Below are 57671 nucleotides of genomic sequence, written 5' to 3'. Positions count from 1 at the left end.
CGCGACCCGCTGTTCGTCCAGACAAAGGACGATTGAGGGCGCGACTGCGGCAATCGTGGCCTACAATGCCGTGTCTGCGTATGGATGCCGCGGACAGACCAGCCAGCTCGCGTCGGCGACGGACCGCCCGCGGACGACATCGCCCGCTGCGCGTGCTCTTCACGGCGTTGCTGGCCGCAGTCGCGCTGCTCGCGGCCTGCGCCTCGGCGCAGGCGCGCTACGACGCGGCGTACGCGTTCGGCGGCTACGGCACCGGCCTCGGTCAGTTCACGGACGTCGCCGGCTTCCTCGGCGCGGACGCGTCGGGCAACGTCTACGTCCCCGACGTGATCGGCTACCGCATCAACAAGTTCAGCGCGACCGGCGACCCGATCAGCACCTGGGGCTGGGGCGTGCGCGACGGCGGCGCAAGCGCGCAGATCTGCACCTCCAACTGCCAGCTCGGCAGAAGCGGCGCGGCCGCCGGGCAGATCGGCGAGGTCGGCACGACGAAGGTCGCGCCCGACGGGACCGTCTGGGCGACCGACGACGGCAACAGCCGGCTCGCGCGCTACGCGCCCAACGGGCGCTTCATGTCGGCGGTCGGCTGGGGCGTCCAGAACGGCGCCGCCCAGCGCCAGGTCTGCACGACGACCTGCCAGACCGGCATCCCGGGCACCGGCTCCGGCCAGTTCGCCGGTCCGACCGGCCTCGACTTCTACGCCGACGGCCGGATCGTCATCTCCGACACCGGCACCAACCGCCTGCAGGTGCTGACGAAGAACGCCGAGCCGCTGCTCGCATTCGGCAGCACCGGCACCGGCCCCGGCCAGTTCGACATCCCGCGCGCGGTCGCGGTCGATCCGACGACGGGCGACATCGTCGCGACCGACCGCAACAACAACCGCTACCTGCGCTTCACCGAGGACGGCGATTTCGTTCGCGCCAACGGCTGGGGCGTGATCGACGGCACCGCCGCGTTCCAGCAGTGCACGACGGTCTGCCAGAGAGGCATGAGAGGCTCCGGCTTCGGCCAGCTCGGCACGCCGCACGGCATCGCCGTCGACCAGTACGGCTACGTCTACGTCGCCGACCGCGACAGCAACCGGATCCAGAAGTTCGGGCCCGACGACAGACCCCTCGCGACGATATCGTCGGCCGGGTCAACGGTCGGGGCGCTGAACGAGCCGCGCGACGCGTACATCCTGCCCGACGGCGACATGCTCGTCGACGACTCGAAGAACTTCCGCGTCGTGCGCTTCAACGCGGTCAAGCCGGTCACGACGATCGGCGACTCCAACCCGGCGCTGTCGAGCGATCCGACGCCCTCGTTCACGTTCAGCGCGACGCAGGGCGCGACGGTCTTCTCGTGCCGCGTCGTCGGCATCACCTCCTGGCAGACGTGCCCGGCGGACTACACGACGCCGGAGCTGCCGGGCGGCCTGCAGACGCTCGAGGTCCGCGCGATCGACCCCGACGCGATCGTCGGCGACATCAGAAGCGTCTCCTTCTTCATCATGTCGCCGCCGATCGTGGGACCGCCCGGTCCTCCTGGTGAGCCTGGTGCCCCGGGTGAGCCCGGCGCCCCCGGCGAACCCGGCGCTCCGGGTGAGCCCGGCGCCCCTGGTGAGCCCGGTGCTCCCGGCACCCCTGGCGCGCCAGGCGCTCCCGGCACCCCGGGAACGCCCGGGGCTGACGGGACGAACGGCACCGACGGAACCAACGGGACCAACGGGACCAACGGCAGGGACGGGACCAACGGCACGAACGGGACGAACGGACTCAACGGCGTCGCCGGTCCTCCCGGTCCGAAGGGCGATCAGGGGCCGACCGGCGCGCGCGGTCCCGCCGGCGGCCTGATCGTCACCGTCGCGCCCAGACAACCGCTGGTGGCAGGCGCGCAAGTGCGGCTGCAGCTGAGATCGACGAGCCAGTTGACGGGCGTCAGGCTCGCCCTGCGCGACGTCACGGGGCGTAAGCACATCCTCGGCAGAGGCGCGCTCAGAACGTTGCGCAGCGGCCGCGTGCAGCCCGTCGGCGTGAGACTCACGCGCAGCGCCACCGGTCGCACCGCGTCGCTGACCGTGCGCGGCAGGCGCTACGACGGCAAGCTCGTGCGCTTCACGAAGAGTGTCCCGAACCCGCGTCCGAGCAAGTAGGAAGCGCGCGTGACGGCGGCGGATGAGCGTGTGACGTCGTCCGCTCCTGCACAGTCCGCCTGGCAGCGCCATCTGCTCGCGCCGATCCTGCTGCTGAGCGCCGTGCTGGGCGTGATCGCGCTCGGCACGCGCAGCTTCTGGCTCGACGAGGGCACGAGCATCACGATCGCGAAGCTGCCGTGGTCCGGCTTCGTCGACGTCACCGAGAGACGCGAAGGCAACATGAGCCTCTACCACCTGCTGCTGTCGTGGTGGATGGAGGTCGGCGACTCGGAGTTCTGGATCCGCCTGCTGTCGGTGATCTTCTTCGTCATCGCTGTGTGGGCGCTCTATGCCGTCGCGCGGCGGCTGGCGAGCGAGCGTGTCGCGCTGACCGCGGCGCTGCTGCTGGCCGTCTGCCCGTTCGCGATCCGCTACGCGCAGGAGGCGCGCGGCTACATCCTCGGCCTGCTGCTGGTGACCGTCGCGACGCTGCTGTTCGTGCGCGCGCTGGACCGCCAGACGTGGGGCCTGTGGCTCGCCTACTCGCTGTTCGCCGCGCTCGGCGTCTACGCCCACTTCTTCGCGCTGCTGGTGCCTGCGGCGCATGCGGTCTCGCTCGTCTTCGTCGCGCCGGAGCGGCTGAGATGGCGCAAGCTGATCGGCGCAGCCGTTGCGATCGGCGTGCTGCTGCTGCCGTTCGCATACCTGCTGTCGCAGAACACGTCGTCGGGCGTCGAGTGGGCGGCCGGCAACCCGATCGGCAGAATCTTCACGCAGATCCACGACCGTCCGCCGCTGGCCGCGGCCGTCGTGCTGCTGGGCGCAGTCGTCGTCGTCGCGCTCTACCTGCTGCTGCGCAGCCGGCTCGGCGCGCGGCTGCGCTCGGACGAGGTCTGGCGCTGGGCGCTGCCGCTCAGCTGGCTGCTCGTCCCGCTCGTGGCGATGTCGCTCGTCGCGGTCGTGATCCGCCCGTTGTTCGTGCCGAAGTACTTCATCGTCTGCCTGCCCGCGGCGCTCCTGCTGGTCGCGATGCTGATCGACCGCATCCGCGCGCGGCAACTCGCGCTCGGCCTCGTCGGCCTGATCGTCGTCGTGAGCCTCGCGGCGGATCTGCGCTGGTACCGCACGGGGCAGGAGGAGGACTGGCGCCACGCGACCGCCTACGTCGTCGACAGCGCGCAGCCCGGCGACGGCGTGATGTTCTACCCGCCGTACGTGCGGATCCCGTTCGCGCTCTACCTCGACCGCGATTCCACGCGCGACAGAGCGCCGCCGCCGGTCTATCCGTCCGCTGGCTTCACGGGCGACGAGATCAGATACGACTACTACATCCCGATCACGGAGAATGCGGTCGCGAGAGCGGCGGCGGGCTACAGACAGATCTACCTCGTCACGAGCCACACGTTCCTCAACGGGGAAGCCGATCCCGGTTACGAGGCGACGGTCGACGGGCTCAGAGCGGCCGGCTTCAGCGAAGGTCCCAGCCGCCACTTCACGGGCGTCGACGTCGTCCGCTACGACGCCGATTGAGGTATTGCGGGCGGCATCGGCGCCTGCCATCCTGGCGTGAGGGTCGCTACGGAGGCGACCGTGCGAGCACGGAGCGAAGCGCATGACGTGGAACGGATTCCTCGGCAGGACGGCAGTTGCAGCGCTGCTGGTCGGCACGGTCGCGGCGGCGCCCGCGAGTGCGGCGGCCTCTGCCGCGGCGACCGGCAAGGGCACGGCGCCGACGCCGCGCATCATCGGCGGCACGCAGGTCGCCGCGTCGAGCTGGCCGTCGCTGGTCGCGCTGCTCCAGAGCGACGTGCCCGACCCGTGGTCGGCGCAGTTCTGCGGCGGCACGGTGGTCGCGCCCGAGTGGGTGCTGACGGCCGCCCACTGCGTCGACGGCGGCACGCTGCCGAGCGCGGTCGAGGTGCTGACCGGCACCAAGAGACTGTCGCCGGGACTCGGCACGCGCATCGCCGTCGAGGCGATCTCCGTGAACCCCGGCTGGGATCCGGACTCGTCGCTCTGGGATGTCGCGCTGCTGCGGCTGGCGAGCCCGATCGGCGCGCCCGCGACGGCGCTGGCGGCGCCGTCGCTGGCGTCGCTGTGGACGACGCCGGGCGCGATCGCGCACGTCGCCGGCTGGGGAAACGTCAGCACGACCGGGGACGACTACCCGCTCGACGCGCGTGAGGTCGACGTGCCGCTCGTCGCCGACGCCGACTGCGCGAACGTCTACGGGGACTTCTTCGCTGCCAGCTCGCAGCTCTGCGCCGGCGACCTCGTCAGAGGCGGGATCGACTCCTGCCAGGGTGACAGCGGCGGTCCGTTGACGGTCACCGACGCGGCCGGCCGGCCGCTGCTGGTCGGCGACGTCAGCACCGGCTACGGCTGCGCCGAGGCCGGCTACCCGGGCATCTACGGCCGCATCGTGGCGTTCCGTCCGTGGATCGACGCGACGATCGGCTGGGCCGCCGTCGCGACGGCCGACGCGCCGATGCTGCGCTGGGACCGCGGCGCTGCCGCCACGTCGCGCACGGTCAGCCTCACCAGCAGCGGCAGCGCGCCGCTCGCGATCGCCGGCGTCAGGCTCAGCGGTGCCGACGCGGGCGCCTTCGAGCTGATCGCCGACGGCTGCACCCGCGCGAGCCTGGTGCCCGGCCAGAGCTGCGCGGTGACGATCCGCCCGACGCGGGCGCTCGCCGCCGCCGACCGCTTCGCCGAGCTGCAGCTCGACACCGACGCTGCGGCCGGCGGGTCGCCGATCCTGCTCGGCGACGCGACACCGAGCGCCGACTGGCCGTTCGAGTCCGGCGAGCCGGACGATCCGATCCCGCCGTACGACCCCCCGCCTGCGCCGCCGGCCGAACCGCTTCCGCCGACCGACCCGCTTCCGCCGGTCGCCCCGGCGCCGCCGGCCCCGCAGCCGCTCCCGGGTGCAGGCAAGCGCTCCGCCGCCGTGCGCGCGACCGTCGTGCGCCTGACGCGCGCGCCGCGGGGCGTCGGCCTGCGGATGCCGACGCGGCTGGACGGCGGTCGCGGCAGCGTCCGCGTGCTGCTGACCACGCTCGTGCGCGGCGTGCGTGCGCCGGTCCAGCTCGGCAGCGCGAGCGCGTCCTTCAGCGCCCCCGCGACGCGCACCCTGACGGTCAGACTCACGCGCCGCGGCCGTCAACTGGTCGCCGCCGGTCGTGCCCTGCGCATAACCGCGACCGCGACCGCCGGCAGCGCCACGACGACGAAGACCCTGCAGCTCGCGCGCCGGCGCTGAGCCTGCCGCGCCCGCTGGGCGGCGGTCTGGCCCGACGAACGCAGAAGGCCCGCCATCGGCGGGCCCTCTGCACTGATGGGCGCGGGTGGTTTCGAACCACCGACCTCTCGCGTGTGAAGCGAGCGCTCTCCCACTGAGCTACGCGCCCTCTGTGCGGGATTGTACGTGACGGCCGACGGTGGCGTGGCGCGCCGTGGTCCTCTAGCCTCCACGGCGTGCATGCTCTCGTGACCGGCGGGGCCGGCTTCATCGGCTCCAACATCGTCGATGCGCTGCTCGCGCGCGGGGACCGTGTCACCGTCGTCGACGACCTCTCGACCGGTCGCAGCGAGAACCTGACGGCAGCGCTCGCCGCGGGTGCGACGCTGCTGCGACTGGACATCGTCGCGGCGGACGAGCTGAACGCGGCGTTCGCGGCCGCTAGACCGGATGTCGTCTTCCACCTCGCCGCGCAGATCGACGTGCGCCGCTCGGTCGCCGATCCGGCCGCCGACGCGCGCATCAACGTCGAGGGGACCGTCAACGTGCTGGAGGCGGCGCGGGTGGCCGGTGCGCGCCGCGTCGTGCTCTCCTCCACCGGCGGCGCGATCTACGGCGAGGCCGACACGGTCCCGACGCCCGAGGACGCGCCGATCCGCCCGCTGTCGCCGTACGGGCAGGCGAAATACGCGGGGGAGGGCTACGCGCGGCTGTTCACGTCGTTGCGCGGCCTCTCCACGGCCGTGCTGCGCTACTCCAACGTCTACGGCCCGCGCCAGGACCCGCTCGGCGAGGGCGGCGTGATCGCGATCTTCTGCGGCAAGCTCGCCAGCGGCGGGCAGCCGACCGTCTTCGGCGACGGGCGGCAGACGCGCGACTACGTCTATGTCGAGGACGTCGTGCGCGCGAACCTGACGGCAGCCGGCGCCGATGCCGCCGGCCCCTGGAACGTCGGCACGGGCGTCGAGACCTCCGTGCTGGATCTGGTCGAGGTCGTGCGCGGCCTCGGCGACGACGCGGCTGCGTTCACGCCGCGCTTTGAGCCGCCGCGCGCCGGCGAGGTCGGTCGCAGTTGCCTCGACGTCACTCGCGCGCGCGAGCAGTTGGGCTGGGAGCCGCGCGTGCCGCTCGCCGAGGGACTCCTCAAGACGCTCGCGCATGTCGGCGCGGGCGCTGTCGGAACGCGCTGAGCCGCGGCGCCCGCCGGCCGTTCGGCGCCGTCCGCCCGCCCGGCGCCCGGTCACGGCGGCACCGTAGCCCCCGCGCCTCCACCCGCAGGTATGATCCCCCGCGGACCGTGCTAGGCGGGGAGGTAGCGGTGCCCTGTATCTGCAATCCGCTCTAGCAGAGCTGAATTCCCTCCCGAGGGACACCGGCTCCCGAGGCCAGCGTGCTGTACGAAGACGTTGATGGCCGGGTCCCGCGCGGTGACGGCCCGCGAACCAGGTCAGGTCCGGAAGGAAGCAGCCTTAAACGGTTCCCGTCACGCGTTGCGGGGGTGCCTGGCCGGAGTCGATCGGCAGAAACGCGCTCGGGAACCTGTCTCGACGGAGGGTGCACGGTCCGCTTTTTGGCGCTCTGACCCTCGTTTTCGAGGGCCCGCGCGGCGGCAAAGCCGCCCCGCGGCGACTAGAACGAACGTCCAGAAACGGCGATTTGGCACTGTCAGTCATACGTCCAGAGATCGTCCAGATCCACCGTGAGAGCACGGGTCGGGTCCGACACCAGGGGACATGCGATCCCTGGTTCAGAAGTCCTCCACCGCCCGCCGCCGCAGCATCCGCTCGGCCGCCCGCACCGTCATCCTGCTGCTGGTCTGCGCGATCGGCATCAGCGCGTTGAGTGCTACAGCCGCGAACGCCGCTTCTCCGGCTGGAACGCTTGGTGTGTACGCAGGTGGAGGAAACAAGGCCGGGGCAGATCGCTTCTCCAACTGGCTCGGCCGCAAGCCGACCTACGCGATGGACTTCATCTCGGGCGCCAGCTGGACCGACATCGAGAAGCCGGACTGGTTCATCGGTCAGTGGGCCGGCTCCAGCTACAGAATGGTCTTCTCGATCCCGATGCTGCCGGACTCCGGCGCCACGCTCGCCCAGGGCGCGACCGGCGCCTACAACTCCCACTGGACCAAGCTGGCGCAGACGCTCGTCGCCAAGGGCCAGAGCAGCGCGACGCTGCGCCTCGGCTGGGAGATGAACGGCGACTGGTACAGCTGGTCGATCAAGAACGGCACGGCCAACTACGCCTCCTACTGGCGCAACATCGTCACCTCGATGCGCGCGGTCGCACCGGGCCTGAAGTTCGACTTCACGATGAACTGCGGCAGCTCCTCCGTCGGCGGCAAGCCGCTCGATCCGTCGGCCGCCTACCCGGGCGACGAGTACGTCGACTACATCGGCATGGACTACTACGACGCCAGCTGGATCGCCGATCGCAAGGTTGCCGCGTCGCGTTGGAGCTCCAACCGCGACCAGAAGTTCGGCCTCGCCTGGCACCGTGACTTCGCCGCCGCGCACAACAAGCCGATGACCTTCCCGGAATGGGGCGTCTCGACCCGTCCCGACGGCTACGGTGGCGGCGATGCACCGCTCTTCATCCAGGAGATGAACGACTGGTTCGCCGCCAACAACGTCGCGTACCACATCTACTTCGAGTTCGACGCGCCCGACGGTGAGCACTCCCTGATGGGCGGCGAGTTCCCGCAGTCCGCCGCGCGCTTCAAGACGCTGTTCGGCGCCGGCGCCGACACGACGCCGACCACGCCGACGACTCCGACGACGCCCACCCCGCCGACGACGCCGACGACGCCCGCCCCGCCGACTACGCCGACGACGCCCGCCCCGCCGACTACGCCGACGACGCCCGCCCCGCCGACGACGCCGACGACCCCCACGACGCCGACGACCCCCACGACGCCGACGACCCCCACGAGACCGACGACGCCGACGACGCCCACCACGCCGACGACCCCCACGACGCCCGCGAGACCGAGCACGCCGACCACGCCCGCGAGACCCAGCGCGCCGTCGAGAAGCTCGAGAAGCTCCAGAAGCACGAAGTCGTCGAAGGGGCGCAACAACAACTCGCGCAACAGCAAGTCGTCCTCCAAGAGCAGCAAGGCGGCCCGCGCCCGCTCCGCCTCCAAGCCGCAGGCGAAGCGCTCGAGCACCAAGCGCTCGAGCAGCAAGCGCTCCGACTCCAAGCGCTCCTAGTTCCGGCCTGATCGCTGTCACGCGGCCGTTCGCGCATTTCCACGGGTGCCCACAGGTATCCTTGCGGCGATGAGCGACCGGCCGTCAATGACCTCCTCGCTGGAGGCGGCCCGGGCGGCCGCCCGGCGCCTCGTGCTGAGATCCCCGTTCGCGCCCCAGGCGCGCCGCGCGGCCCGACTCGTCGAGTCGAGATACGCCAGACGGGACCGGCGCGACAACGAAGCGCTCGAGCTGCTCGTCAGCGCCGCGCTCGCCGCCGACGCGAGCGCGATCGACATCGGCGCCAACGAGGGCCGCGTGCTGCAGGAGATCATGCGCGTCGCGCCCGCGGGCAGACACATCGCCTACGAGCCGATCCCCGGCCTCGCGGCCGACCTCAGACGCCGCTTCCCGGCCGTCGACGTGCGCTGCGCCGCCCTCGCCGACGAACAGGGCGAGGCCGACTTCACGCACGTCAAGAGCCACTCCGGCTACAGCGGCCTGAAGCAGCGCACGTATCCGGGGCAGGAGGAGCTGGAGCAGATCCGCGTGCGGATCGAGCGGCTCGACGACGAGCTGCCCGAAGGCTTTGTGCCGGCGTTCGTGAAGATCGACGTCGAGGGCGCCGAGGGCGGCGTGCTGGCCGGCGCGATCGAGATGCTGGAGCGTCACAAGCCGCTCGTCGTCTTCGAGCACGGCAAGGGCGGCGCGCCCGCGTACGGGACGACCCCGGGCGACGTCCACGCGCTGTTGGCCGACCGCGCCGGCCTGCGGATCTTCGACATGGACGGCGGCGGCCCCTACAGCCGCGACCAGCTCGAGGAGGTCTTCGAGCTGGGCAGCTACTGGAACTTCTTCGCGCGCTCCTAGGAGCGGGGCGGAGCGAAGCGGGCTGCGAAGCGGCGGGCGTCAGCGCCCGCGGCGGCTCACCACGAGGCGGGCCGCTCCGGCGTCTGGCTCTGGGCCGGGCGCGCGTAGTAGTCGGAGATCTGGCGCTGGCGCGAGCTGCCGCGGACCTGGTTGAGCACGACGCCGAGGATCCGCGTCTGCGTCAGCTTCAGCACCTGCAGCAGCGCCTCCAGCTCGGACGGCTCGCGGCGGCGCACGTCGATCACGATGACGAGCGCGTCGACCATCGAGGCGATCAGCGCCGTCTCGGCCGCCTGCAGCGGCGGCGTGTCGATCAGCAGCAGCCGGTCCGGGAAGGTCTCGACGATCAGCGGGTAGGCGTTCTCGATCACGCGCGCGGGCTGGTCGGTGAGCGCGCCGCCGGTGAGGATCTCGAGGCCGGGCTGGGCGGTCGCCTTCGGCCGCACCGACGTGTGCGAGCCGCGCGCGCCGCCGTCCGCGATGTCGGCGACGTCCGCGACGCCGTCGCGCACGTCGAGGCCGAACGGCATGTGGACCGACGGGCGCCGCAGGTCGAAGTCGACGATCGTCACCTGGCGGCCCATCGAGGCCAGCAGCCAGCCGAGGTTCGCCACGACCGTCGTCTTGCCCTCGCCCTGCGCCCACGACGTCACCGCGACGGTGTGGACGTCGCCGGACAGCAGCTCGAAGTTGGTGCGCAGGCGCTGGTACTCCTCGGCGACCTCGCGCGACTTCATGTCGCGAAACAGCGCCCTCGGCTGCTGGCGGACGCGGCGGCTGCGCGTGATCTCGCCGAGCACCGTGAGGCCGAAGCCCTGGCGCACGGCCTCCGCGCCGGAGACGCGCTTGCGCAGCGAGTCGGCGACGAGGGCGGCGAAGATCGCGGCGATCAGGCCGAGCACGAGGCAGCCGACCAGGATCGGCCCCCGCTTCGGGCTCGACGGCGCCGTCGGCGCGACCGCTGGGTCGAGCACGGAGTATCTGATCGCGGTCGAGATCGGGTTGACGCGCAGCTCGGCGGTCGCGACGTTGGCGGCGACGGCGGCGGCCTGCGGATCGGTGCTCTCGGCGGTGATCTTCAGCACGCCGGTGCCCGGCTCGGCCGTGGCGGTCAGCGACGTGTCGCCGAGCGGGCGCGAGCTGCTGCCGCGCACGGCGTCGGTGAAGCGGCGCGTCGAGACCTGCTGGACGACCGTCGGCAGCAGCAGGTCGAGCGTGCCGGTGCTGAAGTTCGGCGACTGGATGTTCGTCGGCTGCACGAACATCAGCGCGCTGGCGGTGTACTTCTTCGTCGGCAGCAGCGCGGCGGCCGCGCCGAGCGCGATGAACAGCGCCAGGACGCCGAGCGAGAGCGGCCAGAAGCGCCGCAGCGCGCGTGAGATGTCGCCGGGGGTCACCGGACCAGCGCCTCGCGTCGGGGATCGGAGAAGTCGAGCGGGAGGCGCCGCGGCGCGGTCGCCGGGGCGGTGCGCCGCGCGGCGGAGACGCTCAGCGAGAGCCCGACGAGCGCGCCTATCACCAGGGCGAGCCGGTACTTCTCGAAGATCGACTCGAACATGCCCTTCGTGATCAGCCCGAGCAGGGCGCCGAAGCAGGCGAGCCCGAGCGCGGCTATTCGGCCGTCGACGTCACGCAGCCAGGTCAGCACGCCGTCACGCACGGTCGTCGCGACCGCGACGACGAACAGCAGCAGGCCGACTATCCCGGTCCGGAGCAGCAGATCCAGACCTATGTTGTGCGTGAGATCGGTCGTCATGAATTCGTAGAAACCGGGAGAGTAGTAGTTGTACTGCTTGGCGAGTCCCCAGCCGAACACCGGGCGCTGTGCGATCAGTTCGCGCGCCTGTGCCCATTGGTTCACCCGGTCTTGCTCGGAGAGCTGTTTTCCACGGCTGGTGAAGGTCTCCTGTATCTGTCTCGCGATCGGCAGCTTGTCGCTGACTGCCGGGCTCAGCGAGCCGGCGAGCAGCACGGCGGTCACGAGACCCACGGCGGCGAGCGTCCCGACGCCCAGTTCGGCGAGCGTCAGGCGCACGTTGCGCATCGCGAACGGCCCGATCAGCATGCACGCGACGACCGAGGCGCCGAGCCCGATCATCGCCGCGCGCTGGCCGGAGGCCAGCGGCGCCAGCAGCATCGGCAGCGCCACGCCGATCGTGCGCAGGCGGTGCTCCGGGCTGCAGAGGCCGACCGCGAACGTCACCAGGCCCATCACCGCGAAGATCGTGGCCATGTCGCTGCCGAGCCCGCCGAGGCCCACGAGCGGCACGAGCGGCAGCGCGAGCGAGATGCCGATCCCCATCTGCGAGGTCAGCATCAGTACCAGCGCGACCGCCGAGGAGGTGCAGACGACGATCCGCAGCGAGCGGCTCTGCAGCCAGCGGTCGGCCGGCACGGCCGCGACCAGCACGAACGTGCCGATGTAGATGATCGCCTTCGCGTGGTAGGCGATCAGGCCGGTCGAGTTGCCGAGCAGGAAGCCGTTGACGGCGGCGCCGGTGAGCCACACGAGGAAGGCGCTCCAGGCGAGCGTCTGCACGGAGATCAGCTGCGCCGGCGGTCTTGCGACCAGCCGCGCGACGATCGCCGCCGGCACGAGCAGGTCGAAGATGCGGAACGACAGCGGTCCCGCCGCCGGATGGAAGAGGCCTGTCGGCACGTCGCTCGGATTCGCGTACATCGCCGACTCGGCGACGAGCAGCGCGAGCAGCAGCGCGACGACCTTCTCCGCGCCGTGCGGCGTGCGCGTGAGCCGCACCAGCCACAGGAAGACGGTGCCGCCGACGCCGATCGCGACGAGCGCACCGAGCAGCAGGAAGATGGGTTGGATCGAGCTCATGCGGTCGCCACCGCCTCTTCGGGACGCTCGTCCCCGAGTCCTGCCGGCAGCGGCTGCGGAGCCGCGGCGCGGCGCCATGCGGCGAGCGTCTCGCGCGCCATCCGCTCGTGGCCGAAGTGGGCGCGCACCCGCTCGGCTGCGCGCCGCGTGAGCCGCTCGCGCAGCTGCGGATCCTGCGCCAGCGAGACGAGCGCGTCGGCCAGCTCGCCCGCGTCACCGGGCGCGACCAGCAGGCCGGCGTCGCCGACGACCTCCGGCAGCCCGCCCGTGCGCGACGCGACGACCGGCACGCCCGCCAGCATCGCCTCGACCGCGACGAGCCCGAAGCCCTCGTAGCGCGACGGCACGGCGAGCACGTCGAACGCGCCGATCAGCCCGGCCGCCTGCTCGCGGTAGCCGGCGAAGCGCACGTCCGCGGCGCCCGCGCCGGCCTGCAGCGCGTCGCGCTCGGGCCCGTCGCCGACGACGACGAAGCGCGCGGTGGGAATCCGCTCGCGCACGCTCGGCGCCGCTGCGCACAGCACGTCCCAGCCCTTCTGCGCGTCGAGCCGGCCGACGCCGCCGATCGCGAAGTCGTCCGCCTCCAGCCCGAGCTGGGCGCGCGCGCCGGGCACCGCGGCAGGTGGCGCGACGCCGTTGCGCACGACCGAGAAGCGGGCGCCCTGGCGCTCCAGATAGCCGCCGACCGCGTCGGAGACGCCGACGACCTCGCGCAGTTGGCGCAGCGCCAACCGCGAGAGCCGCTCCAGCACCGCGCGCCGCTGTGGCAGCACGATGTGCAGCGTGGCGCTGACGGGCACGCGCGCGAGCCGCGCGGCGGCGATCGCGACGAGGCCGTCGCCCTGATCGCTGAGGTTGACGTGCACGAGCGCCGGGCGACGGCGGTGCAGCGCGCGGGCGAGCCGCACGACCGCGACGGGCGACGGGCGCCGCGCCAGCCCACGCACGGGCGTCGTCGTCGCGCCGGCAAGCCGCGCGCGCCGGCGCAGCTCCTCGGGCGCCTGGTCGGAGGCCAGCAGTTCGATCCGCAGCCGCCCCGCGAGCGCGTCCAGCAGCGCCAGCAGGTAGACCTCCGCGCCCGCGAAGTCGTGCGCGCTGGAGACGATCACGACGTCTGGACGGCGGTCGCTCACCGCGCCTGCTTCGGCCACAGCGCCGGGCGGTCGCGGCGCAGGTAGCGCGCCATCCCGCCGAAGGCGACGATCTGCAGGAAGAGGACCTGCGCGGCGATCCCCTCGGGCTTGGAGACGGACCCGCCGCGGGCGCTGCGCACGAGCGCCTGCGCGGCGACGAGGTGCCCGAGCGCGAAGGCCGCGGCCGCCGGGCGGCGTCGCATCCGCAGCAGCGACCACGCCAGCAGCACGGCGTGCGCGATCGGCCCGGCCGACATGCGCACGAGCCGATGGCCCCACAGCTCGATCGCGACGGGGCTGCCGGGGGCGAGCATCTCGCGCCGCCGCAGCAGCACGTCGAACGCGCCGGAGACGACGCGCGTGCGCCGCTCCCAGTCCTCGCGCAGGCTCTCGCCGGCCTCCTCGAGCGCGGCGGCGTCCGGCTCGTAGGCGATCCGCAGGCCCTGCTCGAGCACGTCGAGCGCCAGCCACAGGTCGTCGACGGCGAGGTCGGTCGGGAGCGGTCTGAAGGCGTCGCGCCGCACCGCGCCCAGTTCGCCGACGAGGCCGATCGTGCTGCCGCGCGCGGACTCGCGCCGCTTCAGCCACGACTCGAAGCGCCAGTAGGCGCCCTCGTGCTCGCCGGCGATCCGCTTCTCGCCGGCGACCGCGCCGACCGTCGGGTCGGAGAACCAGCGCGCGAGCGCCTGCAGCGTGCCGGGGACGAGCATCGCGTTGGCGTCGCTCATCACAACGATCGGGTGGCGCGCCGCCCCGAAGCCGTGGTTCAGCGCCGCCGCCTTGCCGCCGCGCTCCGACGGCTCGATCAGCTCGACGCCGGGCCGCCGTGCGGCCGCCGCCGTCTCGGGATCGTCGGCGATCACGACGATCTGCAGCTCACCGGGGTAACCGGCCTGCTCGACGTCGTCGAGCTTCGCGGCGATGATGCCCTGCTCCAGGTACGCCGGCACGACGACGGTGATCCCGGGCCACTCGCCCGCGGGCGGGGCGGGCGGCGCAGAGGCGTCGCGCGCACCGCGCGTCTGCCACGCCAGCCACGCCGGATAGCCGACAGGGCCGACCGCCGCGACGCCGAGCAGCGCGAGCAGAGAGGCCGAGGAAGTGCGGGCGCAGGCGCGTCTGTCGGCGCGCGGTCGGGGGACGCTCACGCCATAAGTCTGACGGGTCGCTCGGCTCGGCGTCTCTTCACGGTCAGACGTCAGGTGTGCTGACACATCCACTTGTGGTCCGCCTTCGTTCTGCCGATACCATCGCCGACCTCATATCGAAGCCCGTCGATCTGTGACTGATACACCAGCTCAGCAATCCCCCGACACCACTCCGATCCTCAAGACGGAGACCGCCGGAACGTTCCGCCCGAAGATGCGGTACCAGCCGGCGTTCGACGGCATTCGCGGGATCGGGATCCTGTGGGTGATACTGGGTCATACCGGTCGCCCTGCGTTCGGCTCCGCGTTCTACGCCGTCGATCTCTTCTTCGTCCTCAGCGGCTTCCTGATCACGACGCTGCTGCTCGAGGAGTTCTTCGGCACCGGGCGCATATCCCTGAAGCTTTTCTGGCAGCGCCGCGCTGTTCGATTGCTGCCCGCGCTCGCCGTGCTGTGCGTCGGCGTGCTGCTGATCACGCTCGTCAACGAGTTCGTCTCCGTGCGCCCGCTGCTGAGCCCGTTCCCGGACGGGACGACGCTGCTCGGCGTGCTGCTGTCGGCGACCTACACGGCGTCGTGGGGCCAGGCGCTGTTCCACTGGAACCTCGGCCCGATGGCGCACACGTGGTCGCTGTCCGTCGAGGAGTGGTACTACCTGCTGTGGCCGCTGTTCCTGCTCGTGCTGCTGCGCTGGCCGCAGAAGCTGACGCGCAATCTCGTCGTGCTGGCGATCCTCGCGATCGTCTATCGGCTCGTCAGCGAAGAGCTGATCACGGACAAGTTCTACCTCTACTTCGCGCCGGACCAGCGGATCTGCCAGCTGCTGAGCGGCTGCGCCCTCGCCGCGGTCCTGCACGAGTACGGCACGTGGCTGGCGCAGTTCAGACGCGCCGTGCTCGCGTTCGCCGCGCTCGGCTCGATCGGCGTCGCGGTGCTGATGTTCCGCCCGATATCCCTCGACGCGACGAACTACGGGGTCCCGTACGAGCACGACGGCGTCGTGCTGATGGCGCTCGCGACGAGCGCGATGATCGGCGCGCTCGTGCTGCGGCCGCAGATGCTGCTGGCGAAGGCGCTCTCGTTCAAACCGCTGCTGTGGATCGGCCGGCGCAGCTATGGGCTGTACCTCTACCACTACGCGGCGATCCTGATCATCTCGCCGTACACGCCGCCGCTGGGCTATGTTCCTTGGCGCTCCGGCATTCGTGCGTTCATCGTGATGTTCGTCGTGGCGGCGCTCTCCTACCGCTACGTCGAGCAGCCCGCGCTGCGCTGGATGCGCGACCGCGAGCGGCGGATCCGCAGCGCCGGACAGGCCGCACCGCAGACGCAGCGCCCGGAGAGCCATCGCGGCGTCAGCGCCGTCCCCGCGACATCGGAAGGATCCGCATGATCACCCAGGGCCAACGCCGTCTGCTGGCGCCGCCGGCGCCGTTGCCGGCCGCCGCCCCGCGCGAGCGGCCGACGATCTCCGTCGTGATCCCGTACTACCGCGCGGCGCACGTGATCGCGGAGGCGGTCGCCTCGGCGCTGGAGCAGACGCTGGCGCCCGACGAGATCGTGATCTGCGACGACGGCTCGCCGGACGACCTCGACGGCGCGCTCGGCGCGCTGCGCGAGCGCGTGATCGTCGTGCGGCGGGAGAACGGCGGCGCGGCGGCGGCGCTGAACACCGCCGCCGGGATCGCCAGCGGCGAGTTCATCGTCCAACTCGACTCCGACGACACCTTCATGCCGACGCGGATCGAGGCGATCTCGGATGCGATCGTGGCGCGGCCGGACCTCGACGTGATCGCGACCGACGCGCTGATCGAGTTGGACGGGTCGCCGGTCGTGCGCTTCCGCGAGGCGACGCCGTTCGAGACCGAGTTCCAGCGCGTCGCGGTGCTGAAGCACTGCTTCTTCGCCTGGCCGGCGATGCGCAGATCACGCTTCATGGCCGTCGGCGGCTACGACGAGCGCTACCGCGCGACGTCGGACTGGGCGGGCTTCATCCGGCTCGTGCTCGACGGCGCGAGCGTCGGGATGGTCGACGAGCCGCTCTACCGCTGGCGCCTGCAGCCCGGCAGCATCAGCTCCAACGGCGCCTTCAACGCGGCCGAGGAGATACGGCTGCTGCAGGACGTGATGCAGCGCTACACGCTTGCCGCCGAGGAGCTCGCGCAGGCGAACGCGACGATCGCGCTGACGCGTCAGCGCGGGCTGCTGCTGGAGGCGAAGGAGGCGTTGACCGACGGTCGCGACGACGCGCGCAACCGCGCGTTCGCGGTCGTGACCGGCAGCGGCTTCACGGTCCCGACGCGGCTGAAGGCCGCGGCGACCGTCGTCTCGCCGTCGCTCGCCCGCCGCGCGCTCGGCGGCCGCTTCGGCGAACAGGCGATCGAGCGCCGCTTCGGCGCCGATCCCGGCGCCTGACCACTCGTCCGCGCGGCACTCGGTAGTGTGACCGGATTCCTGACGGCATCCCCGCGCCCGCCGTGCGCGTCGGACTTCAGAAGTTGCGCTGCCTGGCCGATGGTGTCCTCGAAGGACCGTCGAGCGACCGACAGCGAGCAGCCATGCCCGAGCCCGAGCCCACTTCCACCGCATCCACGCCGTCGACCGCGACCGCGAGTCCGGCCGGCGCGTCGCGACTGCTGGCACCGGCGGTGCGCGTGCCGCTCGCCGCGCGCGAGCGCCCGACGATCTCGGTGATCATGCCCTACTACAAGGGCAAGGACGTCGTCTGCGCGGCCGTCCGCTCGGTGCTCGACCAGACGCTCGCCGCCGACGAGATCGTGATCTGCGACGACGGCTCGCCTGACGACCTCGCCGCCGCGCTCGGCGACCTGCGCGCGCACGTCCGGATCGTGCGCCAGGCCAACGGCGGCCCCGCGAGCGCGATGAACGAGGCGGCGCGCCAGGCCAACGGCGAGTACGTGCTGCAGTTGGACCAGGACGACGAATTCCTGCCGCGCCGCGTCGAGGCGGTCTCGGACGCGATCGTCGCGCGGCCCGACCTCGACGTGGTCGCGACCGACACGCTGCTGGAGTACGAGGGCAGCGTCGTCGCGCGCTTCCTCGCCGAGACCCCGTTCGCCGTCGCGCAGCAGCGCGAGGCGATCCTCCAGCACGCCTTCTTCGCGTGGCCGGCGATCCGCCGCACGAGACTGCTCGACGTCGGCGGCTACGACGCGCGCTTCTTCCACGCCTACGACTGGGAGGCCTTCATCCGGCTGGTGCTCGACGGCGCGGTCGTCGGGATGGTCGACGAGCCGCTCTACCGCTGGCACCTCAGCCCGGGCAGCATCACCTCAGAGGGCGGCGCGAGCGCCGAGGAGGAGATCCGCGTGCTGCAGGAGACGCTGAAGGTGCAGCCGCTGGCGCCCGCCGAGCGCGCGGTCGCGCAGGCGACGATCGTCTCGACGCGCCGGCGCGGACTGCTGCTGGAGGCGAAGGCGGCGGTCGCGGACGGCCGCCCGGACGCGCGCGCGCGCGCGCTCGCCGTCGTCAAGGGCGACGGCTTCGGCGCGCTGACGCGACTGAAGGCCGGCATCGCCGTCGTCTCGCCGCGCCTCGCGCAGCGCCTGACGAGAGACCGCTACGACGAGACCGAACGCCGCTTCGGCATGTACTCCGGTGGCAGCTGACGCCCCCAAGCGTCATGGCGTGCTGCCGGCGCGCTTCTTCCGCAGCGCGACGTGGAACTACCTGAACTCCTTCGTCGCGCTCGTCCTCGCGATCGTGATCACGCCGATCCTCGTGAGAGGGCTCGGCAAGGAGGCGTACGGCACCTGGACGCTCGTCACCTCCTCGGTCCTCTACTACTCGATCCTGCAGTTCGGCCTCGCGCGCGCGACGGTGAAGTTCGTCGCCGAGGAGCACGCGGCCGGCGACATGCCGTCGGCGCGGCGGACGATCGCCACGTCGTTCCTGTCGCTGTCGGTGCCGGCATCGGTGCTGATCCTGGTCTCGCCCGCGCTGGCGTTCCTCTTCACCGTCATCTTCGACCTGCCCGACGGCTTCAAGACGGCGGCGATGGTGCTGGTCGTGCTGTCGACGGTCGACTTCGCGATCGGGATGCCGTGCGACACGTTCGGCGCCGCGCTCGTGGCGCTGCAGCGCTACGACCTGCTGAACGCGACCGCGACCGGCGTCGCGCTCGCGCAGGCGATCTCGTGGGCGGTCATCCTCGCGTTCGGCGGCGGCATCGTCGAGCTGGGGATCGCGACGATCACGTTCAGCCTGATCGGCAACCTCGTGCGCTACGTGATGGTCAGAAGACTGATGGGCGGGATCCCGATCGGGCCGAGAACGTTCGAGCGCAGAAAGGTCAAGCCGCTGCTCAGCATGTCGGGCTGGATCGCGCTGAGCGACACCGTCGAGATCGTCACGATCCGGATCGACCCGCTCGTCGTCGCGCTCGTCGCGGGCGTGCCGGCGGTCGCGGTCTACACCGTCGGGCAGAAGCTGGCCGCGTTCGTCGAGCGGTTGACCGGCCCGGCGCTGGCGATGTTCTTCCCGCACGCGGCGGCGCTGTCGGCCTCCGGTGACAAGGAGGCGATCCGGCGCACGCTGCTGGCCGGCACGCGCCTGTCGGTCGGCTTGACGCTGCCGTTGGCGCTCGTCACCTCGGTGCTGGCCGAGCCGGCGCTGGACGCGTGGGTCGGCGAGGGCTTCGACGGCGCGGCGGCTGTGGTCATATTCCTCTCGCTGACGACGCTGGTGATCTCCTTCTCGCGCGTCGGCATCTACATCCTGCGCGGCCTCGGCAACGTCCGCTTCCCTGCGCTGATCGGCGTCTTCGAGGCGGTCGTGAACCTCGGCGCCAGCGTCGCGCTCGGCCACCTGATGGGGATCGAGGGCGTCGCGCTCGGCACACTGGTCGGCGTGACGATGAACCATCTCTTCGTGCTCGTGCCGTACGTCTGCCTCCAGCTCGGCGTGTCGCTGTGGACGTTCATCCTCACGATCCTGCGTGCCCACCTGATCCCGTGCGCGGCCTCGCTGGCGGTCGGCTTCGCGCTGCGCTCGTTCGCCTACGACGGGATCTGGCAGCTCGGCGTCGCCGGGATCGCGACCGTCGGCACCTACCTCGTGCTGTTCTCGGTCACCGGCGTCACCGGTGACGAGCGGCGCCAGTTGGGCGGGCTCGTGAAGCGCAAGCTCGCCGGGCGCTTCTAAGCGGCCGGCGGCGCGGCAGCGCGACGGCGCGCGGCTCGCGCTCAGGCCTGCGGCGCGCTCGCGTCGCTCTGCATCACGGTGCCGCGCTCGCGCTGCTCGCCGAGCATGCCGCTGAAGACGTCCTCCAGCTCGCCCAGGCCCTCGATCCAGCCGGCCATCTGCACGAGGCCGGCGGCCAGCTCCGTCTGCGGCTCCCAGCCGAGCGCGCGGATGCGGCCGGCGTCGAGCACGAGGTGGCGCACGTCGCCGGGGCGGAACTCGCCGGTCACGACGTAGTTCGGCTCGCGCTCGTAGGCGGCGGCGAGCGCCTCGATCACCTCGACGATCGTCACCGGCACGCCGCGCCCGACGTTGAGCACCTGGCCGTCGGCGCCGTCCTCGCGCATCGCCGTCATCGTCGCGCGCACGACGTCGCCGACGTAGACGAAGTCGCGCGTCTCCTGCCCGTCCTCGAACGCGCGCGGCGGGCGGTCGTTCAGCAGCAGCGTCGAGAAGATCGAGAGGATCCCCGTGTAGGGGTTGAAGACCGACTGGCGCGGGCCGTAGACGACCGCGTAGCGCAGCGCCGCGGTCGGGATCGCGAAGCGCTTGCCGAGGCCGATCACGATCCGCTCCTCGGCGATCTTGCTGGCCGCGTACGGCGTCTCGCCGTTGAGGTGGGCGCTCTCGTCGGTCAGCAGCGGCGTCAGCGCGGCGCCGCACTGCGGGCACTGCGGCTCCCAGTGACCCTCGGCCATCCGCGTGAGGTCGCGCGGCAGCGGCTGGACCGTGCCGTGCTGCTCGCAGCGGTACAGGCCCTCGCCGTAGATCGACTGCGAGGAGGGCGCGACCAGCTTGCGGATCGCGATCTTCTCCTGGTCGAGCACCTCGAAGATCCGCGCCGTGCCGGTCGCGTTGACGTCGAAGAAGCTGGAGATCTCGGTCGTGACGCCGCCCACGGCCGCGGCCAGGTGGTAGACCTCGTCGATCCCGCGCAGGCTCTTGGCGAGCGCGTCGGTGTCACGGACGTCGCCGAGGATGAACTCCGCCTCGTCCGGGATCCAGGCAGGTCTGCCGCGGTGGGAGCCGGGGTCGAGGTTGTCGAGGATCCGCACCTCGTCGCCCTGCGCGAGCAGCGCGTCCACCAGATGCGATCCGATCAGGCCGGCGCCGCCGGTCACCAGAGCTCTCATGCGGCGCGAGAATACTGGCTATCGGGAGACCCGCATACCGCCTGCGCCGACCCACTCCTTCGCCGCGCGCTCGGCCAGCAGCCGTCGCGCGACGCCGGGGGCGAGCAGCGAGATCAGCGCCTTGAGCCGCGCGCGCGGGTCGTAGCCGCGGCTGCGCACGATCCGCTTCAGCAGCGGGCGCGCGGCGCGGCGGTCGCCGGCGTGCAGCGCGTCGCGCGCCAGCTCCAGCGTCAGCAGCCGCGACCACTCGCTCCGCGTCTGCACGAGCGCGGTCCGCTCGGCCTCGCTCAGCCCCGGCTCGGCCTCGAACTTGCGCAGCGTCGCGGTGCCGCGGCGGTAGAGCGAGGTGCGGCCGGTCGAGAGGCTGCCGGGGCGCACGCGGTAGACCGACAGCGGCTCCTGCACGCAGCCGGCGCGGGCGCCGTCGAGGATCAGCCGGATCCAGCACTCCCAGTCGTCCAGCGTCGTGCGGTCGCTGCCGTCGAGCGCGACCAGCAGCGCTCTGCGCGCGGCGGCGTGGCCGAGCACGAAGCAGCGCGTGAGGATCCCGCGGCGCTGGTCGTCGACCTCGAACTCCCACGTCTCGTCGTAGACGCGGCGCAGCCGCTCGCCGCCGGACTCGACCCAGGCGTCGGTCTGCAGCACGTCGAGGTCCGGTCGCGCGGCCGCGGCCTCCGCGAGCGCCTCCAGTCGCTGCGGCAGGTAGACGTCGTCGCCGTCGAGGAACGAGACGAACTCGCCGGACGCGGCGCGCGCGCCGGCGAGCTTGGCGGCGCCCGGCCCCTGGTTGACCTGCCGCACCAGCGTGATGCGGTCGCGGTAGGGCGCGAGCGCGCCGTCGACGTCGTCGCTCGAGCCGTCGTCGACGACCACGACGTCGGCGGCCGGCAGCGTCTGCTCCAGCGCCGATCTGACCGCCTCGCCGAGGTAGGGCGCGACCTCGTAGGCCGTGATCACGATCGAGAACGACGGCGCGGCCGCCGGGGCCGGCGGGGAGGAGGGTGCGGGCGCCAGCAGCGGTCGTGCCATCGCGGCGCGATGCTATACGACGGCACGGCTCAAGCTCTTATCTGGAGCGACCGATACACGGGCGACGTGACGTGCCCTGGAACGCTGATCCGATCCCCGCGGACCGATGTGTAGGCTCACGCGAACGATGCCGCGCCCCCTGCTCGTCGACCCCTCCTCGCGCGGCGGAATCCCCGCCTACACGGAGTTGGTCGCACGCTCGCTGCAGGCGGCCGGCGCCAGCCCGGAGATCCTCGGCAACGTTGCGCTCGAGGACGGCGGTGGGGAGGTCCCCGTCGCGCGTCTGCTGCCCGACACCAGATGGGGTCCCTCGACGCTGCCGATGCCGATCGCCTACTCGCAGCGGCTGTGGGAATGGGCGCGCTCGGCGGTCGCGATCGAGCGCCACGTGCGCCGCACGCGGCCCGACGTCGTCCACTTCCAGATGCCGATCAACCGGCGGTTGGACGCGCGCCTGCTGCAGCGGTTGACGCGCCGGGTTCCGCTCGTCTGGACCGCGCACGACGTGCTGCCGTTCGAGACGACCCCGGCCGACCGCGACCGCTTCGCCGCGATCTACCGCGCCGTCGATCGGGTGATCGTCCACACGCCGCCCGCCGCCGCGCTCGTGCGCGAGCTGGCCGGCGTCGAGGCCGTCGTGATCGACCATCCCGTCTCCGACCGGCTGCTGCGGCTGCCGCGTGAGGAGGCGCGCCGGCGGATCGGCGTGCCGGAGGGCGAGCGGCTGCTGGTCGCGCTCGGCTTCGTGCGCGAGTACAAGGGCTACGGCCTGCTCGCCGACGTCTGGGAGCAGCTCGGCGTCGCGGCGCCGCGACTGCTGCTGATGGGCGAGCTGATGGCCGAGCAGGAGCGCCCGGTGCTGGAGCGGTTGCAGCGCAGCGGCCGCGCCGACGTGCGCGTCGGCTACGCCCCGGAGCAGGAGCTGCAGACCGCGCTGCTGGCCGCCGACGCGCTGCTGCTGCCGTACGTGACAGCGAGCGACAGCGGCCTGCTGCACCTCGCCCGTGCCGCCGGCGTCCCCGTCCTGGCCTCCGACGCGCCGCAGCTGGCCGCATCGGTGACAGCCGCCTCCGCCGGCGCGGTCCTGCCGCGCACGGTCGCCGCGTGGAGCGAAGCGGTCACGGGTGAGCTGCCCCCGCCGCCCCCGACCCCGCCGGACCTGCGCGCGACGGGGGAGGCGCATCTGGCGGTGTATCGCGACGTGGAGGTCGCGCGCGCCGGCCCGCTCCGCCTCGCCGTCTACTCCGACGCGACCCAGGTCGCAGGTGCCGAGCAGTCGCTCGCGACGCTGCTCGAAGGGCTCGCGCCGCAGGTCGACGTGACGATCGTCGGCGTCGACGCGGCCGTCGTCGCGTGGCTGCAGGAGCGGCGGCCGTCGGCACGGACCGCGCTGCTGCCGCCGGTGCGCGACAAGCGCGACGTGCGCGCGATCGCCGCGCACATGCGCTACTTCGCGCGCACGCGCCCGCAGATCCTGCAGGTCAACCTGCGCCACTCCTACGCCTGCCAGTTCGCGCTCGCCGCCGGCCTGCTCGTCCCGGGCACGCGCGTGATCGCGGTCGAGCACTTCCCGACCGAGGCGACCGACGCGCTGCAGCTGCGGCTGAAGCGGCTGACCTCGCGCGGGCTCGCCGCGCACGTCGCCGTCAGCGACAGCTCCGCGCGCGCCGTCGAGGCGATCGTCGGCCTCCCGCGCGGCCGCGTGCGGACGATCTACAACGGTGTGGAGGAGCGGCCCGATCGCGCCGATCGCGCTGCCGCCCCCGTCGTCGGCGCCGTTGGCCGCTTCGTCGAGGAGAAGGGGTTCGACGTCTTCCTGGAGGCGCTCGCCCAAACCCCCGGCGTCAGCGGTGTGCTCGTCGGCGACGGACCCGAGCGGGCACGGATCGAGCGGCTGCGCGAGCGGCTCGGGCTCGTCGACCGCGTCGAGCTGACCGGCTGGCGGACCGACTCGCAGGCGCTGATCGGCTCCTTCGACGCGCTCGTCGTGCCGTCGCGCGTCGAGCCGCTGGGAATCGTCGCGCTGGAGGCGATGAGCGCCGGCGTGCCGGTCGTCGCCTCGCGCGTCGGCGGCCTGCAGGAGGTCGTCGCCGACGGCGAGACCGGCGTGCTGGTGGCGCCGGACGACGCCGCCGCGCTGGCCGCCGCGATCGGGCGCGTGCTCGATCCCGCCGCCAACCGCGCGATGGGCGAGCGTGGTCGCGCCGTCGCCCGCAGCACCTTCTCCCGCGAGCGGATGGTGCGTTCGTTCGAGGACCTCTATCGATCGGTGGTTGCATGAGTCACACACGGGCCGGACTGCTGTACGTGCTGCCGGAGGCGACCGAGACCGCCGTCCTGCTGCCGGGCGCCGAGGAGTGGCGCGAGCCGCTGGAGGAGGGCGGCGTGCGCGTCGTGGAGGGCGAGACGCCGCAGGTCGCGATCGCCCCCGCCGAACGCGCGGCCGAGGTCGTGGCGACCGGCGCGCCGTCGGCGATCCTGTTCGGCAGAGGCGACCTGAAGGCGCTGCAGCAGGCCGGCTACAGCGTGCAGCGCTACCTGCCGGTTCCGTCGCTGGCCGAGCCGTCCGTGCTGATCCCGCTCGCCTACGGCGGCGCCGCCCGCTACGCGCTCGCCAACCTGTCGGTGCCGGCCGGGCTCGTGAAGCGGCTGCGCAACGTCGTCGCCGGCCTCGCGATCAGCGCGAAGGCGCCGCTGCCCGGGTCCGTCGCCGTCGCGACGCGCCCCGCCGGCCTGCCGTTCCCGGTCCGCACCGGCCAGCAGCTGGGGCTGCCGCCGCGGCTGGACTGGGTGTTGATGCTCGGCCGCGCGCGCGAGCGCTCCGCGTACTTCCTCTTCAAGCCGGGCGCGAGCAAGCCGTCGTGGGTGCTGAAGTTCAGCCCCAACCACAGCGACCCGGACCCGTTCCTGTCCGACAAGCGCGGCCACGACCTGATCGCCGACGTCGGCGGCGCGATCACGCAGCACACGCCGTCGCTCGTCGGCATCTCGGTCGACGGGCCGCGGCCGCTGACGGTCGAGACGGCCGCGCTCGGTGCGCCGCTCGTCTACTGGCTGCGCTCCTCCGGCAACGCCGCGCGCAAGCGGGCGGTCGTCGAGGCGGTCGCGCGCTGGCTGATCCAGATCAGCAAGGAGTCGGCAGTTCCCGGCGGGATCGCCGAGCCGCTCGCGGCGCTCGGCTTCCCGGAGGGGATCGTAGAGGAGACCGGCGCCGACGTCGCGGTGCTGAAGGCGCGCGTCGTCGGCGTGCCCGCGGTCGTCGAGCACAAGGACCTCGACCCGACGCACGTGCTCGTCGACGGCAGCGCGTTCAACGTGATCGACTGGGAGGAGGCGCAGCGCCACGGCCTTCCGCTCGCCGACCTCGCCTTCTTCCTCGCGCAGGCGCTGCCGATCCTCGACGGCGAGCTCGACGATCCGGCGATAGGTCGCCGCGACGCGTTCGCGCGGCTGTTCCGCGGCGACTCGGCCTCGGCGCCGTTGCTGTTCCAGCTCGTGCGGGAGGGGTGCGACGCGCTCGGCCTCGCGCCGGAGACGGTCGGGCCGCTGCTGTCGCTGACGTGGCTGCGGCTCTCGACCGGCCCGCGCAGACACCTCGCCGAGGTCTGGTTCGCCGACCCGAGGCTCGGGCCGAGCTGGGACGCCTGGAGCTAGCGAGCGGCGCGGCGCTGCCCGCTCGGCCCGGCCCAGCTCGCCGCTCGGCGCACGCCGCGTCCGGCGGCGCCGCGCTCAGCCGAGCCGCAGCTTCTCGGCGACCGAGCCGCCGAGGTCGCGCGCGCGCTGCTCGTAGCCGTCGGGCAGCTTGCTCAGCCCGGCGCGGATCGTGCGCCGCAGCTGGCGCGGCGAGCGCCGCACCAGCCGGCCCACCGTGTCGTCGCGCAGCCAGATCGGCAGTTCGGCGCGCGGCAGCGGTATCGGCACGTCGTCGGCGTCGAGCACGCGCGCCAGCAGCTCGACGTAGGCGTCCATCTGCAGCGTCTTGCGCGCGCCCGGCAGCCACGGCTTGGGGTGGTTCCAGTAATGCAGCAGGAACGGGTTGTGGCCCTCGTAGTCGCAGCGCAGCGTCGTGCGGTCGAGGATCTTCAGCCTGTCGTTGTGCGGCGGGCCGGGGAAGACGTCGAGCTCGTAGACCTTGCGGTCGTCTTCGGTCAGCTCGGAGGCCATGAAGGCGTTGAGGACGTCCTGCTCGTTGAGCGCGAACGGGTTCTTCAGGAACTCGTCGCGCGGCAGGTCGAACGGCAGGTCGTTGCGCTCGGCCGGGATCCGCTCGCACAGCTCGAACCAGCGCGGCATGAAGTCGGGCCACTGCTCGAGGTCGATCGCGAGGAAGCCGCCGCCGACCTGTCGCTGGCGCCGCGGCGGCGGGTCGAGGCCGAGCACCGGGCCCCACTCGTCGAAGTAGCGCTCGAGGAACTGGTCGGCGACGACGACGAGCTTGCCGGCGGCCGCGTCGTCGAGGATCGGCGTCATCTTGCGCGTGATGATCACGTCGCTGTCCAGCAGCGTCGCGATCCCTCTGATCCCGAGCAGGTGCAGCGACGCCTTCAGCAGTACGACGAAGACGCGGTCCTTCGGGATCGGCGGCGGGACGATCTCGCACTCGCGCGAGATCAGCGCCTTCTGCTTGTCGGTCAGGCCGACGTCGATCACGATCAGCGGCTCGTCGTTGCCGGTCATCCGCAGCGAGTTGATCATCCCGACGAGTCCGATGAAGAACTTCGAGTCGGAGACGGTGACGTGCGTCACCTGCTGCTTGGGCGTCGTCGCGATGCTCATGTTTCGACCGTATCGGCAGCCGCCCCGGCTTGCTTGAGACCGACGCCCTCGCCGCCCCAGCCCCATTCGTACAGCCGGATCCGCTCGGTCAGCCGACCGCCGAGGCCGTCGAGCTGGGAGCCGTAGGCGAGGATCGCGCGTCGCTTCGCGTCGCGCGCCTCGGCGTCGGCGCCCGCCGCGATCCACTCCAGCGGGGTCGCGGCGATCTGCCCGATCGTGTCGCTCGGCTGCGGCGCCTGCAGGCGCCGGCCGGCCGCGCTGCGCACGCCGATGCGCGCGACCTTGCCCAGCGACGCGCGGTCGTAGCCGCGCCCGATCGCGGCCGTGTTGGCGTACGGCTGCTCGACGTAGAAGGCCAGCGGCGCGTCGGCGGGCAGCCGCGCCACCAACAGCCGCGTGAGCCACTCGTGGTCGGGGTGGTGCAGCGGGAAGCCCGGCGTCAGCACCAGCTGCGCGCCCGCCAGGCACGGCGCGAGCGCCGCCCAGATCGCGTCGGCGTCGTGCTCGGGCTCGTACTCGACGTCGGCGAACGCCAGCCATGCGGGCGTCGCGCCGAGGATCGCGCACGCGCGCACGTCCTCCTCGCGCCGGACGCGCGCGGCATCGCGGGCGCTCCCGAAGCCGCACGCGCGATCCCACGGACCGGCGTCGGCGACGCTGTCGGGGTCGCCCGCGAAGACCGTCAGCGCGGTCACGTGCGCGCCCGCGCGCGCGGCGCGCGAGATCGTCGCGCCCATCGACAGCGCGGCGTCGTCGAGGTGCGGCGAGACCACGACGATCCGTGGTGCCCGCACGAACATGCGGCGAGGTCTCATGCGGTGGCTACGGGACGACGTCGACTCTGTCGAGGCGGAAGCCGGCGCCTCTGGAGAGGATGTTGCGTCTGCCGGTCAAGCGCAGCTTCAGCGTGTGCGCCCGCGCGGGCAGCACGCCCGTGTCGAACAGCAGCTGGCCGGTCAGCACTCTGCCGGAGTACGTGTCGATCGTGCGCACGCGTCTGCCGTCGAGGTAGACGTCGACCTTGCCGTTGGCGGGCCCGAGCCCGCCGATCACACGCGCCTGGCGGCCGTTGAATCTGACCGTCAGCGTCGATCTCGGCGCGCGCGACAGGAAGCTGGTGCGCGAGCGCGTCCATCTGCCCGTGCGGCGCAGCGCCGGCGAGTTGACGCTGACAGCGGCGGTGATGCGTCTGGCCGCGAACGCGATGTTGGAGGTGAACGGCCCGACGTCGACGCCCGCCGCCGCGGCGTTGGCGGCCGCCGGTCTGTCGATTCGTCTGACGTTCTCGAACAGGACGTTGGAGACGGTCCGGTCGGCCGAGTAGCCCGAGACCTTCGAGTTGCCGCCGCCGCCCGACGGCAGCACGACGTTGCGGAACAGCACGTCTCTGATCTGCTTGCCTGGCGTCGTTCTGTAATCCGGGTTGGTGAAGACGCGCACGTCGAACGGGTAGCCGTCGGCGATCCGGTCGATCCGCACGTCGTCGAAGCGGACGTTCTGGATCGTCAGGTCGTTGCCGGCGTTGAGCGCCAGCGCACCCTGATACTGCGGGTTGGACATCGTCTGCTGCAGCACGTCGATGCCCTGGAAGTCGAGTCCGCTGATCGACTCGCCCGCGCCCTGCTTGCCGAACGGGCCGACCAGCACCCCGTGGACGAGATCCGGCCACAGCGTCGTGTTGCGGACCGTGATGTTGCTGGTGTCACCGCTGCCGAGCCACGGGCTCGACGCCCAGATCGCGATCGAGTCGTCGGAGGTGCGCAGGAAGCTGTTGTCGATCAGCACGTGGTTGGACGAGATGATGTCGATCCCGTCGCTGTAGCGATCGGCGTTGATCTCCTTCAGGTTCTCGATCACGACGTCGGTCGCGTCCGACAGCGTCACGCCGCCGTTCTGACCGCGCAGGATCGTGACGTCCTTGATGCCGACGTTGCTGGCCTGGTTGACGAAGATGCCGGCGGTGTCGCCCTCGGAGTCGAAGTACGGCGACGGGTCGATCACGCCGCTGCCGCCGAAGACGACGTTTCTCGATCTTTCGGTCCGGAACGCGCCGTGCACGAGCGCGCCGGCGGCGAGCTCGACGGTCGTGTTGCTGGGCACGCGCACGATGTGGTCGCCGGGGATCTCGTGCACCCCGGGGCCGTAGTACATGACGCCCGGGCCGCTTCTCGTCGGCGCGCGCTCGTCGATCGGGTTGACGAACAGCTGGAGGTTGTCGTGCGTGTCGCCGTCCGGCTCGAGCGACAGCGAGGTGGGGCCGGGGAGCGTGAAGGTCGCGCTTCTGCCGTCCGCGCTCAGCGTCGGCGTGACGGCGGCGCTGGCCGGCCGCGCCGGCAGCGTTCTCATCGGCCCGTTCAGGTGCGTCACCTGGATCTCGACGGGGCCGTCGGACTGCAGCACGGACATCGCGACGGTGCTGGGCGAGTTGAGGTCGACGCGCGTGGCGTAGACCCCGACGTCCCTCCACTCGCCGCCCGGCACGCGCGCTCTGACGTCGAAGCTGGCGCTGTGCGCCTCGCCCTCGGGGACCTGCGGCGTCACGAGGCCGCTGGTGTCGGCGACGGTCTCCGTCGCGACGGTGGTGCGTCTTGCGCTGCTGGTCGCGGCGGGGGACGGGGAACTGGATCCGCCGCACGCGGTCAGCCCGACGGCGACGCCGAACGTCGCGATCATGGTCACGAGCTTCGCCGTCATCGAGTGCACCCCACAGATTGTACGGATCGGGCTCTTCGGCACTCCAACAGTCCGTAAGCTGGCAGCCCATGGCGACCCGCGTGCTGTTCCTCACCCACGAGCCGCCGCTGCCGCTCGTCAGCGGCGCGCGCATCCGCAGCTACCACCTGATGCGGGAGCTGGCGCGCCACGGCTGCGCGGTCTCGTTGTTCGCGCTGATGCCCGACGGGACGCCGCCGGCCGAGGCGCGCGCACAGCTCGACGCGCTCTGCGAACGGGTCGAGCTGCGGCCGTTCGCGCCGTCCGTGCTCGCGCGCCGCGCGCGACTGCTGGCCGACTACGCGCTCGGGCGCCCGTTCGAGCGCCGCTACTTCTACGACCGCGACGCCGCCCGAGCGCTCGACGCGCTGCTGGGCGAGCTGCGCCCCGACGTGATCGTCGTCGGCCAGCTCTACATGGAGGCGTATCTGCCGCCGTCGCTGGAGGCCGCGACGATCTTCGACAGCCACAACGTCGAGGCGCGCCGCGTCGCGACGATGACGCGCGCCGGCGGGCTGCGCGCCGCGATGGCGCGCCGCCAGGTGCGGCCCGTCGCCGCGCACGAGGCCGAGGCCGTCGGCCGGATGGGGCGCACGTGGGCCGTCTCGGAGGAGGAGCAGGAGCACTTCGAGCCGCTCGCGCCGGGCCGCGTCGACCTCGTCCCCAACGGCGTCGACTGCGAGCTGCTGCCGCTGCGCGCGGCGCAGCCGGCCGGGAGCGAGGTGCTGTTCCTCGGGCGGATGGACTACGGCCCCAACGTCGACGGCGTGCGGCACCTGCTGGAGGACGTCGTGCCGCACCTGCGCCGTCGCGACGCGGTCGTGCGCGTCGTCGGCGCCAACCCGCCGCCGCTGGTGGCGCGCTGGGCCGAGAGCGCCGACCTCGAGGTCGAGGTGACCGGCTTCGTCGAGTCGACGACGCCGTACCTGGACAGCGCGCGGCTGCTCGCCGTCTCGCTGCGCTCCGGCGGCGGCACGCGCCTGAAGATCCTCGAGGCGCTCGCGCGCGGGGTCCCGGTCGTGACGACGACGCTCGGCTGCGAGGGCCAGGGCCTCGTCGACGGGCACGACGCGCTGATCGCCGACGACCCGGCGCAGTTCGCGGCCGCGATCGACCGGCTGCTGGAGGACGACGAGCTGTGCGCGACGCTCGCGCGCAACGGCCGCGCGACCGTCGAGGAGCGCTTCGACTGGCGCTCGATCGGCAACGCCGCGCAGGAGTCGCTGCAGCGTCTGCTGGCCGCGACCGCCGCGGCGCCCGCCGCCCGCGGTTGAGGCCGGGCGCAGCGCGCTACTCCGCCCCGACGCGCCCGAGCAGCGCCGGCACGGTCATCAGGACGATCTTCACATCGAGCCAGAAGCTCCAGTTCTCGATGTAGTAGTTGTCCCATTCGACGCGATCGGTCAGCGAGGTCTGCCCGCGCAGGCCCTGCACCTGCGCCCAGCCGGTCAGCCCGGACTTGACGCGATGGCGGTCGCCGTAGCGGTAGACGTGCTCGGTGAAGGAGTTCGCGTAGCTGGTGCGCTCGGGGCGCGGCCCGATCAGCGACATGTCGCCGCGCAGCACGTTGATCAGCTGCGGCAGCTCGTCGAGCGAGGTCCGCCGCATCCACTCGCCGACGCGCGTGCGGCGGTCGACGCCCTCGATGCCGCCGGGGGCGAGGCCGTCGACGGGGACGAACTCGTCGATCGTCTCCGCCACGCGCATCGAGCGGAACTTGAGCATGTCGAACTCGCGTCCGTCGAGGCCGACGCGACGCTGGTGGTAGAGAATCGGGCCGGGCGAGCTGAGCCGCACCGCCAGCATGATCGCCAGCAGCAGCGGAGAGATCAGCAGCAGGCCGATGCCGGCGAGGACGCGGTCGAGCGCGTACTTGAAGGTGAACTGCCAGCCCTTCGGATCGACCGTCGCGGCGCGCAGCAGCGGGACGCCGCCGAGGTGCTCGACCTCGACGCGGTTGTTGACCTCTTCGAACAGGCGCGGGACGACGACGACCTCGACGCCGAGCTCGCGGCAGCGCCGGATCAGGCCGAGCATGACCGCGTGCGGCGCGGTCGAGAAGGTCACGACGACCTGCTCGACGTTGTAGCGCTGCACGACGTCCTCCAGGTCCCAGCTGGCGCCCAGCACCGGCAGGCCGTCCCTGTCGGCGGAGTTGTCGATCAGCGGGTCCTTGTCGAGGAAGCCGATCGGCCGCAGGCCCAGCTCCGGGCGGTCGATCAGCCGCTGGGCGATCAGGTGGCCGACGCTGCCGGAGCCGACGACGAGTGTGTTGGAGCCGGTCTCGCCGCGGCGCAGCGCGCGCTGGCGGTCGAGCGTCAGGCCGAGCCGGCCGGCGCCGAGGAAGACGAGCGCGAAGACCCACAGCCGCAGCGTCTGCTGCGCCAGCTCCGGCTCGTTGTCGACGATCGCGTGGGCGAACGTCAGCACCATCGCCGCGATCGAGGTGGCGGCGAATATCCGCGCCATCATGTCGACCGGCGACTGGTGCAGGCGCAGCGTGTAGAAGCCGCGACCCTCGAGGATCAGCAGCGTCAGCAGCGCGTAGCCCGCCGCCCACAGGAAGTCGGACGTGGTCGTCGTACCGGGCGATGCGAGCACCGCCGTCGTGACGGCCAGCATCAGCATCGCGGAGTCGGCGATCCGGTAGGTGCGCACGCGCTTCAGCCGCGTAAGCCTGCGCTGCTCGGTCGAATCGACCGTGAGCGCGGAGGTCGCGTGCGAATCGTGGAACTTTTCGGCAACGGTGGAGGCCACGGGGCTCTCAGAACCCTTTCGGCAGAAGACGGCCGGAGGTTGAGCCCGGAAGCGTCATCGGCCGGTGGCCGCTCCGATCGCCCGACGGAAACTGCCGTCGCCGAGCGAGCAGGGACTGGCGCCGAGACGGCAGTGGCGGTCGACGCGCCGGTCACGCGTCGACCACAACTCCGGCTCGAGGCCGTCCGTGCTTCCGGAGGCTCGGACTCCTGAGCTGTGCTCAGCTCAGCGCCGTCTAGGCCAGCGGACGAGCGAATCGCCGCAGACCGACACCGACGCCGACGAGGGCGATCCCGCCAATGGCGAGCAGCCCGAGGTCGAGCCCTGTGAACGGCAGCGTGCTACCGGTCGAAGCCACCTGCACCTGGTTGGGTGCGGGCGTCGTATCGCCGCCGGAGTTGCCTCCGCCGCCTTGCCCGACGGCTCCGAGAATTCCGCCACCGCGTCCACCGTATGCGTCGCCGACCGAGTCTGCCGCGTAAGCGGGGACTGCTGCGGTCAGAACGACGGCGACCACAGCCATGATCAAGGCCAGTCGCTTCATCGAACCAATCCTTCCCATCCTTGTATTGGCCGGTCAGAAGCGCGATGCGCCTCAAACCTACTTATTGCTTGCGAAAGTGGCGAATTACGCCTCAAAGTAGCATGGACGCGAACGGGCCACAACCGCTGGGCACGGCGCTCATACCGCACCACTACGTAGTAGATGGTAGCTCAGCGCGTGCCGGTCAGAGTGGCGACATCGTCGCGCAGACGGGCGAATGCCTCCGTGTAGGTCAGTGGTCTGCGGCTGTCGAGCCGCTCGATCGCCTCTGATATCAGTGGATCGTCGGGGCTGAGGGAGTGAGCCGCTGCAAGGTTCGTTGCAGCGAGTCTGCGCTCGCCCGTCGCGGTCGCCGCGAGCGCGAGACCGAAGTGGCCGAACCAATCGCCCGACGAGCGGTCGACCGCTTGGGCGAAGCGCTGACGCGCCACGTTCGGCCGATTCGCCTCGAGCGCGATCACACCAGCGACCAGCGGCGTGCGCGCGCTGAGCGGATTCAGGTTCGCGGCGCGGTCGAGTTCGCGCAGCGCGGCCGCCGGATCGCTCGGCCATTCGCGCGCCGCCTCGGCGGTCTCGCGCTCGGCCGCGTACGGCAGCCCGAGCGCCAGCAGCGCCAGCACCGCGGCGACGCCGATCGCGACCGTCGCACCGATCCGCTGGCCGGATCGCATACCCGCGCGCGAGGGTGACTCCGCCATCACCGCGGTCGCCGCGCCCAGGAACGCGAAGGCCGGTCCGCTCAGCGCGGGGAACTCCCAGAACCAGTCGATCGATCCGTGCACGAACCACACGAGCAGCGGCAGCAGCGCGATCGCCGCGGCGGCGCTCGTCGCCATGCCCGCTCGTCTGCGGCCGCGCAGCGCCGCCAACAGCGTGGCGACGAGGAAGACGGCGAACAGCAGCGTGCCGACGACGCCGGTATGCGCCAGCAGCCGCAGCTCGATGCTGTGGGTCCAACGCGGCTGCTCGGCGCTGCGGCGGTGCTGCAGGTAGTAGTCGCCCCAGTTGTCCTGGCCGAGGCCGCCGAGCGGGTGGGCGGCGAAGGCGTCGAGCGAGACGCGCCAGAAGTCGGGCCGGTTGCTGCCGACGGAGGAGAAGCGCGAGCTACCGGCGGTCGTCGCCTGATAGCCGCTGGAACGGTCCCAATAGTCGCTGATCTTGCGATCCGGGCGGCCGTCGGAGAACGCGAAGCCAGCCACGATCCCGGCGATCACCGCGATCACGGCAAGGCCGGCGGCGACCTCGTTGACACGTCTGGTCGCGGTCTCGGAGACGCTCACGCTGCGGTCCAGCAGCGCCATCGCCAGCCCGGCGACGAAGACCACCGCGATCACGGGCAGCACGACGTCGTGCGCGTGGCCGGCCGCCGCGACGAGCTGCTGCAGCTTCTCGTCCGGGTCCTGGACGCCGTCGGGCCGCGAGAAGACGTCGAGCAGCGTGCGCAGCGGGATCAGCGACGCGAGCGCGACCGGCGCCATCCACAGCACCAGGCGCACGCGGCCGGGCACCAGCACGATCGCGCCGATCGCGACTATCGGCAGCGCGAACAGCCAGCCGCGGCTCTCGGTCAGGACCGTCATCTGCAGCGACACGGCCGCGCTCGCAAGCAGCACGGCGCGCAGCGGCGCGGGCAGTTCGCGACGCGACGCGAGCGCCGTCGACAGCAGCGTGCCGATCATCAGGAGCGCGGCGCCGCCGTTGGGGTAGCCGAGCGGCGTCTTGAGGCGGCCGCCGAGGAACATCCCCTCGACGGCGCTCGCGTCGCTCAGTCTCAGCAGGTCGACCGCGGCGATCGCGCCGATTCCCAGCGCGAGCAGGCTGAGCACGGCGAAGAGCGTCCAGGCGCGCCACGGCAGCAGCGCGAAGAGCGCGAACAGCAGCAGGAAGAGCAAAGTGCGGTTGGCGCCGTCGAGCGCGTCTCCCGGCGCCGCGGCCCAGCTGATCGAGAGGTACGACCAGGCCGTGTAGCCGGCCAGCGCCGCGATCCCGATCGCGGCGCGGCGCGTGAGGCGCAGGCGGTCGAAGCCGAGGCCGGCGACGGTCGCGACCAGCAGCCCGAGCACCACCAGCGCCGAGGGTTCCCAGTCGGTCGGCTCGTAGCCGCCGCCGTGCGCAGCCCAATAGATGAAGAGGGCGACCACGGGCAGGGCGGGTACGAGGACGATCCCACCCGTTCGCAGGCGCTCCGGCACGGCGCAAGCATACGGCGCGGGCCGGCGCCGGCCGCGCCGTACCCCTGAGTAGACTGGGTCGCCCGTGTCCGCCGGCCCCTCGCTCTACCGCCGCCACCGTCCGCGCAGCTTCGCCGACGTGGTGGGACAGACCCATGTCGTACGCACGCTGCGCAATGCAGTCGAGCGCGACAAGGTCCATCACGCGTACCTGTTCGTCGGCTCGCGCGGAACGGGCAAGACGTCGATGGCGAAGATCCTCGCCGCCTGCCTGAACTGCGAGCGCGGCGGTCCGACGGTCGACCCGTGCGGCGTCTGCCAGTCGTGCGTCTCGATCGCGAACGCGTCGTCGCTCGACGTGATCGAGATGGACGCGGCCTCCAACAACTCGGTCGACGACATCCGCGAGCTGCGCGACAAGGTCGGCTACGCGCCGGTTTCCGGCGGCTACAAGGTCTACATCCTCGACGAGGCGCACATGCTCTCGTCGGCGGCCTGGAACGCGTTCCTCAAGACGCTCGAGGAGCCGCCGCCGCACACGATCTTCGTGCTCGCGACGACGGAGGCGAACAAGGTCCTGCCGACCGTCGTGGACCGCTGCCATCGGTTCGACTTCACGCGCCCCAACGTCGAGGAGATCTCCGGGGTCCTGCGGCGCGTCGCCGACCAGGAGGGGATCATCGTCCCCGACGCCGCTTTGGCGCTGGTGGCGCGGCACGCGACCGGCTCGTTCCGCGACGCGCTCGGCACGCTGGAGCAGCTGACGACCTACGGCGGCGCGGGCCCCGAGGGCATCACCCTGGAGGACGTGCTGGCGGTCCTCGGCGTCGCCGACGCCGAGGCGTTGTTCGGCGCGGTCGACGCGGTCGCTGCGCACGACGCGCGCGCGTCGCTGCTGGCGGTCGCGCGGCTCGTCGACGCCGGCCGCGACGCGGGCGGGCTGATCCGCGAGTTGGAGGCGCACGCGCGCGAGCTGCTGGCGGTGCAGGTGCTCGGCGAGGTGCCCGCGGAGCTGCGCCTGACGCCCGAGCGCGACAAGCGCCTCGCGCAGCAGGCCGAGCAGCTCGGCCGCCAGGACGTCGTGCGCCTGCTCGACCTGCTGTCGGTCGCGCTCGACGCGCTGGCGAACGGCGCCCAGGCGCGGATCCAGCTGGAGCTGGCGCTGGTGAAGGCCGCCGCCCCCGAGGTCGACCCCTCCGCCCGCGCCCTGCTGGCCCGCATCGACCGCCTCGAAGCCCGCCTCGCCGAGGGCGCCGTCGCCGCGCCGCCCCCGGCGAAGATCGCCCCGCCGCCGGAGCAGGCTGCCGCGGCGCCGGCTGCGCCCGCGCCGCAAGCGGTCGCGCCGGCCCCCGCGCAGCCACCCGCTCCCTCGCCGGAACCCGCTCCCGCGCCGCCGCCGATCGCCGCTCCACAGCCGCCTGCGCCTGCGCCCGCGCCGAGCGAGCCCGCTTGGACGCCGCCGCCGACGCCCGCGCCCGAAGCTGCCGCTCCCGCGCCGCCGGCTCCGATCCCGGCCACGCCGCCGACCCCGGCCGCGCCGCAGCCGCCGGCCGCGGAGCCGCAGTGGTCGGAACCGCTGCCCGAGTACACGCCGCCGCCCGGGGCCGAGTTCGACCCGGGTGCGTTCGAGGTGCCGGAGCCGGCGACGGCCACCGCGCGCCCGCTCGCACCGGCGCCGCCCGCTCCCGCTCAACCGGCCAACGGCCTGCCCGCGCCGGCGACGGCCGCTGCCGCCGCGCGTCCGCAGTCGTTGGAGCAGCCGGCCCCGGTTGCGGCCGCGCCGGCGCCGCCCGAGGCCGCTCCGCCCGCGCCCGCCGCACCCCCGCCCGCACCTGCCGCCCACGGAACGCTCGACCTCGCCGGCCTGCACGAGCTGTGGCCGGCGGTCATAGATTCGGTCCGCTCCGAGAACGCGATGCTCGCCGCCGCGCTCGGCGAGGCGCGGCCGATCGCGGTGACCTCGACCGAGGCCGTGTTCGCGTTCGGACCCAGCGCCGCCTTCTTCAAGCGCAAGGCCGAGGGCGAGGAGTGCAGACGGCTCGTCGCGGGCGCCCTGCGCGCGCTCGCGGGCGTGAGCCTGAAGCCGGTCTACGAGCTGAAGGAGCTCCAGCAGGACGAGCCGACCGCCGCGCAGCCGGGCGTGCCCGCCCTCACCAGCGACGAACTGGTCGCTCGCTTCGTGGCAGAGTTCGATGCCGAGGAGCTGATCGACGACGACGAGGAAGGCAGCGCCTGATGCCCCAGCCGAACATGCAGAAGATGCTCAAGCAGGTCCAGAGAATGCAGGCCGACATGATGGCCGCGCAGGAGAGACTGAAGGACGAGGTCGTCGAGGCGGCTGCGGGCGGCGGCATGGTGACGGTCAAGATCAGCGGCGACCTCGAGGTCAAGTCGATCACGATCGACCCCGAGGCGGTCGATCCCGACGACGTCGACATGCTGCAGGACACGATCCTCGTGGCCGTCAACGAGGCGATCCGCGCCGCGCAGGAGATGGCCGAGAGAAGACTCGGCGGCATCACCGGCGGCATGGGCGGCCCGGGCGGCCTCGGCGGTCTCGGCCTGCCGGGCTTCTGAGCGACCGCCCGCGCACCGCGACCGCGCCCTCGACCCACCGCACCCACCGTTCCCTGACATGTCCTCCTTCGCGCCACCCGTCCAACGCCTGATCACCGAGCTCGGCAGACTGCCCGGGATCGGCGGGCGCACGGCGCAACGGCTCGCGTTCCACCTGCTGCGCGCGAGCGAGGAGGACGCGCTCGCGCTGGCGGAGGCGATCCGCGAGGTGAAGGCGAGAATCGGCCTCTGCGAGATCTGCTTCAACCTCGCCGACGGCCCGCGCTGTCGCATCTGCAGCGACGAGCGCCGCGACGCCTCGCTCGTCTGCGTGATCGAGGAGCCGTCCGACATCATCCCGCTGGAGCGCACGCACGAGTACCACGGCCGCTACCACGTGCTCGGCGGCGCGCTCTCGCCGATCGACGGGATCGACCCCGAGGACCTGCGCATCGCCGAGCTGTACCGCCGCGTGACCGACGAGCCGGAGGACGGCCAGCCGCGGATCCGCGAGGTCGTGCTCGCGACGAACCCGACGACGACGGGCGAGGCGACCGCGCTGCACATCGCCGACCACCTGCGCGAACGCGCCCCCGAGGTCACGGTCACCCGCCTCGCCAGCGGCCTCCCCGTCGGCGCCGACCTCGAATACGCCGACGAACTGACGCTCGGCCGCGCCCTCGCCGGCCGCCGCTCGCTGAGCTAGCTCGGTTACCCTAGACGCGTGTCCGGAACCGTGGTCATGAAGTTCGGCGGGACCTCCGTCGCTGACGCCGAGCGCCTCAAGCGCGCCGCTCGGCGGATCGTCGCCGCTCGCGAAGAGGGCAAGAACGTCGTCGCCGTGCTGTCGGCGCGCGGCAAGACGACCGACGAGCTGGTCTCGCTCGCGCAGGAGATGTCGGACAACCCCGATCCGCGCGAGATGGACATGCTGCTGTCGACCGGCGAGCGGATCTCCTGCGCGCTGTGCGCGATGGCGATCAACGACCTCGGCCACCGGGCGATCTCGCTGACCGGCTCGCAGGCCGGCATCGTGACCGACACGTCGCACACGAAGGCGCGCATCCTCGACGTCCGCGCCGACCGCATCAGAACCGCGCTCGACGAGGGCCTGATCGTGCTCGTCGCCGGCTTCCAGGGCGTCTCGACCTCGCAGGACGTGACGACGCTCGGCCGCGGCGGCTCCGACACGACCGCCGTCGCGCTCGCCGCCGCCGTCGAGGCCGACGTGTGCGAGATCTACACCGACGTCACCGGCGTCTTCAGCGCCGACCCGCGGATCGTGCCGGACGCCAGAAAGCTCGACGTCGTCTCGTTCGAGGAGATGCTCGAGATGGCCTCCTCGGGCGCCAAGGTGCTGCAGCTGCGCTCGGTCGAGTACGCCCGCAACCACGGTGTGCGGATCCACTGCCGGTCGAGCTTCGAGGACGCCCCCGGTACCTTTGTCGTAGGAGAGCAGGAGACCATGGAGCACGCCCTCATCACCGCTGTGGCCCACTCGACCGACGAAGCCCGTCTGTCGCTCGTCGGCGTGCCGGACGAGCCCGGTGCGGCGGCGAAGATCTTCACGGCGCTCGCCGACGCCAACTGCAACGTCGACATGATCATCCAGAACGAGCCGCTCGAGCTGGGCCGCAAGGCAGAGGTCTCGTTCACGGTCCCGCGCGACGACGTGCGCGCCGCCCAGACGGCGCTGCAGCCGATCGTCGCCGAGCTGGGGATCGACTCGATCGACACGCTGCCGGAGATGGGCAAGGTCTCGATCGTCGGCGCCGGCATGAAGTCGCATCCGGGCGTCGCGGCGAAGGTCTTCCAGGTACTCGCCGAGGAGCGCATCAACATCGAGATGATCTCGACCTCGCCGATCAAGATCTCGTGCGTGATCGCCGCCGCCGAGGTGCCGACGGCCGTGCGCGCGCTGCACAGCGCCTTCGAGCTGGGCGCGGACGGGATCGTCGCCGAGGCGCCGATCGGGGAGCAGGCGCGCTGATGGAATTCGATTCTCGCCCGCCCGCCCCCGAAGCCACCTACCGCGTCGCCGTCGTCGGCGCCACCGGCCAAGTCGGCACGGTCATGCTGCAGCTGCTGAGAGAGCGCGGCTTCCCTGCGCGCCAGATCGTCCCGTTCGCCTCCGCCCGCTCCGCCGGCAAGGTGCTCGACGGCGGTCTCGTCGTGCAGCCGCTGACTGACGAGACGATCCAGGGCTTCGACGTCGCGATCTTCTCCGCCGGCGGTTCCACCTCGGGCGAGTGGGCGCCGAAGTTCGCCGAGGCGGGCGCGGTCGTGGTCGACAACTCCTCCAAGTGGCGGATGCACGACGACGTCCCGCTGGTCGTCTCCGAGGTCAACCCGGAGGCGCTCGACGACCATCGCGGGATCGTCGCCAACCCGAACTGCTCGACGATGCAGATGGTCGTCGCGCTCAAGCCACTGCACGACGCGGCCGGCATCGAGCGGCTCGTGATCTCGACCTACCAGGCCGTCTCGGGCACCGGCAAGGTCGGCGTCGACGAGCTGATGGAGCAGGCGCGCGCGGTCGTCGACGGCGACGCCGTCCCCGCCGCGAAGGCCTACAAGCACCAGATCGCCTTCAACGTGCTGCCGCACGCCGGCAGCTTCGCCCCCGGCGACGACCACACCGACGAAGAGCGCAAGCTGATCAACGAGACGCGCAAGATCCTCGGCGATCCGTCGATCCGCGTCAGCGCGACGTGCGTGCGCGTGCCGGTCGTGACCGGCCACTCGGAGGCCGTCAACGTCGAGACGCGCGAGCCGCTGAGCGCCGACCGGGCACGCGAACTGCTGCGCGCGGCGCCCGGCGTGACCGTGCTCGACGACCCGGACGCCAACAGCTACCCGCTCGCGATCGACGCCGCCGGCAAGGACGAGGTCTACGTCGGCCGGATCCGCCAGGACGCGGGCAACGACCGCGCGCTCGACCTCTGGGTCGTCGCCGACAACCTGCGCAAGGGCGCTGCGACGAACGCCGTCCAGCTTGCCGAGCTGCTGCACGAGCGCGGGCTGATCGGCAGCGCCGCGCGCGCCGCCGGCTGACCGCCGCGGGCCCGGGCCGCACCGCTTTGATCGACCTCCACTGCCATCTGCTGCCGGCGGTCGACGACGGCCCGACGGACCTCGGTGGCGCGCTGACGTTCGCGCAGGCGCAGGTCGCAGCCGGCGTCAGAACCGTCGCCGTCACACCGCACGCCTCCGCGCACTTCCCGACCGACGCGGCGACCGTCGCGCGCGGCCTGACGGAGATGCGCACGGCGGTGCGCGCCGCGCAGATACCGCTGGAGCTGATCGCCGGCGCCGAGCTTGACCTGACGCACGCGCTCGGGCTGCCCGACGAGGAGCTGCAGGGGCTCGCGCTCGGCGGTGGCCGCTGGCTTCTGCTGGAGGCGCCGTTGACGCCGGTCGCGCCGCTGGAGACCGGGGTCGTCGCGCTGCGCGAGCGCGGCTTCGAGATCCTGCTGGCGCACCCCGAGCGCGCGCCGATGCTGCAGCACCACCCGGCGGCGGTGACGCGGCTGGTCGGCAACGGCGTGCGCACGCAGCTGACCGCGGGCGGGCTGAACGGGCAGTTCGGCCGGCACGTGCAGCGCTTCGCGCGGCAGTTGCTGGACGAGGGGCTCGTGCACACGCTCGCGTCCGACTCGCACGACACGACGCGCCGCCCGCCCGGCCTGCGCGAGCCGCTGCAGGACGCGGGCCTCGGCGACTACGTGCGGCTGCTGTGCGACGAGCACCCGGCCGCGCTGCTGGCGGGCGAGCCGCTGCCCGAGCGCGTCCCGCTCGGCAAGCGCCGCAGCGGCCTGCTCAGCCGCCTGCGGCGCTGAGCGCCGGCGCCCCCACCACCGCCGCCGACCAGTCGATCACGGCCGTCGGCTTGACGACGTGCTTGTGCAGCGCCAGCTCTTTCGGCGACAGCCCGAGCGCGAGGCCGACGAGCTGGGGGAGGTGCAGGATCGGCATCGCCAGCGGGCGGTCGACGACGCGCGCGGCGGCCGGCTGCTGCAGGTCGAGGTTCAGGTGGCAGAGCGGGCACGGCACGACGATGCAGTCGGCCTGCGCGTCGGTCGCGTCGCCGAGGTGGCGGCCGGCCTGCTGCAGCGACGCCCGCTTGTTCATCGTGATGATCGGGAAGCCGCAGCACTTGTAGGTGCCGGCGTAGTCGATCACGGTCCCGCCGAGCGCCTCGATCACCCATTGCAGGTACTGGTCGCGCGGGTGCTCGTCGTCGATCCCGAGCCGCTCCGTCGGGCGCACGATGTAGCAGCCGTAGAACGGGCCGACGCGCAGGTTCGTCAGCGGCCGCCGCACCTTCGCGCGCAGCGCCTCCAGGCCGATCTCCTCGACCAGCAGCCACAGCAGGTTCTTGTTCGTCAGCCCGCGCTCGTAGGAGAGCCCGGGGTCGGATTGCGCGAGCGTCGCGTTGACGTGCGCGCGGTAGTCGGCGCTCGCGTCGAGCCGCTCCTGGCACTCGCCCTGCGCGCCCTGGCAGGTCGAGCAGATGTTCATCATCAGCTGCGCGCCCTCGACCTGCTGCGCGAGCGCGAACGTGCGCGCGTTGAGCGTGTCGGCCAGCTCCGGATTGTGCTCGGCGATCACGCCTGCGCCGCAGCAGGAGGCGCGGTCCAGCGGCACCAGCTCGAGGTCCAGCAGCGGCGCGAGCGCCTCCATCGAGCCGTGCAGCTCCGGCGTGAAGCCGCGGCTGACGCAGCCGGGCCAGTAGGCGACCTTCATGTCTTCACCGCCTCGGTCGGGGAGTCGTCGCGGCCGCTGACGTAGAGGTTCAGCTCGTAGTGGTCCTCGCCGTCCTCGACGAGGTCGAAGATCTTGTGGACCGCGTCGAGGTCCTGCCTGTCGAGTCTGTGCCCGAGCAGCGCGCCCCGCGGCGTCACCTTGCGGCGCATCAGCGCCTTCGCGATCGTCGGCAGCGAGTCGACCAACTCCAGCCCGGCGGCCGGGTGGAACTTGCCGAACCACGAGTTGCCGCCGTAGGAGCGCGGCAGCAGCTCGGCCTCGTGCAGCAGCCCGTAGTCGTGCACGAGCGTCACGAACGACTCCTCGTGGCGCTCGCCGTTGTTGCGGTCGACGATGTGATGCTCGCCGCCGGCCAGCCGCCGCAGCCGCATGATCTGGCTCATCGGCGCGACGCCCTTGGGGCAGGCGTCGATGCAGTTGAAGCAGTGCGTGCAGTCGTAGATCCCGTGCGGATCCTCGGCGAGGTCCTCCAGCCGCTGGTGCTGCTCGGCGTCGCGCGGGTCGCCGACGAAGCGGTACGCCTTCGCCGACGCCGCCGGGCCGACGAACAGCGGGTCGACCTCCATCGAGAGGCAGTCCGAGACGCACGCGCCGCACTGGATGCACGCCATCGTCTGCGTCACGTCGACCATCGCGTCGTGCTCGACGAGGTACTCGCGCTCGGGCACCGGCTCTCTGCCCAGCAGCCACGGCGTGACGCGGCGGATCTTCTTCCAGTGGACCGCGTCCATGTCGACGATCAGGTCCTTGATCACCGGCATGTTGCCCATCGGCTCGACCGTGATCGTCTGCCCGTCGGCATGCACGCCGCTGGCGGCGGCGCGGTCGAGGTGGGTGTGGCAGGCGAGCGCGGCTCTGCCGTTGACGCGCACCCCGCAGGAGCCGCAGATCGCCGCGCGGCAGGAGCAGCGGATCCCGATCGAGCCGTCCTGCTCGCCCTTCGCTGACAGGATCGCCTCCAACACGGATCGGTGCGGATCCAGCTCGATCGCGAACTCCTGCCAGTACGGCGCCTGCCCCGTCTCCGGGTTGTAGCGGCGCAGTCTCAGCGTGTACTGGGCCATCAGTACGTCCTCTCCTGAGGTTCCCACTGCGTGATCGTCACCGGCGCTCTCCCCGTCGTCGGCACGTCCTGCCCGTTGCGCGAGATCGTGATGTGGTGCAGCCAGCTCTCGTCGTCGCGGCGCGGGAAGTCGGTGCGGAACTGCGCCCCGCGCGACTCGCGCCGCTGCTGCGCGGCGACGACGATCGCCTCCGCGACGTCGAGCATGTAGCTCAGCTCGAACGCCGCCAGCACGTCCTGGTTGAAGACCGAGCCGCGGTCGTCGATCGCCGCGCGCGTCGCCTCCTGCTTCAGCCGCCGCACGACCTCCAGCGCGGTCGCGAGGCCGGCGGCGTCGCGGTAGACGGCGACGTGGCGGTTCATCGTCGTGCCCAGCTCGTCCTTGATCTGCGCCAGCCGGCGCGCGCCCGGACCCGGCTCGCGCGCGACGATCGCGTCGATCTCCGCCTGCGCCGCGCGCAGCTTCGACGCGGACGCGTGCGGGCGTGGACGGCCGTTCGCACCGTGCGCGGCGTGCTCGCCGGCGCGGCGGCCGAAGATCAACGTGTCCAGCAGCGAGTTCGCGCCCAGGCGGTTGCCGCCGTGGACGGAGACGCACGCGACCTCGCCGGCGGCGTACAGCCCGGGGATCGCGGTACGGCCGTGCACGTCGGTCTTCACACCGCCCATCAGGTAGTGCATGCCGGGCTTGATGTGGATCGGCTCGCGCGTGATGTCGACGCCGGCGAAGTCGCGCCCGATGTTGACGATCTCGCGCAGCGCCTCCAGCGTCCGCTTGCGCGGCACCTTCGTGATGTCGAGCGCGATCGTGCCGTCGGGGAAGCCGCGGCCCTCGTCGATCTCCGTCTGCTCCGCGCGCGAGACGACGTCGCGCGAAGCCAGCTCCAGCTTGTTCGGCGCGTAGCGCTCCATGAAGCGCTCGCCCTCGGCGTTGAAGAGCTGCGCGCCCTCGCCGCGCGCGCCCTCGGTGATCAGGAAGCCGTTCTCCGCCAGCGTCGTCGGGTGGTACTGGACCATCTCCATGTCCATCAGCGGCGCGCCGATTCGGTAGGCCTGCGCGATCCCGTCGCCGGTGCAGATCAGCGCGTTGGTGGTCGGCTTGAAGACCTGGCCGGCGCCGCCGGAGGCGAGGATCACCGCCTTCGCGTCGAACAGCTCGAGGTGGCCGCTGCGGATGTCGCGCGCGATCGCGCCGCTGCAGCGGCCGTCGTCGTCCTGCAGCAGCGTGGTCGTGAACCACTCCTCGTAGCGGTCGACGCTCTCGTGGTGCTTCATCAGCTGCTCGTAGAGCACGTGCAGGATCGCCTGGCCGGTGATGTCGGCGACGTAGAAGGTGCGCGCGGCGGAGGCGCCGCCGAACGCGCGCGTGCCGAGCACGCCGCCCTCGCCGCGGTGGAACGTGACGCCGGCGTGCTCCAGCCAGAGGATCTCGTCCGGCGCGGCGCGGCACATGATCTCGATCGCGTCCTGGTCGCCGAGGTAGTCGGAGCCCTTGATCGTGTCGTAGGCGTGCGACTCCCACGTGTCGCCGGGGTTGAGCGCCGCGTTGATGCCGCCGGCCGCCGCGACGGAGTGCGAGCGGACGGGGTGGACCTTCGACAGGATCGCCACCGACGCACCGGTCTGCGCGGCCGCGAGCGCCGCGCGCTGGCCGGCGAGTCCGGCGCCGATGATGAGAACGTCGTGGGCTGGCATCGGGCCTAGCCTAACCACGACTGTGTGGCAAATGCTACTTTAATGCGCCAGAAGTCAGCAGAGCAACGGGCGCGTGAGCGGGCCGGATCGTAGATGCTGGGCGCGATCCGATGTCGTGATCAGACCGGGTCGTCTTTGAACGACATCGGATCGTGTCCCGCGCCGCGAGGCGGTTCGCTCACGCGCCCGTCACGGACGTGTCGCGACCGCCGCCTGCACCGCGCGGCGCAGCCGCCCCACCGTCACGACCCCGCGCAACACGCCTGCGCGGTCGACGGCCATGATCGCGCCGAGCGAGCGCAGGCCGTCAGCCTCCAGCAGCGCGCGCAGCGTCTGGTCCTCGTCGATCCGCCAGCGCTCGCCCTCGTCGGCCTCCATCAGCTCGGCGACGGGTTGCACCGGGCGCCCGCCCTCGACCGCCTCGCGCGCGCCGTCCTCGCGCAGCACGCCGACGAAGCGGCCGCCCGCGTCGACGACCGGGAACCACGGCCAGCGGTAGCGCATGAAGAACTCGTCGAGCGCGCGCACGGCGGGCAGCTCCTGCGGGACGCTGACGGGCTGCTCGTCCATGATGTCGGCGACGCGCACGTCCTCCAACTGCGCGGTGAAGACCGTCTGCGCCAGCAGCGCCCGCGCCGAGCCGCTGATCATGAAGCCGACCAGCAGCGCCCAGATCCCGATGAACGGGTCGAAGGCGACCAGCGCCCAGACGCCGAGGCCCATCAGCACGATCCCGAAGCCCTGGCCCAGCCGCGCGGCCGCGCGCGAGCCGCGCTCCTTGTCGCCGGTCAGCTGCCACACGAACCCGCGCGCGAGCCGGCCGCCGTCGAGCGGGTAGGCGGGGATCAGGTTGAAGATCAGCACGATCAGATTCATCGTCGCCAGCCAGCCGAGCGTCAGCGACAGCGGCGTCGTCGGCAGGTCGTCGCGCAGCAGCGCCGCGTCGGCGAACTGCGTCGGCCCGTAGGCGATCAGGCCGACGAGCGCGCACGCGACGAGAATCCCCGCCGTCGCCAGCGGACCGGCGCCGGCGACCTGCAGCTCCTCCTTCGGCGTGCGGCTCTCGCGGCTCATCATCGCGAAGCCGCCCAGCGGCGACAGCGTGATCCCCGCCACCTCGATCCCGTGACGGCGCGCCGTCAGCGCGTGGCCGAGCTCGTGCACGATCACGGAGGCGAACAGCAGCAGCGCGCTGACGACCGCGGTCGCGTACGCCTCCGTGTCGCTGCCGCCGAGCGAGCGCTGGAACTCGTCCGACAGCCAGAAGATCACGATGAACAGCACCACGAACCAGCTGAAGTCGACGCCGACGCGGATCCCGAAGATGCGCGCCAGCTGGATCGATCCTGAGCGCCCGAACATGCTGCAATGGTGTCATAGCGACCGAAGGAGTCCGATGAGTCAGGCCCTGGAGGAGCTGCGTCAGCGGCTCGCCGAGATCAGCGACCTCAGCAGCGCCGCCGGCCTGCTCGGCTGGGACCAGCAGACGATGATGCCCGAGCGCGCGAACCCGATCCGCGCCGAGCAGCTCGGGACGCTCTCCGGAATCGTCCACGAGCGCTTCACCGACGACGCGATCGGCAGGCTGCTGCAGCAGCTGGAGAGCGAGGAGGAGGCGCTGCGCCAGGCCGATCCCGACTCCGACGACGCCGCGCTGATCCGCGTCACGCGCCGCGACTACGAGAAGTCCAAGCGGGTGCCGGGCGAGCTGGCGGTCGAGATCGCGCGCGCCGGAGCGCTCGGCCACCAGGCGTGGGTGCAGGCACGCGAGAGATCTGACTTCGCGGCGTTCCTGCCGTTCCTGCGTCGCAACGTCGAGCTGAAGCGCCAGTACGTCGAGCTGTTCGACGACGAGGGCCACGACGATCCCTACGACGTGCTGCTCGACGACTACGAGGAGGGGATGAAGACGGCAGAGGTCGCCGCCCTCTTCGCCGAGCTGCGCGCGCAGCTGGTGCCGCTGATCGCGCAGATCGCGCAGCGCACCGACGCGGTCGACAACGCGCTGCTGCACGGCGAGTTCGAGCCGGCGCGCCAGGCGGTGCTGGTGCGCGGCGTGCTGGAGCGGCTCGGCTGGGCGCCCGACGGCTGGCGCCTGGACGAGGCCGAGCATCCGTTCGCGGCCAGCTTCGGCCCGACCGACGTGCGGCTGACGACGCGCTACGACCCGAAGTACATCGGGATGGCGCTGTACGGCGGCATCCACGAGATGGGCCACGGCCTCTACGAGGCGGGCGTCGCACCGCAGCTCGCGCGCACGCCGTTGGCCGGCGGCGCGTCGCTGGGCCTGCACGAGTCGCAGAGCCGGATGTGGGAGAACGTCGTCGGCCGCGGGCGCCCGTTCGCCGGCTTCCTGCACGGCGAGCTGCAGCGGGTCTTCCCGGAGCAGTTCGGCGCGGTCGACGCCGAGACGTACTACCGCGCCGTGAACAAGGTCCAGCCGTCGCTGATCCGCGTCGAGGCGGATGAGGCGACCTACGGGCTGCACATCATCCTGCGCTTCGAGCTGGAGCGGGAGATGCTCGCCGGCACGCTCGACCTGGCCGATCTGCCCGAGGCATGGAACGCGCGCATGAAGGAGTATCTCGGCGTCGACGTCCCCGACGACGCGCTCGGCGTGCTGCAGGACGTGCACTGGTCCGGCGGCGAGATCGGCTACTTCTCGACCTACGCGCTCGGCAACCTGATCGCCGCGCAGCTGTGGCAGAGAGCGCGTGCGGACCTGCCGCAGCTCGACGAGCAGCTGGCGGCGGGCGACGGCAGCGAGCTGCGCGCCTGGCTGGGCGACAGGCTGCACCGCCACGGCAGCAAGTACCCGCCGAAGGAGCTGGTGCAGAGAATCGTCGGGGGCCCGATCGCCGTGCAGCCGTTCGTGGACTACCTGACGACCAAGCTCACTCCCCTGTATGGGTTGACTTAGGTCAGGAGAGGGCGATTGCGCTCGACGATCTCGCCAAACGCGACGTGCGCCGGCAGCGTCCCGAACGCGTAGCCGTGGTCGCCGGCCAGGCGTGAGGCGAGGAACGCCTCCGCGACCGCCGGCGGCGCGTGGCGCACCAGCAGCGAGCCCTGCAGCGCCAGCGCCATCGCTTCGACGAGGCTGCGGGCGCGCAGTTGGGCGTCGGTCGGGTCGGCGAGCGCGCGCGTGAGGCGGTCGACGTGCGCGTCGAGGCGGCGGTCGGCGCCGTCGCTGATCGCCAGCTCGGCGAGGAACGCATCGACGGATTCGGGCTCGCGCCGCAGCGCCCGCAGCACGTCGAGGCAGATGACGTTGCCCGCGCCCTCCCAGATCGAGTTCAGCGGCGCCTCGCGGTAGAGCCGCGGCAGCCCCGACTCCTCCACGTAGCCGTTGCCGCCGAGCACCTCCAGCGCCTCCGACGCGTGCGGCGCGGCGCGCTTGCAGATCCAGTACTTCATCACCGCGGTGGCGATCCGCTTGAACGCCTGCGCCTGCGCGGCGCGCGCGGGGTCGGCGCCGCCGCCGACCCCGCCTTCCCCTCCGGCCTCGTCGTAGGCGCGCGCGAGCCGCATCGCGGTGACGGTCGCCGCCTCCGACTCGACGCACAGGTCGGCCAGCACGTTTGCCATCAGCGGCTGCTCGCTCAGCAGCCGGCCGAAGGCGCTGCGATGGGCCGCGTGGTGGGTCGCCAGCGAGACCGCCCAGCGCATCCCGGCGGCCGAGCCGATCACGCAGTCCAGCCGCGTGTGGTTGACCATCTCGATGATCGTCGGCACGCCGCGGCCCGGCTCGCCGACGAGCTGCCCGTAGGCGGCGCGGAACTCGACCTCGGAGGAGGCGTTGGAGCGGTTGCCGAGCTTGTCCTTCAGGCGCTGCAGGTGAAACGCGTTGCGGGTGCCGTCCGGGCGCCAGCGCGGCACCGCGAAGCAGGTCACGCCCTCGCCCTCGACCTGCGCGAGCACGAGGAAGAGGTCGCACATCGGCGCCGAGCAGAACCACTTGTGGCCGGTCAGCGCGTACTCGGCCGCTCCGCCCGAACCGCCACCGACCGGCTTCGCCGCCGTCGTGTTCGCGCGCACGTCGGAGCCGCCCTGCTTCTCCGTCATGCCCATGCCGCAGAGCGCGCCCGTCTTCTCGCTCGCCGGGACGTCGCGGCTGTCGTAGCGGGCCGACGTCAGCCGCTCCTCCCACGCGTCCAGCAACTCGGGCTGCGCGCGCAGCGCGGGGACGGCGGCGAACGTCATCGTGATCGGACAGGCGTGACCGGCCTCGACCTGCGAGAAGGTCAGCGACAGCGCGGTGCGCGCCGCGTGCGCGCCGGCGCGCTGCTCGCGCCACGGCAGCGCGTGGATCGCGTGCTCGACGGAGGTTCGCATCAGGTTGTGCCACGCGGGGTGGAACTCGACCTGGTCGACGCGGTTGCCGAAGCGGTCGTGCGTCTTCAGTCTCGGCGGGTTCTCGTTCGCCTCGAAGCCCCAGCGGATCGCGTCGCCGCCGGCGATCTCGCCGACCATCGCCGCGTCGGCGCCGGCCCAGCCGCCGCCCTCGCGCTGCAGCGCCTCGACCAGCGGCCGGTTCTGGCTGAAGAGGTCGAGCCCCTCCAGTGGCGGGGGCTGATTGGTGACGCGGTGCGTTGCCTGCGACTCCCCGGGGGGCGCGAGGGACATGAGTGACAGTCAACCACGAGCTGCACTGTCATGAGACGGTTCTTCGGGCAGCTCGTCCCATTGTCCGACAATCGGCGATAGCATCGCGCGCACGGACCGCTCGCGGAACCCCGAGAGAGATCCATACCCCGGAACATTTCGAAAGGCCACGCTCGTGACTGACAAGCAACCCGTCCGTGTCGCCGTCACCGGCGGCGCCGGCCAGATCGGCTACGCCCTGCTGTTCCGCATCGCCAGCGGCGCGCTGCTGGGTCCCGACCAGCCGGTCTCGCTGCGCCTGCTGGAGATCACCCCGGCGCTGAAGGCGGCGGAGGGCGTGATCATGGAGCTCGACGACTGCGCCTTCCCGCTGCTGCACGGCATCGACGCGACCGACGACGCCAACGTCGCCTTCGACGGCGCCAACGTCGCGCTGCTGGTCGGCGCGCGGCCGCGTTCGAGAGGGATGGAGCGCGCCGACCTGCTGGAGGCCAACGGCGGCATCTTCAAGCCGCAGGGCGAGGCGATCAACGCGCACGCGGCGGACGACGTGAAGGTGCTCGTCGTCGGCAACCCGGCGAACACGAACGCGCTGATCGCGGCCAGCAACGCGCCCGACGTGCCGAAGGACCGCTTCCACGCGATGACGCGGCTGGATCACAACCGCGCAATCGCACAGCTGTCGAAGAAGACCGGCGCCGCGGTGAAGGACATCACCAGAGTGACGATCTGGGGCAATCACTCCGCGACGCAGTACCCGGACATCTTCCACGCACAGGTGAACGGTCAGGACGCGGCGGCGCTGGTGAACGACCAGGCGTGGCTGGAGAGCGACTTCATCCCGACCGTGCAGAAGCGCGGCGCGGCGATCATCGACGCGCGCGGCGCCTCCAGCGCCGCCTCGGCGGCGAACGCGGCGATCGACCACGTGCACGACTGGGTGCTCGGCACGCCGGCCGGCGACTGGGTCTCGATGTCGGTCCCGTCCGACGGCTCCTACGGCGTGCCGGAGGGGATCATCTCCTCGTTCCCGTGCACGACGAAGGACGGCACCTACGAGATCGTCCAGGGCCTCGAGGTCAACGACTTCTCGCGCGCGCGCATCGACGCGTCGGTCAACGAGCTGGTCGAGGAGCGCGCGGCGATCAGACAGCTCGGCCTGATCCCGTAGCACGCGGCGACGGTCGGATGTGGCCCCCGGGGTGGGCCACGTCCGATCGAGTCGCTCAGGCCGGCAGCCACCCCTTGTCGTCGCGCCGCACTCTGCCCTCCTCCTCCAACTGGGGGAGGATGCGGTAGAGGTAGTTGGGCTTGATGCCCATGTGCTCGGCCAGTTCGGGGATCGTGATGCCCGGCCGCGTTCGCACCAGTTCGACCGCCTGCGCGGCCCGCGTGTTGTCGCCTCTGCTGCCACGGGGGCGACCGCGGCGCGCGTTCCCGTTGCCGTTCGCTGCGCCCGTGCTCGTGCGCGTCGCGGCCCCCGGGCGCGAACGCCCCCGCGTCGGCGCTGTCTGCACACCGTCGAGCGCCGCCGCCGCGGCCTCGAGCCTGTGGTATTCGTCGAGCAGCGGTCGAAGTTCTCTCAACCGCCCCTCGATCTCCCTTACTGTCGCGTCGAGAAAGTCAGCCACTTCGTCATCCGGTCCTTTCTCCTGTCGGGCTCCGACGGAGGTGGAAAACACAAACGTTTCCGGTCCGACCAATCGAGTCCGGTCGAATCGTCCGCCCCCTGAATTCCCCCTACGTATGTGCTCAATCGCCGTCTGAGTCACTGCGGTCCAGCCGGCCGATCCGAATCTTAGCGCGGTAGGGCGTCACCATTGCACGGTGCGCGTTCGATGCATGCGAACGTGCGAAAGCCACTCCTAACTGACGGGTGAGCACCAGTCTTCCTGAGCGCTCAGGAAGATTCGAGCAGTGCCTTCAGGCGCTCCAGCGAGCGCTGTGCCTCGCGGTGCGACAGCCCACCCACCAGGACGCGCCCCGCGACGGCGCCGAGCGGGCCGCCGGGGGGCTTGAACTCGTTCGTGTAGGTGAAGCGCGTGCCGCCCGCGGGCGTGGCGACCAGCTCGTAGAGGATCGTGGCGTGGGAGTGGGCGGGACCGCGTCCGTGCCACTCGCAGCGGTGCGGCGGCAGCACGTCGGCGACCGTCCATTCGACGTGCAGGTGCGCGCCGCGCAGGTTCAACGTCTGCTCGAAGGTCGAGCCGCGCCGCAGCCGCGCGGGCGTGTCATCGCCCAGCTTGCGGTGGATCGTGACCCAGTCGGCGAGCCTGCGGGGGTCGAGCACGACCGCCCAGACGGCCTCCGGGGGCGCGTCGATATCGATCGCGGTGGAGACGACCGTCATGGCCTGGACCCTATCCGGCAGGAGCCCCGCGAGGCTGTGATCAGGCGCACGCTTGGGGTACGGGCGCGGAGGCGGCAGCGGCTCATCGCGCCGCCAGCGGCTCCTCGCGCTCCCACTCCCCGAGCGCGTGCTCGATCGCGGCGTCGAGCGAGTGCAGCCGCACGCCGAGCAGCGACGCGGTCTCCTGCGCGCCGACGGGGAGCAGGTCGCTCGCCAGCCCGGCCATCAGCGGCCCGACCAGCGCGTGCTGCTCGCCGGCGATCGCGGCCGCGATGCGGCTCGTGACGCTGGCCGGTGCGCGCGGGTCGATCGCCAGCACGGGGCGATCCAGCATCAGCGAGTCGCGGATCCGCTCGATCAGCTCGCGGTAGGACACGACGTCGGGCCCCGCGACGTCGAGCGAGCGCGGCGCGGCGGGCGGCAGCTGCGCGGTCGCGGCGCTCGCCAGCAGCTCGATCACGTCGCGCTCGTCGATCGGCTGGGTTCTGAAGTCGCGCCAGTTCGGCAGCGCCAGCACGGGCATCCGCTCGATCAGCCTGACGAGGAAGCGGAACGAGCGCGAGCGCGCGCCGATCACGATCGAGGCGCGCAGCGCGAGCGAGTCGGGCACCGCCTCCAGCAGCGTCCGCTCGACCGCCAGGCGGCTGGACAGGTGCAGCGACGCGGGCGCCTCGCGCGGCACCAGCCCGCCGAGGTAGACGATCCGCCGCACGCCGGCCGCGTTCGCCGCGGCGGCGAAACGGTCGGCCGCCGTCAGCTCGCGGTCGGCGAAGGCCGCCGCGCCGTCGCCGCCACTCGGCAGCGGCTCCATCGAGTGGATCAGGAAGTACGCCACGTCGATCCCGTCGAGCGCCTGCGCGAGGCCCGCGCCGCTGACCGCGTCGCCGACCACGAGCGGCAGTTCGACGCCGACGCGACCCGCGTCGCGCGCGAAGCCGCGCAGCTCGTGACCGTCCCGTCGCAGGCGCGGCACGAGCCGCGATCCGACGAACCCGCTGACGCCGGTGATGAGGACGCGCATCCCCGAGAGGATGACGATGACCGCGAGTTCCCACCAACGCGGCGTCCCGTAGCACGCCCGAGGGGAACTCCCAAGGCGAAGCCCGGAAAGGTCCGCAAAATGCGGGGCGTTCGTGCCCGCCATAGCAAAAAATCGCGGTTTTGCAGGCGAATCTCAACAACGGAGAAAGTTCCTGCGTTTTGCGAGAAACGACGTTGAGAGACCCCCTTCACTTCTGTTTCACTGCCGCCTCGGGTTACGAGCCGGCGGCCGAAGAGGTCAGCCACAGGGAGGTCGAACGACAGAATGGCGAAGGGTCGTGGGAATGGACACAGAGTTGGTTGCGAGGACTGCTTCTTCCGTCAGAACCTGCTCTGTGCACTTGCGGATGCCGAACCGTGCGCGACCTTCCGGCCCGCTCATCCCGACGGCCTGCGGCCACCTCGTCAGCTGCGCTTCCAGTTCCGTCAGGAACGTCGCACGCAGGCCGTCTGGGCGATGCCCTCGGCGCAGGAACAGGCAGCGCTCCACGCCTGACTGAGGCGCCCTCGCGAGGGCGCCTGCACGGCCGCCTCAGAAGCGGTCGATCGGGGCTGAGCGCCATCGGGCGGCCGCACGGCTAGAGTGTCCGATCCACTGTGGCAAGGCCTTCGGCGTGAAGATCACCGTGATCGGAAAGTCGCCCGCTTGGCAGGACGCCGGCGGAGCGTGCAGCGGCTACCTCGTCGAGGAGGGTGACACGACGCTGCTGGTCGACTGCGGCAACGGCGTCTTCGGCAAGCTGCGCGAGTACGTCGACTACGCGGCGGTCGACGCGGTCGTCGTCACTCATCTGCACTCCGACCACTGCATCGACCTGATCCCGTACTCGTACGCGCTCAGCTACTCGCCCCGCGCCCGCGCCTTCCCGCATCCGCGCCCGACGCTCTACGCGCCGCCCGGCGGCCGCGACGTCTTCCGCCAGATCACCGGCGCCTGGAATGCGCCCGAGTTGGTCGAGCAGGCCTTCTGCCTGATCGAGTACGAGCCGCAGCAGGAGCTGACGCTCGGCCCGCTGACGATCAGCTTCCACGAGGTGCCGCACTTCATCCGCACGCACGCGGTGAAGGTGACGAGCGCCGGCGGCAGCTTCACCTTCGGCGCCGACTGCTGTCCCAACGAGGCGCTCGTCGAGTTCGCGCGCGGGACCGACCTGCTGATGATCGAGGCGACGCTCGGCGCGCCGGAGGAGGGCGGCAAGCGCGGCCACCTGACGTGGGCGGAGGCCGGCGCGCACGGGCGCGCGGCCGCAGCACGCCGGCTCGTGCTGACCCACATCGCGGCCGACGACGATCTCGCGAGAGCGCGCGCGGACGCCGAGCGCGAGTTCGGCAGACCGATCGAAATCGCGGTCGAAGGCGCGACCTACAACATCTGAAGGGCGCCGCCGCGCCCGGACGGGTAGATTCCGGCGCATGGCTCCGGAACGCGACCTCTTCGCGAACTTCGAGCGGATGCGCAGGGAGATGGACGAGCTGTTCGGCGACGTCTTCCAGCGCCCGGGCATCGCCCCCCGCAAACGCGGCGGCTTCTCGCCCGCCGTCGACGTCTACTACGCCGACGAGCCGCCGCGCGCCGTCGTCACCGCGGAGCTGCCCGGGATCGACGCCGACAGGCTGGCGCTGGAGATCCAGGGTCGCGAGCTGGTGCTGTCCGGCCACCGCCGCGCCAACGAGGCGGAGGGCCGCATCTACCAGCAGGTCGAGATCGAGCACGGCCCGTTCCGGCGCGTCGTGCAGCTCGGTGCCGAGGTCCGCGCCGAGGAGGCGAAGGCGATCTACGAGGACGGGCTGCTGCGCGTCGAGCTGCCGCTCGTCGAGCCCGAGCAGCGCCGCCGCAGCGTGCCGATCGAAGTGCCCCGGCCTGGCTCCAGAGCGGGCGGGACCGGCGCCAGATGATCGAGATCGGTACGCCCGGGCAGGCGCGCGAGATCGAGGTCCCGACACAGCGAGCGCTGCCGGCGACACTGCCGGTGCTGCCGCTGCGCGACAGCGTCACGTTCCCCGAGACGCTCGTGCCGCTCGCGGTCGGCCAGGAGCGCAGCATGGCGCTCGTCAACGACGTGCTCGGCGGCGACCGCATGATCGCGCTCGTCGCCAGCCGCAAGCCGGAGCTGGAGACGCCCGGCCCCGACGACCTCTACGAGATCGGCGTCGCCGGGGTCGTCGCGCGGATGCTGAAGGTGCCCGACGGCACGCTGCGGATCCTCGTGCAGGCGACGCAGCGGATACGCGTCAGCGGCTGGGACAGAGACGAGCCCTACCTCGTCGCGCAGGTCGAGGAGGCGCCCGACACCGGCGGCCAGGAGACGCCTGAGCTGCTCGCGCTGATGCGCAACGTGCAGGGCACCTTCTCGAACATCGTCGAGGAGGTCCCGTACCTGCCCGAGGAGCTGCACATCGCGATCGCGAACCTCGACGACCCGGGCGCGCTCAGCCATCTGATCGCGAGTGCCCTGAGGATCAGAACCGAGGAGAAGCAGGCGCTGCTGGAGGAGCGCGAGGTCGCGAGGCGGCTGCGGCGCCTGTCGGAGATCCTCGCGCGCGAGCTGGAGGTCGTCGCGCTCGGCTCCAAGATCCAGTCGCAGGTCCAGTCCGAGCTCGACAGAACGCAGCGCGAGTACTTCCTGCGCCAGCAGCTGAAGGCGATTCAGGACGAGCTCGGCGAGGGCGACGAGATGGCGGCGGAGGCGGAGGAGCTGCGCGAGCAGCTCGACGCGCTGCAGCTGCCGGAGGACGTCCGCACGCAGGTCGACCGCGAGCTGGCGCGGCTGGAGCGGATCCCGCCCGCGTCCGCCGAGCACGGCGTGATCCGCGGCTACCTGGAGTGGATCGCTGCGCTGCCGTGGAGCGCGAAGACCGACGACAACCTCGACCTCGCGCACGCCCGCGAGGTGCTCGACGCCGACCACTACGACATCGAGCAGGTGAAGGATCGGATCCTGGAGTTCCTCGCCGTGCTGAAGCTGAAGCCGGACGCGCGCGGCTCGATCCTCTGCCTCGTCGGGCCGCCCGGCGTCGGCAAGACCTCGCTCGGCAAGTCGATCGCGAAGGCGCTCGGGCGCAGATTCGAGCGCATCTCCGTCGGCGGCGTGCGCGACGAGGCGGAGATCCGCGGCCACCGCCGCACCTACATCGGCGCGATGCCGGGCGTGATCGTGCGTGCGCTGCGCGACGCCGGCTCCAGAAACCCGCTCTTCATGATCGACGAGATCGACAAGATGGGCTCCGACTTCCGCGGCGATCCCGCCAGCGCGATGCTGGAGGTGCTCGACCCGGAGCAGAACTCGTCGTTTCGCGACCACTACCTCGACCTGCCGTTCGACCTCTCCGACGTGATGTTCGTGACGACGGCCAACACGCTCGACACGATCCCCGGCCCGCTGCGCGACCGGATGGAGACGATCCAGCTCGCCGGCTACACCGAGGAGGAGAAGCTGGAGATCGCGCGCCGCTACCTCGTGCCGCGCCAGATCGAGCGCAACGGCCTGCGCAGAGCGCAGATCGCGTTCAGCGACGCGGCGCTGCGGACGATCATCTCCGACTACACGCGCGAGGCCGGCGTGCGCGGGCTGGAGCGCGAGCTCGGCACCGTCTGCCGCAAGATCGCGCGCCAGGTCGCCGAGGGCAGACTGACGCGAAAGGTCACGATCTCGGCGCCGAAGGTCCGCGAGCTGCTCGGCAAGCGGCGCGTCTTCCGCGAGATGCGCCGCCGCACCGCCGAGCCGGGCGTCGCGACCGGGCTGGCGTGGACGCCGGTCGGCGGCGACGTGCTGTTCGTCGAGGCGACCGCGATGGGCGGCAGCGGCAAGCTGACGATCACCGGCCAGCTCGGCGATGTGATGCGCGAGTCCGCGCAGGCGGCGCTGTCGTGGGTCCGCAGCCATCCGCCCGAGGGGATCGACGACGCCTGGTTCGCCGAGCACGACGTGCACGTGCACGTGCCGGCCGGTGCGATCCCGAAGGACGGCCCGAGCGCGGGCATCACGATCGCGACCGCGATCGTCTCGCAGCTGACGAGGCGGCCGGTGCGCGCCGACGTCGCGATGACCGGCGAGATCACGCTGACCGGGCAGGTGCTGCCGATCGGCGGCCTGAAGGAGAAGTCGCTCGCGGCTCAGCGCAGCGGCATCAGAGTCGTGATCGCGCCGGCGCTGAACGAGCAGGACGTGGACGAGATTCCGGAGCATCTGCGCAGAGACCTCGACTTCCACTTCGTCTCGCGGATCGAGCAGGTGCTCGAGCTGGCGCTCGCGGCGAGGGCCGCGCGCTCGCGCAGCGACGGGCGCGCGCCCGCCGGCCTCGCCGCCGGCTGAAGCGCCGAAGACCCGCGTCATCCCGCCAGACAGGGGGTATGGTGGTGCTCACCACCTGAACAGCGGACCAAGGAGCACCTCGGCATGGCAGCAGCACGCACCAAGAAAGCGAAGAAGGCGGCGACCGCCGCCGCTGCGACGACCAGCCCCTGGGTGCAGCGGCTCGTCGACGACGAGGACCTGCGCGACAACTTCCGCGTCGCGTTCGAGGCGGCCAAGGACGCGTACGACCGCGTCGCGTCCGACGGCCGCAGCCCGAAGGCGCTCGTCGAGGACAAGAAGCTGCAGAAGGACCTCAACAAGGCCGCCGGCGCGCTGAAGGATGCGGGCACGGCGCTGAAGGACGGTCCGAAGAAAAAGAAGAAGAAGCACCCGTTCCGCAAGGTGCTGGTGCTGCTCGTCATCGCCGGCGCCG

General features: G+C 72.0%; 45 protein-coding genes, 1 tRNA gene and 1 other RNA gene (1 of these 47 cut by a window edge). 26 read left to right on the top strand and 21 right to left on the bottom strand.

The genetic code is table 11. The annotated features are described in order from the left end of the window. Positions 1-152 precede the first annotated feature (152 nt). From Q7L65_RS05560 to Q7L65_RS05550, 3 genes are all read left to right on the top strand, one after another. Positions 153-2138 carry an NHL repeat-containing protein gene (locus tag Q7L65_RS05560; protein WP_304719303.1) on the top strand — a complete coding sequence of 662 codons (1986 nt, stop codon included), beginning with the start codon at positions 153-155 and terminating at the stop codon, positions 2136-2138. 9 nt (positions 2139-2147) lie between these two features. Next, positions 2148-3650, top strand: coding sequence for a glycosyltransferase family 39 protein (locus Q7L65_RS05555; RefSeq protein ID WP_304719302.1), 1503 nt, complete (start codon positions 2148-2150; stop codon positions 3648-3650). Between the two features lie 82 nt (positions 3651-3732). Further along, positions 3733-5382, top strand: a complete 1650-nt coding sequence (locus Q7L65_RS05550) for a trypsin-like serine protease (RefSeq protein ID WP_304719301.1) — start codon at positions 3733-3735, stop codon at positions 5380-5382. A 76-nt stretch (positions 5383-5458) separates the two neighbouring features. On the opposite strand, the gene Q7L65_RS05545 is transcribed toward Q7L65_RS05550, so the two are convergent. Further along, positions 5459-5530 (bottom strand) — tRNA-Val (locus Q7L65_RS05545). 67 nt (positions 5531-5597) lie between these two features. Here Q7L65_RS05545 and Q7L65_RS05540 point away from each other — a divergent pair. The 4 genes from Q7L65_RS05540 (at position 5598) to Q7L65_RS05525 (ending at position 9422) form a co-directional block, all read left to right on the top strand. Then, entirely contained in the window at positions 5598-6551 is a 954-nt protein-coding gene (locus tag Q7L65_RS05540; protein ID WP_304719300.1) for an NAD-dependent epimerase/dehydratase family protein, read from the top strand. 105 nt (positions 6552-6656) lie between these two features. Next, positions 6657-6923: signal recognition particle sRNA large type (gene ffs, locus Q7L65_RS05535), an RNA gene on the top strand. Positions 6924-7094: 171 nt separating this feature from the next. Continuing rightward, the gene (locus tag Q7L65_RS05530; RefSeq protein ID WP_304719299.1) at positions 7095-8573 is read left to right on the top strand and encodes a glycoside hydrolase family 26 protein; all 1479 of its coding nucleotides are present in this window, start codon (positions 7095-7097) and stop codon (positions 8571-8573) included. Between the two features lie 69 nt (positions 8574-8642). Further along, positions 8643-9422 carry an FkbM family methyltransferase gene (locus tag Q7L65_RS05525; RefSeq protein WP_304719298.1) on the top strand — a complete coding sequence of 260 codons (780 nt, stop codon included), beginning with the start codon at positions 8643-8645 and terminating at the stop codon, positions 9420-9422. Between the two features lie 56 nt (positions 9423-9478). On the opposite strand, the gene Q7L65_RS05520 is transcribed toward Q7L65_RS05525, so the two are convergent. Genes Q7L65_RS05520 through Q7L65_RS05505 form a run of 4 tightly spaced genes read right to left on the bottom strand, consistent with a single transcriptional unit; the run spans position 9479 to position 14542 of the window. Next, positions 9479-10819, bottom strand: a complete 1341-nt coding sequence (locus Q7L65_RS05520; protein WP_304719297.1) for a hypothetical protein — start codon at positions 10817-10819, stop codon at positions 9479-9481. Further along, positions 10816-12261 carry an O-antigen ligase gene (locus Q7L65_RS05515; protein WP_304719296.1) on the bottom strand — a complete coding sequence of 482 codons (1446 nt, stop codon included), beginning with the start codon at positions 12259-12261 and terminating at the stop codon, positions 10816-10818. Before Q7L65_RS05515 ends, Q7L65_RS05520 begins: the two co-directional genes overlap by 4 nt. Then, entirely contained in the window at positions 12258-13394 is a 1137-nt protein-coding gene (locus Q7L65_RS05510; RefSeq protein WP_304719295.1) for a glycosyltransferase family 4 protein, read from the bottom strand. Before Q7L65_RS05510 ends, Q7L65_RS05515 begins: the two co-directional genes overlap by 4 nt. Next, on the bottom strand, positions 13391-14542 hold the full coding sequence (locus Q7L65_RS05505) for a glycosyltransferase (RefSeq protein ID WP_304719294.1): 1152 nt from the start codon (positions 14540-14542) through the stop codon (positions 13391-13393). Before Q7L65_RS05505 ends, Q7L65_RS05510 begins: the two co-directional genes overlap by 4 nt. A 214-nt stretch (positions 14543-14756) precedes the next feature. Between Q7L65_RS05505 and Q7L65_RS05500 the strand changes: the two genes are divergently transcribed. From Q7L65_RS05500 to Q7L65_RS05485, 4 genes are all read left to right on the top strand, one after another. Continuing rightward, on the top strand, positions 14757-15935 hold the full coding sequence (locus Q7L65_RS05500) for an acyltransferase (protein ID WP_304719293.1): 1179 nt from the start codon (positions 14757-14759) through the stop codon (positions 15933-15935). Beyond that, a complete protein-coding gene (locus tag Q7L65_RS05495; RefSeq protein ID WP_304719292.1) occupies positions 15932-16957 on the top strand; it encodes a glycosyltransferase in 1026 nt (341 codons plus the stop codon). The genes Q7L65_RS05500 and Q7L65_RS05495 overlap by 4 nt, the downstream gene beginning before the upstream one ends. A gap of 143 nt (positions 16958-17100) precedes the next feature. Beyond that, positions 17101-18171 carry a glycosyltransferase gene (locus tag Q7L65_RS05490; RefSeq protein WP_304719291.1) on the top strand — a complete coding sequence of 357 codons (1071 nt, stop codon included), beginning with the start codon at positions 17101-17103 and terminating at the stop codon, positions 18169-18171. Beyond that, entirely contained in the window at positions 18161-19705 is a 1545-nt protein-coding gene (locus tag Q7L65_RS05485) for an oligosaccharide flippase family protein (RefSeq protein ID WP_304719290.1), read from the top strand. The genes Q7L65_RS05490 and Q7L65_RS05485 overlap by 11 nt, the downstream gene beginning before the upstream one ends. A gap of 41 nt (positions 19706-19746) precedes the next feature. On the opposite strand, the gene Q7L65_RS05480 is transcribed toward Q7L65_RS05485, so the two are convergent. Both Q7L65_RS05480 and Q7L65_RS05475 read right to left on the bottom strand, forming a co-directional pair. Continuing rightward, positions 19747-20877 carry an NAD-dependent epimerase/dehydratase family protein gene (locus Q7L65_RS05480; protein ID WP_304719289.1) on the bottom strand — a complete coding sequence of 377 codons (1131 nt, stop codon included), beginning with the start codon at positions 20875-20877 and terminating at the stop codon, positions 19747-19749. Positions 20878-20895: 18 nt separating this feature from the next. Beyond that, positions 20896-21906 (bottom strand): glycosyltransferase family A protein, encoded by a 1011-nt coding sequence (locus Q7L65_RS05475; protein WP_304719288.1) that lies wholly within the window; start codon positions 21904-21906, stop codon positions 20896-20898. Positions 21907-22033: 127 nt separating this feature from the next. Here Q7L65_RS05475 and Q7L65_RS05470 point away from each other — a divergent pair, with 127 nt between their 5' ends. Together Q7L65_RS05470 and Q7L65_RS05465 are read left to right on the top strand one after the other, a co-directional pair. Continuing rightward, positions 22034-24187: a glycosyltransferase gene (locus Q7L65_RS05470; protein WP_304719287.1), complete on the top strand. Its 2154-nt coding sequence runs from the start codon at positions 22034-22036 to the stop codon at positions 24185-24187. After that, positions 24184-25560 (top strand): hypothetical protein, encoded by a 1377-nt coding sequence (locus Q7L65_RS05465; protein ID WP_304719286.1) that lies wholly within the window; start codon positions 24184-24186, stop codon positions 25558-25560. The genes Q7L65_RS05470 and Q7L65_RS05465 overlap by 4 nt, the downstream gene beginning before the upstream one ends. Before the next feature lie 75 nt (positions 25561-25635). On the opposite strand, the gene Q7L65_RS05460 is transcribed toward Q7L65_RS05465, so the two are convergent. From Q7L65_RS05460 to Q7L65_RS05450, 3 genes are read right to left on the bottom strand one after another with little or no spacing between them, the layout of a single operon-like run. Next, a complete protein-coding gene (locus tag Q7L65_RS05460; RefSeq protein ID WP_304719285.1) occupies positions 25636-26682 on the bottom strand; it encodes a hypothetical protein in 1047 nt (348 codons plus the stop codon). Beyond that, a complete protein-coding gene (locus tag Q7L65_RS05455) occupies positions 26679-27497 on the bottom strand; it encodes a PIG-L deacetylase family protein (RefSeq protein ID WP_304719284.1) in 819 nt (272 codons plus the stop codon). The genes Q7L65_RS05460 and Q7L65_RS05455 overlap by 4 nt, the downstream gene beginning before the upstream one ends. A 7-nt stretch (positions 27498-27504) precedes the next feature. Continuing rightward, positions 27505-29376, bottom strand: a complete 1872-nt coding sequence (locus Q7L65_RS05450; protein ID WP_304720246.1) for a glycosyl hydrolase family 28 protein — start codon at positions 29374-29376, stop codon at positions 27505-27507. A 68-nt stretch (positions 29377-29444) separates the two neighbouring features. Here Q7L65_RS05450 and Q7L65_RS05445 point away from each other — a divergent pair, with 68 nt between their 5' ends. Continuing rightward, a complete protein-coding gene (locus Q7L65_RS05445; protein ID WP_304719283.1) occupies positions 29445-30668 on the top strand; it encodes a glycosyltransferase family 4 protein in 1224 nt (407 codons plus the stop codon). 16 nt (positions 30669-30684) lie between these two features. Here Q7L65_RS05445 and Q7L65_RS05440 read toward each other — a convergent pair whose 3' ends face one another. The 3 genes from Q7L65_RS05440 to Q7L65_RS05430 all read right to left on the bottom strand — a co-directional run bounded on the left by Q7L65_RS05440 (position 30685) and on the right by Q7L65_RS05430 (position 34887). After that, complete coding sequence (locus Q7L65_RS05440; RefSeq protein WP_304719282.1) at positions 30685-32151, bottom strand: sugar transferase; 1467 nt, start codon at positions 32149-32151, stop codon at positions 30685-30687. A 235-nt stretch (positions 32152-32386) separates the two neighbouring features. Next, positions 32387-32695 carry a hypothetical protein gene (locus tag Q7L65_RS05435; protein ID WP_304719281.1) on the bottom strand — a complete coding sequence of 103 codons (309 nt, stop codon included), beginning with the start codon at positions 32693-32695 and terminating at the stop codon, positions 32387-32389. Between the two features lie 170 nt (positions 32696-32865). Continuing rightward, entirely contained in the window at positions 32866-34887 is a 2022-nt protein-coding gene (locus Q7L65_RS05430; RefSeq protein ID WP_304719280.1) for an O-antigen ligase family protein, read from the bottom strand. A 64-nt stretch (positions 34888-34951) separates the two neighbouring features. Between Q7L65_RS05430 and dnaX the strand changes: the two genes are divergently transcribed. From dnaX to Q7L65_RS05400, 6 genes are read left to right on the top strand one after another with little or no spacing between them, the layout of a single operon-like run. Beyond that, positions 34952-37102 carry a DNA polymerase III subunit gamma/tau gene (gene dnaX, locus Q7L65_RS05425; RefSeq protein ID WP_304719279.1) on the top strand — a complete coding sequence of 717 codons (2151 nt, stop codon included), beginning with the start codon at positions 34952-34954 and terminating at the stop codon, positions 37100-37102. Continuing rightward, on the top strand, positions 37102-37443 hold the full coding sequence (locus tag Q7L65_RS05420) for a YbaB/EbfC family nucleoid-associated protein (protein ID WP_304719278.1): 342 nt from the start codon (positions 37102-37104) through the stop codon (positions 37441-37443). Before dnaX ends, Q7L65_RS05420 begins: the two co-directional genes overlap by 1 nt. A 58-nt stretch (positions 37444-37501) precedes the next feature. Beyond that, positions 37502-38128, top strand: coding sequence for a recombination mediator RecR (gene recR / locus Q7L65_RS05415; protein WP_304719277.1), 627 nt, complete (start codon positions 37502-37504; stop codon positions 38126-38128). Between the two features lie 36 nt (positions 38129-38164). Then, complete coding sequence (locus Q7L65_RS05410) at positions 38165-39412, top strand: aspartate kinase (protein WP_370552526.1); 1248 nt, start codon at positions 38165-38167, stop codon at positions 39410-39412. Next, positions 39412-40476, top strand: coding sequence for an aspartate-semialdehyde dehydrogenase (locus Q7L65_RS05405; RefSeq protein WP_304719275.1), 1065 nt, complete (start codon positions 39412-39414; stop codon positions 40474-40476). The genes Q7L65_RS05410 and Q7L65_RS05405 overlap by 1 nt, the downstream gene beginning before the upstream one ends. Before the next feature lie 26 nt (positions 40477-40502). Continuing rightward, on the top strand, positions 40503-41261 hold the full coding sequence (locus tag Q7L65_RS05400; RefSeq protein ID WP_304719274.1) for a tyrosine-protein phosphatase: 759 nt from the start codon (positions 40503-40505) through the stop codon (positions 41259-41261). Here Q7L65_RS05400 and Q7L65_RS05395 read toward each other — a convergent pair. The 4 genes from Q7L65_RS05395 to Q7L65_RS05380 form a co-directional block, all read right to left on the bottom strand. Next, entirely contained in the window at positions 41242-42168 is a 927-nt protein-coding gene (locus Q7L65_RS05395) for a CoB--CoM heterodisulfide reductase iron-sulfur subunit B family protein (RefSeq protein WP_304719273.1), read from the bottom strand. The two genes, Q7L65_RS05400 and Q7L65_RS05395, sit on opposite strands and share 20 nt — an antisense overlap. Further along, on the bottom strand, positions 42165-43253 hold the full coding sequence (locus tag Q7L65_RS05390; RefSeq protein WP_304719272.1) for a succinate dehydrogenase/fumarate reductase iron-sulfur subunit: 1089 nt from the start codon (positions 43251-43253) through the stop codon (positions 42165-42167). Before Q7L65_RS05390 ends, Q7L65_RS05395 begins: the two co-directional genes overlap by 4 nt. Continuing rightward, positions 43253-44947 carry an FAD-binding protein gene (locus tag Q7L65_RS05385; protein ID WP_304719271.1) on the bottom strand — a complete coding sequence of 565 codons (1695 nt, stop codon included), beginning with the start codon at positions 44945-44947 and terminating at the stop codon, positions 43253-43255. The genes Q7L65_RS05390 and Q7L65_RS05385 overlap by 1 nt, the downstream gene beginning before the upstream one ends. 189 nt (positions 44948-45136) lie before the next feature. Next, on the bottom strand, positions 45137-46309 hold the full coding sequence (locus tag Q7L65_RS05380) for a site-2 protease family protein (protein WP_304719270.1): 1173 nt from the start codon (positions 46307-46309) through the stop codon (positions 45137-45139). A gap of 34 nt (positions 46310-46343) precedes the next feature. Here Q7L65_RS05380 and Q7L65_RS05375 point away from each other — a divergent pair, with 34 nt between their 5' ends. Beyond that, positions 46344-47867: a carboxypeptidase M32 gene (locus Q7L65_RS05375; RefSeq protein ID WP_304719269.1), complete on the top strand. Its 1524-nt coding sequence runs from the start codon at positions 46344-46346 to the stop codon at positions 47865-47867. On the opposite strand, the gene Q7L65_RS05370 is transcribed toward Q7L65_RS05375, so the two are convergent. Continuing rightward, positions 47864-49573 carry an acyl-CoA dehydrogenase family protein gene (locus Q7L65_RS05370; RefSeq protein ID WP_304719268.1) on the bottom strand — a complete coding sequence of 570 codons (1710 nt, stop codon included), beginning with the start codon at positions 49571-49573 and terminating at the stop codon, positions 47864-47866. The genes Q7L65_RS05375 and Q7L65_RS05370 overlap by 4 nt on opposite strands. Before the next feature lie 154 nt (positions 49574-49727). On the opposite strand from Q7L65_RS05370, the gene Q7L65_RS05365 reads away from it, so the two are divergent. Next, a complete protein-coding gene (locus Q7L65_RS05365; protein WP_304719267.1) occupies positions 49728-50723 on the top strand; it encodes a malate dehydrogenase in 996 nt (331 codons plus the stop codon). A 55-nt stretch (positions 50724-50778) separates the two neighbouring features. Here Q7L65_RS05365 and Q7L65_RS05360 read toward each other — a convergent pair whose 3' ends face one another. The 3 genes from Q7L65_RS05360 to Q7L65_RS05350 all read right to left on the bottom strand — a co-directional run bounded on the left by Q7L65_RS05360 (position 50779) and on the right by Q7L65_RS05350 (position 52923). Continuing rightward, positions 50779-51138: a helix-turn-helix domain-containing protein gene (locus tag Q7L65_RS05360; protein WP_304719266.1), complete on the bottom strand. Its 360-nt coding sequence runs from the start codon at positions 51136-51138 to the stop codon at positions 50779-50781. 314 nt (positions 51139-51452) lie between these two features. Then, a complete protein-coding gene (locus tag Q7L65_RS05355) occupies positions 51453-51902 on the bottom strand; it encodes an SRPBCC family protein (RefSeq protein ID WP_304719265.1) in 450 nt (149 codons plus the stop codon). An 82-nt stretch (positions 51903-51984) separates the two neighbouring features. Further along, on the bottom strand, positions 51985-52923 hold the full coding sequence (locus Q7L65_RS05350; protein ID WP_304719264.1) for an NAD(P)H-binding protein: 939 nt from the start codon (positions 52921-52923) through the stop codon (positions 51985-51987). Positions 52924-53557: 634 nt separating this feature from the next. Here Q7L65_RS05350 and Q7L65_RS05345 point away from each other — a divergent pair. The 4 genes from Q7L65_RS05345 to Q7L65_RS05330 all read left to right on the top strand — a co-directional run. Beyond that, positions 53558-54319 (top strand): MBL fold metallo-hydrolase, encoded by a 762-nt coding sequence (locus tag Q7L65_RS05345; RefSeq protein WP_304719263.1) that lies wholly within the window; start codon positions 53558-53560, stop codon positions 54317-54319. Positions 54320-54356: 37 nt separating this feature from the next. After that, the gene (locus Q7L65_RS05340) at positions 54357-54839 is read left to right on the top strand and encodes an Hsp20/alpha crystallin family protein (RefSeq protein WP_304719262.1); all 483 of its coding nucleotides are present in this window, start codon (positions 54357-54359) and stop codon (positions 54837-54839) included. Then, positions 54836-57256 carry an endopeptidase La gene (gene lon, locus Q7L65_RS05335; protein ID WP_304719261.1) on the top strand — a complete coding sequence of 807 codons (2421 nt, stop codon included), beginning with the start codon at positions 54836-54838 and terminating at the stop codon, positions 57254-57256. The genes Q7L65_RS05340 and lon overlap by 4 nt, the downstream gene beginning before the upstream one ends. Before the next feature lie 84 nt (positions 57257-57340). Next, positions 57341-57671, top strand: partial view of a hypothetical protein gene (locus Q7L65_RS05330; RefSeq protein WP_304719260.1) — the 5' portion only. 119 nt of this gene lie beyond the right edge of the window; the window shows 331 of its 450 coding nt (coding positions 1-331); the start codon lies at positions 57341-57343; its stop codon lies beyond the right edge, outside the window.

This window comes from Conexibacter sp. CPCC 206217, assembly GCF_030646165.1.
In the GTDB taxonomy this organism is placed as follows: Bacteria; Actinomycetota; Thermoleophilia; order Solirubrobacterales; family Solirubrobacteraceae; genus Conexibacter.
This window is presented reverse-complemented; position numbering and strand designations above follow the sequence as displayed.

Bases quoted from the DNA above. Each gene is read 5' to 3' on its own strand.
- Q7L65_RS05390 (WP_304719272.1), bottom strand. From the start codon at position 43,253: ATGGCCCAGTACACGCTGAGACTGCGCCGCTACAACCCGGAGACGGGG.
- Q7L65_RS05450 (WP_304720246.1), bottom strand. From the start codon at position 29,376: ATGACGGCGAAGCTCGTGACCATGATCGCGACGTTCGGCGTCGCCGTC.
- Q7L65_RS05500 (WP_304719293.1), top strand. From the start codon at position 14,757: ATGCGGTACCAGCCGGCGTTCGACGGCATTCGCGGGATCGGGATCCTG.
- Q7L65_RS05370 (WP_304719268.1), bottom strand. From the start codon at position 49,573: ATGTCCCTCGCGCCCCCCGGGGAGTCGCAGGCAACGCACCGCGTCACC.
- Q7L65_RS05395 (WP_304719273.1), bottom strand. From the start codon at position 42,168: ATGAAGGTCGCCTACTGGCCCGGCTGCGTCAGCCGCGGCTTCACGCCG.
- Q7L65_RS05525 (WP_304719298.1), top strand. From the start codon at position 8,643: ATGAGCGACCGGCCGTCAATGACCTCCTCGCTGGAGGCGGCCCGGGCG.
- recR (WP_304719277.1), top strand. From the start codon at position 37,502: ATGTCCTCCTTCGCGCCACCCGTCCAACGCCTGATCACCGAGCTCGGC.
- Q7L65_RS05375 (WP_304719269.1), top strand. From the start codon at position 46,344: ATGAGTCAGGCCCTGGAGGAGCTGCGTCAGCGGCTCGCCGAGATCAGC.
- Q7L65_RS05480 (WP_304719289.1), bottom strand. From the start codon at position 20,877: ATGAGAGCTCTGGTGACCGGCGGCGCCGGCCTGATCGGATCGCATCTG.
- Q7L65_RS05515 (WP_304719296.1), bottom strand. From the start codon at position 12,261: ATGAGCTCGATCCAACCCATCTTCCTGCTGCTCGGTGCGCTCGTCGCG.
- lon (WP_304719261.1), top strand. From the start codon at position 54,836: ATGATCGAGATCGGTACGCCCGGGCAGGCGCGCGAGATCGAGGTCCCG.
- Q7L65_RS05405 (WP_304719275.1), top strand. From the start codon at position 39,412: ATGGAATTCGATTCTCGCCCGCCCGCCCCCGAAGCCACCTACCGCGTC.
- Q7L65_RS05350 (WP_304719264.1), bottom strand. From the start codon at position 52,923: ATGCGCGTCCTCATCACCGGCGTCAGCGGGTTCGTCGGATCGCGGCTC.
- Q7L65_RS05470 (WP_304719287.1), top strand. From the start codon at position 22,034: ATGCCGCGCCCCCTGCTCGTCGACCCCTCCTCGCGCGGCGGAATCCCC.
- Q7L65_RS05455 (WP_304719284.1), bottom strand. From the start codon at position 27,497: ATGAGACCTCGCCGCATGTTCGTGCGGGCACCACGGATCGTCGTGGTC.
- Q7L65_RS05380 (WP_304719270.1), bottom strand. From the start codon at position 46,309: ATGTTCGGGCGCTCAGGATCGATCCAGCTGGCGCGCATCTTCGGGATC.
- Q7L65_RS05445 (WP_304719283.1), top strand. From the start codon at position 29,445: ATGGCGACCCGCGTGCTGTTCCTCACCCACGAGCCGCCGCTGCCGCTC.
- Q7L65_RS05490 (WP_304719291.1), top strand. From the start codon at position 17,101: ATGCCCGAGCCCGAGCCCACTTCCACCGCATCCACGCCGTCGACCGCG.
- Q7L65_RS05550 (WP_304719301.1), top strand. From the start codon at position 3,733: ATGACGTGGAACGGATTCCTCGGCAGGACGGCAGTTGCAGCGCTGCTG.
- Q7L65_RS05420 (WP_304719278.1), top strand. From the start codon at position 37,102: ATGCCCCAGCCGAACATGCAGAAGATGCTCAAGCAGGTCCAGAGAATG.
- Q7L65_RS05460 (WP_304719285.1), bottom strand. From the start codon at position 26,682: ATGAGCATCGCGACGACGCCCAAGCAGCAGGTGACGCACGTCACCGTC.
- Q7L65_RS05475 (WP_304719288.1), bottom strand. From the start codon at position 21,906: ATGGCACGACCGCTGCTGGCGCCCGCACCCTCCTCCCCGCCGGCCCCG.
- Q7L65_RS05435 (WP_304719281.1), bottom strand. From the start codon at position 32,695: ATGAAGCGACTGGCCTTGATCATGGCTGTGGTCGCCGTCGTTCTGACC.
- Q7L65_RS05340 (WP_304719262.1), top strand. From the start codon at position 54,357: ATGGCTCCGGAACGCGACCTCTTCGCGAACTTCGAGCGGATGCGCAGG.
- Q7L65_RS05530 (WP_304719299.1), top strand. From the start codon at position 7,095: ATGCGATCCCTGGTTCAGAAGTCCTCCACCGCCCGCCGCCGCAGCATC.
- Q7L65_RS05465 (WP_304719286.1), top strand. From the start codon at position 24,184: ATGAGTCACACACGGGCCGGACTGCTGTACGTGCTGCCGGAGGCGACC.
- Q7L65_RS05355 (WP_304719265.1), bottom strand. From the start codon at position 51,902: ATGACGGTCGTCTCCACCGCGATCGATATCGACGCGCCCCCGGAGGCC.
- Q7L65_RS05385 (WP_304719271.1), bottom strand. From the start codon at position 44,947: ATGCCAGCCCACGACGTTCTCATCATCGGCGCCGGACTCGCCGGCCAG.
- Q7L65_RS05410 (WP_370552526.1), top strand. From the start codon at position 38,165: ATGAAGTTCGGCGGGACCTCCGTCGCTGACGCCGAGCGCCTCAAGCGC.
- Q7L65_RS05495 (WP_304719292.1), top strand. From the start codon at position 15,932: ATGATCACCCAGGGCCAACGCCGTCTGCTGGCGCCGCCGGCGCCGTTG.